Source organism: Microcoleus sp. CZ3-B2 (assembly GCF_036705055.1).
Classification (GTDB): domain Bacteria; phylum Cyanobacteriota; class Cyanobacteriia; order Cyanobacteriales; family Microcoleaceae; genus Microcoleus.
Genome location: NZ_JAUBTN010000045.1, coordinates 1 through 53,305 on the forward strand (window position 1 = coordinate 1; position 53,305 = coordinate 53,305).

Here is a 53,305-nt window from a genome sequence, read left to right on the forward strand (position 1 = left end):
TTCGGAATTGCCTTCTCCAACAAGCGTTGGTTGCACTTCTTCATGCTGTTCGTACCTGTCACAGGCTTGTGGATGAGTTCCATTGGCATCGTAGGTTTAGCATTAAACCTGCGCGCCTATGACTTCGTTTCTCAAGAATTGCGCGCGGCTGAAGATCCTGAGTTTGAAACGTTCTACACTAAGAATATTCTGATTAACGAAGGTATTCGTGCTTGGATGTCTCCGATCGACCAACCTCACGAAAACTTCATGTTCCCAGAAGAAGTTCTTCCTCGCGGTAACGCACTTTAAAAAAATCAGGATTTGGATTTCAGATTAATTTAAGTTTTTTAAATTCTAATTGGAAATCCAAATACCTGTGCCTCGGGCGATCGCGGTGAACCCGCGATCGCCCGAGGCACAAAAAAACCAAAATCCCAAAACTAACATCGTTGGAGGTTCTACCGCGTGGTAACGCTCTCTAATTCCTATGTAAGCGGTCGCGACCAAGAATCCTCTGGGTTCGCTTGGTGGTCTGGCAACGCTCGTTTAATCAATCTCTCCGGCAAACTGTTGGGCGCACACGTGGCTCACGCTGGTTTGATCGTGTTCTGGGCCGGAGCAATGACTTTGTTTGAAGTCGCTCACTTTATCCCAGAAAAGCCCATGTACGAACAGGGGTTAATTTTGATGCCCCACGTCGCTACTTTGGGTTGGGGCGTCGGCCCTGGCGGTGAAGTCATTGATATCTTCCCGTTCTTCGTAGTCGGCGTTCTTCACTTGATTTCATCTGCTGTTCTCGGTTTGGGCGGCATTTATCACGCCGTTCGCGGCCCGGAAGTTCTCGAAGAATATTCTTCATTCTTCGGCTACGACTGGAAAGACAAAAACCAGATGACCAACATCATCGGTTATCACCTGATTTTATTGGGTGGCGGCTGCTTGCTGCTGGTTGCTAAAGCCATGTTCTTCGGCGGTGTCTACGACACTTGGGCTCCGGGCGGCGGCGACGTGCGTATTATCACGAACCCCACTCTAAATCCTGCCGTGATTTTTGGCTATTTGACTCGTTCTCCTTGGGGTGGCGAAGGCTGGATTGTCAGCGTCAACAACATGGAAGACATCATCGGCGGTCACATCTGGCTCGGCTTGATTTGTATCGGTGGCGGTGTTTGGCACATTTTGACCAAGCCTTTCGGCTGGGCTCGCCGTGCCTTAATCTGGTCTGGTGAAGCTTACCTGTCCTACAGCTTGGGCGCTTTGTCCCTCATGGGTTTCATCGCCGCCTGCTTTGTCTGGTTCAACAACACTGCTTACCCTAGCGAATTTTACGGCCCGACGGGCCCGGAAGCTTCTCAAGCACAAGCTTTGACCTTCCTGATCCGCGACCAACGCTTGGGTGCTAACGTCGGCTCTGCACAAGGCCCTACCGGTCTGGGTAAGTATCTGATGCGCTCTCCTACTGGCGAAATCATTTTCGGCGGTGAAACGATGCGTTTCTGGGATTTCCAAGGCCCTTGGTTGGAACCCTTGCGCGGTACTAACGGTTTGGACTTGAACAAAATCAAAAACGATATTCAGCCTTGGCAAGCTCGCCGCGCTGCTGAATACATGACTCACGCTCCTTTGGGTTCTTTGAACTCTGTGGGCGGCGTGGCAACTGAAGTTAACTCGTTTAACTTCACGTCTCCTCGTTCTTGGTTGGCCTGTTTCCACTTCGTGGTGGGTTTCTTCTTCTTGGTCGGCCACTTGTGGCACGCGGGTCGCGCTCGCGCTGCTGTTGCTGGTTTTGAGAGAGGTATCGATCGCGAAAATGAAGCGGTACTTTCTATGCCTGACTTGGACTAATCGATCGAGCTTAGGCTGATTTGATGGTCTAGTCAAAAAAAAGCTCCTGCGGTTAAGCAGGAGCTTTTTTTGAGTAAATATAGCAGAAGGAAATTCGGCAACGAGCCATGTACGGGATGTAACGGATGGATGGATGGAACAAGAAAGAAGCAATAGACTGCATGGCTTTGGGCAATCAAGAACGTCCTAACTCTCAGGACGCTACATCGCATAAAAATTGGTGTTACGGTCGATCGACCGTTTTATAAATAATTCTGCAAGTCTTGACACTTGACATTTTTCATGCTTTAGGGTAAAGAGCTTGCAAGGCCGGGTCTACAAAGTTTATATTTAATTAAGGTACAAAAGTTTTAATCGCACAAAATTGAAAAAAGTCATCAGAAGTTGCTGTTTGAAGGCAGCTCGGTAGCGGTACAAAACAAATCGACGATTGTTCTCAGGATATTCATATTTTTGATTAAATAACTGTGCTTGACAATTTTTTAAACACGCACAAAACTTTTGAGCCGCTTACTCTTATTGCTGGGAAAGCAAAAAATTAATAATGAACTCATTAAAAATCGAAAATGTCCAGGTAAGTTACGATCGAGCAAATTTACTCGATCGCATTGCCAACCGCATTCGCCACTCTCTAGAACTGCCAGAAATTCTCGATGCCACAACAGGAGAAGTTCAATCCTTCTTGGGAACAGACAGAGTTAAAATCTACAAATTTCATAGCGACGGCAGCGGTGAAGTGATTGCCGAATCAATTAACGGCAACCGCTTGCCATCTTTATTGGGACTGCATTTTCCAGCAGACGATATTCCCCCTGAAGCCCGCCAACTGTTCGCGCAACTAAAAGTGCGATCGATCGCCGATATCGATTCCGGGCTGCTCGGCCAAAGTCCCCGCCGCGACGCGGTTTCGGGCCAACTGCTGCCCGACGAAGTGCGGTACAGACCGATCGACCCCTGCCACGCCGAATACTTGAGCGCACTCGGCGTCAAGGCTTCCTTGGCAGTACCAATTTTTCACGGCGCAGAATTCTGGGGGTTGTTGGTATCTCACCACTCCGAATCCCGGAGTGTCGCAGAAGACGAACTGCAAGGCGTTCAGATGGTGGCAGATCAGCTCGGCGTAGCCATAGCCCAATCAACCCTCCTCGCCCTCGCCCAAGCCAAAGCTCAGCGGGAAGCTGCCGTCAACCGCGTCACCGCAGCCCTGCACTCCCACCCCGCGATGGAACTGCAAGCAGCTTTGGCAGAATGTGTAGCTGCACTAGCCGGAGCCGGCGGCAGGCTGTGCATTTTCGACAGCAAAATCACCAGTTTAGATCCCGACTCGAACAATTCCACTCCCACACTCAAAGTCTACACTTGTGGCTCCGGGCCGAGGATGCAAATTTCGGCAAAATACCAGCAGGTAGAGCAATACAGCGTCTGGCACGAATATTTTAAATCCGGCGAGCAACAGGTTTGGGAAATTCCCGACTTGTACAAAATTAGCACTTTGAGAAGCCTGCAACCTGCATTTCGATCGACCAAAATTCGTAGCATTTTAATCGTACCGCTCAGAAATAGTCAGCAAATATTCGGTTACTTGAGCATTTTTCGAGAAGAATTTGACACCGAAACTCTCTGGGCCGGACAGTTGGATGCCGACGGGCGGCTCGCCCAATCTCGGATATCTTTTGAAATGTGGAAAGAGTCAAAAACCGCCCAAGTTCGCAAATGGAATCCTGAAGAACTTGAATTAGTAAAAACTTTTGGCAGAAGTTTTTCTCAGGCGATTAACCACTCACAGCTTCACCAACAAATAGATGAACTTAATGTTAATTTAGAAAATCAAGTTCAAGAGCGCACGGATCAACTGCACCAGTTGACCCAACAGCAGCGAGTGCTGTTTGAAGTAGTGGCAAAAATGCGGGAATCCCTAGACTTGAACAGGATTTTTAACACGATGTCCCAGGAAGTGCGACGGGCTTTAAATGCCGATCGCGTTGGGGTGTACCGCTTCGATCCTGCATCAGAATTTAAGGATGGTGAATTTGTTGCCGAAGATGTTTTGCCAGATTTTCTGTCAGCAATGGCAGTCAGAGTACACGATCATTGCTTTGGAGAAAAATACGCCCTGCTCTACTCTCGGGGGCGAGTTCACGCACTACCCGACATCACACAGGTCGGACTCCCAGATTGTTTTCGGCAAATATTAGATCAATTTCAGGTGAAAGCTACTTTAGTTGCACCGGTAATGAAAGGCAACGACCTTTGGGGGTTGCTGTGCGTACACCAGTGTTCGGCTCCCCGCAACTGGGAATCTTCGGAAATTCAGTTTGTTACCCAAATTTCCGCTCAGCTCAGCATCGCCCTAGAACAAGCAGATTTGCTCGCTCAAACTCAGCAGCAAGCAGTTGATTTGCAGCGGGCAGCCGAGCAGGAGCGGATACTATTTGAGGTGGTTACTAAGATTCGACAATCCCTCGATTTAGATAAAATTTTTTGCACGACAACGACAGAACTGCGGCGGATTTTAACTGCAGATAGAGTTGGAATTTATCGCTTCGACCCTGATTTAAATTTCAATGAAGGCGAATTTATTGCCGAAGCTGTTTTGCCAGCTTTTGATTCAGCAATCAATGTGAAAGTTTACGATCGTTTCTTTAGCGAAAAGTATGCAGAAAAATACAGTCAGGGACAAATTCAAGTGCTGCCACACATCGAAACTGCGGGACTCTCAGACTGCCACACTGCTCTTTTAGCTCAATTTCAAATTAAGGCGCAAATAATTATGCCAATGATGAATGGCAGCGCACTTTGGGGTTTGCTGTGCGTGCACCAATGCGACAGCCCGCGCAATTGGAATACTTCGGAAATCCAATTTGTGACGCAAGTTGGAGCTCAGTTGAGCGTTGCATTAGAACAAGCAGATTTGCTCGCTCAAACGCGGCAGCAAACGATCGACCTCCAGAGGACATCTGAGCAACAGCGGATACTGTTTGAAGTTGTGACAAAGATTCGAGAATCTCTCGATATGAACCTGATTTTTCAGACGGCAACCCAAGAACTTTGTCAGTTTATGCAAGTCGATAGAATGGCTGTCTATCACTTTAATCCTGATTGGGGCGGCGAATATGTTGCTGAGTTTGTCAAGGATGGCTGGAAAAAATTGGTAGGGGAAGATATCAATACAGTTTGGGAAGATACTTATTTGCAGCAACACCGAGGCGGCAGGTATCGCAATAATCAAACTCTAGCCGTTGACGATATCTATCAAGCTTGTCACTCGGAATGTGTCGTCGGTATTTTAGAGCAATTTCAGGTGAAGGCTTATGCGATCGCCCCAATTTTTTTGGGACAGGAACTTTGGGGCTTGCTGGCAGCTTATCAACATTCTGGGCCGCGCTACTGGGAAAGTTCAGAAGTTAAATTTTTAGCTCAAGTTGCCAATCAGTTAGGTGTAGCTATCCAACAAGCCGATTTGCTGGATCAAACGAGACTACAATCCGCACAAATTGCTCAAAATTTAAAGGATTTACAGCAAACTCAAGCTCAATTGATTCAGACTGAAAAAATGTCGGGTTTGGGGCAACTGGTGGCAGGCATTGCTCACGAAATTAACAATCCCGTTAATTTTATTTACGGAAATCTCAATCACGCCAGTGATTATACTGAAAATTTGCTGACTTTGCTGGAACTTTACCAGCAGCAATATCCAGATTCTAGTTCTGAAATTGCTGAATTGACCGAAGAAATTGACTTGGAATTTCTGCTGGAAGATTTGCCTAAATTGCTATTGTCGATGAAGGTGGGAGCAGATCGCATCCGTCAAATTGTTCTGTCTTTGAGAAATTTCTCTCGGCTGGACGAAAGTCAAATGAAGGCGGTTGATATTCACGAAGGCATTGACAGCACGCTGTTAATTTTGCAGCACAGGTTGAAGTCTAATCCCGACAGTGCACATATTGTGCTAGTTAAAGAGTACGGCATTTTGCCTCTGGTTGAGTGTTATGCGGGACAGTTAAATCAGGTGTTTATGAATGTCATCGGAAATGCGATCGATGCTTTGGAGTCGGAAAAGTTGCTTTCTGGTAAATCTGTGACTCCTCAAATTAAAATCTCTAGTGCTGTGGGTCAACTTAATGGCAATGTTCCTAGTGCGGTGATTCTGATTTCTGACAACGGCCCGGGAATTTCGGAATCTATGATACAACGCATATTTGACCCTTTTTTCACCACTAAGTCGGTGGGAAAAGGTACTGGATTGGGACTGTCAATTAGTTACCAAATTGTGGTAGAGAAACACGGCGGTGTTTTTAAGTGTAGTTCTCAATTGGGCAAAGGTACTGAGTTTGTAATCGAGATTCCGATTAGTCAATAGTCAATAGTCAATAGTTGTTAGTTGTTATTGGTTAGTTGTTATTGGTTAGTTGTTATTGGTTAGTTGTTATTGGTTAGTTGTTATTGGTTAGTTGTTATTGGTAATTAGAACGAACAACTAATAATTAACAAATAACCACTGACCACTAAAAACAGTCAACAGTCAACAGTCAACAGTCAACAGTCAACAGTCAACAGTCAACAGTCAACAGTCAGCAGTCAACAGTCAACAGTCAACAGTCATTAGTCATCAGTCATCAGTCATTAGTCATTAGTCATCAGTCATTAGTGTTGTCCTCCCCGAGTTATTGTAGGGTGCGTCAGGGGGCTGAATGTTTTCGTCGCCTACTCAAGGATTCGGGCCCCCTGACGCACCCTACGGTTAGCTAACAGTCCCCTGGCCGCATTATGCAATACGAGGTTGAAGATGTGGGGGATGCGGAAGCATTTGAGGAAGAGTGTGCGGCGTTACCAGATTTTTCAGCAATGTTTGAATCACTTTGAAGAGTTGGTGATATAATAAAAAACCTTCAGCTTAAAGCCGAAGGTTGTCATCAGGGTGCATCTACTTGTTCTATATTCATTGGGGATTGAGTTGGATCAGGAAGAAGTGAGGGTATTGTGGCAAAGATTGCTTAACGAGTAATATCAATAGGTTTAGCGATCGCTGTTTTCTACAGCATTACTTCACCGATAGACTTGCGACGCTTGGTGTAGATGGGCTTGTGCGACTGCCCGTGTCTCTCCCTATGATTTGATGCTATCGCAAAGAAGCACGTAGACTTTCAAGTTCATCATCTTGTAAACACCTAAGAAAAGAGCGATACCTGCGCGCATTTGGATGTGGAAGAAAAGCAAAAAATCTTTCATAGTCCCCGATTTTAATGGACTCGGATATCGAAGCTGTTGAGGAAATATTGAATTGACTTTGGATCGCTTGGCGCGCAGGAGCTCCTAGAACCACAATGACTTTTGCTCTTGATAGTTCTAAAGTCCTCAATAAATAGGCTTTTACGCATTGATCCTGAGCTTGTTCTACGCCAATTTCAGAATGAGATTTGCAATGTACTATTTCGGTGAGAGCATAATCAATTCCTGGATTAACATCCCGTTGCAATAATTCAATCGCACGTTTACGGACTGCTGCCCAAAACTTAACAGCACGACTATATGTCCCATCCTTCATCAAGGATTGTTTACCATTGATAATCCAATCCTTTTGCCCTCCTCCAAAACGATAATTAAAGTAATTGTTTATATCGTTATCTGACCAACACCAAGTGGGGTAGACTTCATCAGAACCAATTGATGGATTTGAACTCAAAAAAAGAATAGGCGCTTCCTCGATCTGCCCACTCCAAGGTTCAGGTATTTGAAACTTGTCTAAATCGAGGGATTTTTGAGAATTAACTATGTCACGGCAGGGATTTTCTGTAGAAGGATCTTCTAGACATTTCCGTGCATGAGGGCAGTGAGTAATTTCATATAACAAACTTTTCTCAGACATTATTAAGGAGGTCTCAACTGAGACAGTCTTTCTTATAGTTTAACAGGGAATCTGGCTGTCTAACGGTTGAGACGAGCCGCAGCAGAAACTTCTGATTCTCAAAGATAACCTCTCGGTGGCTCCATCGATTTGTTGTCTTGCTTAACAAGCACATACCGCTCACTCCCCAATCATCGTCTTTGTGGCGGCTATTTCTTTTGGGCAGTTATTGTAGGGTGCGTCAGGGGGCTGAATATTTTCGTCGCCTACTCAAGGATTCGGGCCCCCTGACTACGATTAGCTTTGTTGATGTAGAGTCTCGGTTTTAACCGCCGAGTCAAGCCCAGTTCGATCGCCCGCGCCTGAACATGGTAAATTCAGTCATACAGGCTGTTTTCAAAATAGCAAACTGAGCGCTTGCAATCGATCGACCCATACGCCATGCCAGATTCCGAATTCTCAGACGATTTAAAATGGACGCCCCAAGCCAAGGCTAAGCTGAAAAATATTCCCTATTTTGTCCGGGGACAAGCCCGCGTCCGCATCGAGCAATTGGCCCGCACCGCCGAAACCGATGTAGTCACAGTTGACTTAGTTGAGCAAGCTCGCATCGAGTTTGGGCAATAAGGGATCGAAATGTACCCTAAAGCTTTAGACTATATATTGCGTTGTAAGGACAAGGATTTAAAAAAGTAGTGCGTAAAATTGTTATAGCTGGCAACTGGAAAATGTACAAAACTAGGGCAGAATCCCTAGAGTTTCTTCAAGGATTCATGTCCTGCTTGACGGAAACCCCAGAGGAACGGGAAGTCGTGCTTTGCGTTCCTTTTACAGATTTGAGCGCCCTCTCGAAAAACCTTCACGGTAGCCGCATCAGACTCGGTGCTCAGAATGTTCACTGGGAAGAGTCGGGAGCTTTTACTGGCGAAATTTCCGGGCTAATGTTGGCAGAAATTGGGGTTCGCTACGTCATCGTCGGCCACAGCGAGCGCCGTCAATATTTTGGGGAAACTGACAAAACGGTGAATTTGCGGCTGAAAGCTGCTCAGAAATACGGCTTAATTCCAATTCTCTGCGTGGGAGAGACGAAGCAGCAGCGGGATTTAGGGGAAACAGAAGCTCATATTTTCTCTCAGTTGGCTGAGGATTTGGTTGGTGTTGACCAAAATAACTTAGTAATAGCTTACGAACCGATTTGGGCGATCGGCACTGGCGATACTTGCGAAACCAAGGAAGCTAACCGAGTTATTGGTTTGATTCGCTCTAAATTGACTAATCCTGACGTGCCGATTCAGTACGGCGGCTCTGTTAAAGGTGAGAATATTGATGAAGTTATGGCGATGCCTGAGATTGACGGAGTTTTGGTAGGCGGTGCGAGTTTGGAAGCTGCGAGCTTTGCTCGAATTGTCAATTATAAATAATTAGTATGTGCTAATTGGTAATTGCTAATTGGTGGTTGTACGAGGCGTTTTGATGTTGAGAAATGACAATCTTTGCGAGTTACCCCAAAATCTTCCAGTACCCAGTTGATGATGGGGCAACTAACCACCTTTTGGGCTACCAGCTTCTTTCAATTCCCTTGATGTCAACGGCTGGACTTATTTGAGGACGATCAATAATACGACGTTCGAGCGATCGCCTATAATTGTCATGTGCCTTTGAGTATTTCTCCGATCGAGAGAATTGTTCCATGAATGCGATCGTGCAAGCCAAACCCGCTTTAGAGGAGTTCCTCAAACTTCCTGAAACTGAACCAGCCTCAGAATTTATTGACGGAGAAATCCTTCAAAAACCCATGCCTCAAGGCGAACATAGCATACTTCGAGGCGCACTCTGCGAGACTATCGATCGAGTAGCGCAAACTCGCAAAATTGCTAAGGCTTTTCCCGAATTGCGCTGCACTTTTGGCGGTATGGCGATCGTACCAGATATAGCAGTATTCCGATGGGAAAGAATTCCTTTTTTGCCTTCGGGTAGAATTGCCAACATCTTTGAAATTAATCCAGATTGGTCGATCGAAATTTTATCCCCAAACCAAAGCCAAACAAAAGTTCTTGGTAAATTGCTGCACTCTTCGCGACAGGGTACTGAGTTGGGTTGGTTGCTAGCTCCAGAGGAAGAAAGTATTTTAGCTGTATTTCCCGGACAAAAAGTAGAATTGTACCGAGGTACAGATCGGTTGCCAATTATTAATGGAATTGAGTTAGAATTGACCGTTGATAATGTTTTTAGCTGGTTGAGTTTTGGTTGAAGAATCTTGGACATATCAGACTTTATAAAAACCTCATTTTAAAAAATGGTTCGTAGTGCGGAATGCGAGTCCGCTTTCAGGCTGCGGAATGCGAGTCCGCACTACCAAACGTTTTTGTTATGCTAATCTACCGGACAGGATATCCAACCTAAAATCTCGAATCTAACATCTCACTCGCCATGACACCTAACTCAGCCCAAATTATTATTAGAAATAAAGCTTTCGAGTGGGGAAAACGCACTTATTTAATGGGTGTTTTGAATATTACCCCTGACAGTTTTAGCGATGGTGGCGATTTCTATACCATAGAATCTGCTTTAGCGCAAGCTGAAAATATGGTAAAATCTGGCGTAGATATTATTGATATTGGCGGTCAATCTACGCGGCCCGGTGCAGCAGAAATATCCTCTTCAGAGGAACTCGATCGCGTGATACCTCTCGTACAAATACTGCGACAAAAAACCGATGTTTTTGGGTCAGTTCCGATTTCGGTAGATACTACCAGAGCGCTGGTTGCTCGGGCTGCTGTTGAGGCCGGAGCTGATATTGTCAACGATATTTCGGGAGCAACTTTTGACTCCCAAATGCTGTCAACCGTTGCTCAGTTGAAAGTGCCGATAATTTTGATGCACATTCGGGGAACTCCCCAGACGATGCAAAAACTAACTGACTATCGGGATTTAATTGGGGAAATTGGGGGATTTTTAGAGAGCCGAATTGCGGCAGCAGTTGCTGCGGGAATTGACAAATCTCAGATAATTATCGATCCCGGTATTGGGTTTGCTAAGACTTACAGTCAAAGCTTGGAAATTCTGCAACAGTTGCCAAAATTTAGTTTTTTGGACTGTCCCATTTTAGTGGGAGTATCTCGCAAAAGCTTCATCGGTCAGATTTTGCAGCAGCCGGAAGCTAAACAAAGAATTTGGGGGACAGCGGCGGCTTGTACAGGTGCGATCGCAAATTTGGCAGATATCTTGCGAGTTCACGATGTCAGAGAAATGCACGATGTTTGTCTGGTGGCCGACGCTATCTTCAGAAATCAATCTTGAGCGGTTGATTGGTCGATTAGTTTGAGTTCTCCCCCGTTAGCGTGCGGCTCGATATCCGGCATAGAACCCATCAATTCGTTGAGAGCTTCTGTCATGTTTCTCGGATCCATAAACAAAATTTTGGCGTTGTCGCTTTCGCCTAATTTTTGTTGAGCGTCTAAGTATTTTTCGGTTACTAAGTAATTCAAAACTTGCTTGCTATTGGGATGGGAGTCTAAAGCTTCAACTAAAAGTCTCATATACTCTTTAGTGCCGATCGCCTTATTGACCATTGCTTGCCATTCGCTCTTGGTAGCCCGCTCCAATTCCATAGCTTCTTGCACCCTTTTTGGAGGTGTAATGCTTTGAATTTCTACGCGAATTACTTTAACGCCCCAAGTTTCGGTAGCTTCGTCCAACTTCTTGAGTAACTTTTTATTCATGTCATCTCGGGAACCCAAGATGTCTTGCATGGGTAATCGACCAATTTCGGCGCGAAACGTCGTTAAAACTAAGTTGGCGATCGCATTTTCAATTTGATCGATTCCATAATAAGCTTTCTGCAAATTTACAACCCGCCAATACACAACGGCATCGACTTCAAGGGCCACATTATCTCCCGTGATTGCTGACTGAGGTTTAATATCTAAAACTCGTTCGCGGGTTGTGTCCACGCAGACTACTTTTTCGACCAAAGGACTGATAAAGTGGAATCCGGGCTGGAGGGTTCGCTTGTATTGACCCAAACGTTCGACTAAAGCTTGATCTCCGCCGCTGATTATTTTGACGCTTGAGTTAAGAGTGTAGCCGAGGATGAGCGTAACGAGCATGGTGAGAATAGACGGCCCCATTTCTACTTTCCTGCTAAGGTTGACTGAGAATCGATCGGAAATATAATCTAATTTAACTCAAAATCAGCCGCACAGTGCTAAAATATCACGACTGTTAATAAGTTCTAACAGTTACTCGTATTGCCTCCGACTTAATGTGCCGGACTTAACGTACCCGATTTGACCGCAGGATATCAAAAACACATTTCCACCAAAATGAAAAACGATCGAGAGTTTCGCTTGTTCAAACCTTTAAAGTGGATCGCCCCAAGCATTTTGGCGGGTGCAGGAATCTGCCACATTGCAGTAGCCCAACCGGTACAAGCTGAACCAATCGCCCTGCAACTCTCGCAAAACTTGCAGTCGCAGAACTCGCAGCCACCGCGCCGGGGGCCTGCCGTGCGCGAAGTTATATCCTACGAAATGAAGGGAGACGAACTCAGGATTTGCAAGCAGGAAGGCAATTCCGAGAAAAAGTGCCAAGTTGTAGGTAAAGGCTACACGGTGGGTTTGAGAACAGCCAACGACCTCTACGGTCAAGGAAATCTGGTCAATGCCGAAGTTTTGTACCGACAAATAATCGCTCGCTATCCGAAACAAGCTGATACTTATTATAAGCTGGGAAATCTGCTTTCCGGGCAAGGTAAAATGAGCGATGCGATCGTCCAATTCCAAAAAGCAGTTGAAGTCAACCCGCAGCACGCCAAAGCTTACAACGATTTAGGCGTGGCGATGGCAAGTCAAGGGCAGTTGCCAGAGGCAATTTTGCAGTGGAGACAAGCAGTTAAAATTAACGATCGATATCCCGATGCTTTAAACAATTTAGGAGTCGGTTTGTACCAGCAAGGAGACAAGGAAAAGCAAGCCGAAGCAGTAGCCAGTCTCAAAAAAGCTAAGGAGTTATTTATCAAGCAGGGCAGAACTCAAGCCGCTACTAAAGTCGATCGAATTTTGGAAGAAATGAATTCGCAGTCGAGCGGTTCCTAAAACCGTACCTTGTCCGATCTACCTGGAATTAACCCGGTTCGACAGTTTTGAATGTAAGTTTTGTGACTCTGAAAACTTGGATTCAAAACTGTCGCACCAATCTTAATTATGCTCGTCGGCGGATTGAATGTGCGATCGATCTTGAGGTTTCTCCGACTTAAGTAACTACACAAAATTAATTACATAAAAACTCCTTGCTAGGTAAGGCTTTCACGTGAAATATTGTGTAATTAATTTTGCAGGACTACTTATTCAGCCCGCCCTAACTACTAACGACTAACTACTAACTACTAACTACTAACTAATGACTAATGACTAATGACTAATGACTACTGACTAATGACTTCTTAAAGCATTTCCCTCAAAACTTGTAAAATTACATCTCCGTCCACCCGATCGCTCACAGCAGCCTCGCCCAAACGCACCGGCAGCACAAACCGCACCTTACCATCCTGCACCTTCTTATCCAGTTGCAAAGTATTCAAAATCTCCTCAACATCCACACCAGCAGGCAACTTGGCAGGTAAACCAGCTTTTTCAATCAAAGCAGACTGGCGGCGATCGCACTCAGCGTCCCACATACCCAACTCCACAGCCAACCGGCTAGACGCAGCCATACCAATTGCCACACCTTCCCCGTGATTGATGACCTTGTAATTCGTCAAACTTTCCACAGCATGACCGATCGTGTGACCGTAATTCAAAATCGCCCGCAAACCAGATTCCTTCTCGTCCTTGCTTACCACATCAGCCTTAGCTTGACAAGACCTGCTCAAAATTTCCGCCAACAAATCCGCCTTCACATAGCGCATTTGATCCAAACGCTTGCAATTCTCCAACTTCGCGAAAAGTTCCGCATCCCAAATCACCCCGTACTTAATCACTTCCGCCATCGCCGAACGAAACTCCCGCGCCGGCAGAGTTTTGAGCACATCCGGGTCAATCAAAACCAAACGCGGCTGGTGAAAAGCCCCGATTAAATTCTTCCCCAAAGGATGATTTACCCCCGTTTTCCCGCCAATAGAAGCATCAACCATCGCCAGCAGCGAAGTCGGAACCTGCACCACATTAATTCCCCGCAGCCAAGTAGCCGCCGCAAAACCCGTCATATCCCCAACTACCCCGCCGCCCAAAGCCACCATTGTCGAAGAACGTTCCAAGCGATTGGCCAAAGCCGCACCGTAAATCTTCTGGATCGAATTTAAAGTTTTGTACTGTTCTCCCGGTGGTAAGATGCAGCTACTAACTTCCAGACCTGCAGATTCGAGGGCCGCTGTTGCTCTTTCGCCGTAATGCCGAAAAATCGACTGATTCGAGACCAGCAGCACTTTTTTACCCAAATTTATCTCGCCCATCCGACTGCCGAGTTCGTCTAAACCGCCCGATCGCACGCAAACATTGTAAGATTGCGGCCCCAAGTCAACTTTTATCACTGAGTGCATATTTATTGATTTTAGATATTAGATTATAGATTATAGTTCTTAGTGTATGTCTTCTTATTGATTGTTTGGGAGAAATTGCAATGAGTCTTACCGGAGCAATAGCTTATTTTGGGATTTTCGGCGGCATGGTCGGCTTGGCCACAGTGCTCATGTTTGGTCTGCGGGCTGTCAAACTCATCTAATTTACTAACTTCGATGTAAAAACCAGAACATTAAATTTCTGGTAAAATGTGCGCTCGGCCGAAGTATTCGTGCAAAAAATCTTGAACTTTTCCTCTAGATTTAGCCCGCCAATACTTCGGCCGATCGCGCAATTCGACAAGAGGCTTAATATATAACCTTTCTCAAAAAGATTATAGATGCTTCGGCTTCGCTGTACAACTTTTAAATTTTTCTGCTTCGCGAACAAAGTCAAAGAATCTATAACTCGTACTCAGCGAAACCTAAACATCTATAATTTCAACTCCTCACCTTTTTGAAAAAGGCTATATTACGGCATACCAACCCTCACATTTTGATTGGAATCAAAATTGTAAACTCCGTTAATTTTCCGGGACTTGAGGAACAATTTAGCTGACCGTGATGTTTTTCGCAAATAATGTGATAGCTAATAGATAGTCCCATCCCTGTACCTTTACCGATTTCCTTTGTAGTGAAAAATGGATTGAATATTTGCCCTTGAATCGATTTTGGTATGCCACATCCATTATCGGCGATCGCAATTTGAATAAATCCATCCACTACAGATGTCCGAATAGTAATCTTACCTACCTTTGTTTCAACTTGATTAGTATTTTCTCCATCGCTTTTTTCATCAATTGCATCAATAGCGTTAGCGATAATATTCATAAATGCTTGGTTCAATTGTCCCGCACAACACTCAACTTTTGGCAGCGCTTCATACTTTTTGACGATTGAGATTTGCGGGCGAGTAGAAGTAGCATTCAAGCGATGACTTAAAATTAACAGACTGCTATCAATTCCTTCGTGAATATCGACTTTTTTAAACTCAGCTTGATCTAAACGAGAAAAGTTACGTAACGATAATACAATATTTTTGATTCGGGTAGTGCCGACATTCATAGACTGTAATATTTTGGTAATATCTTTTTTCACAAAATCAAAATCCACCGCCTCTAGTTCAGTTTTAATTTCAGTAGGAGGGTGTGGTAAGTATTTATGATAAAGCTGTATCAGATGCAGTATTACTTGAGTATATTCCTCGATATGTCTAAGGTTGCCGTGAATAAAACCAATGGGATTGTTAATTTCGTGGGCTATACCTGCCACTATTTGTCCTAGACTGGACATTTTCTCGCTGTGAATCAGCTTTGCTTGGGTTTTTTTTAGCTCAATTAAGGTAGTCTCTGTTGCGATTTGAGCGCGACGGTAAACCTCTTGAGTAACTCGTGTTGCTAATAATTGCTGGAACGTGTAATGATAGATATTAACATTAAGCAGAACAAATAGTGAACCCAGGCAAAATACTAAGCCAATCAAAATAGGAAGGAATTGCCACTGTTGATTAATAAGTAAGAATAAAGCTAGACAATATCCCAGTAGAAAAAACACCATCAAAAACCGCAGTATCTTCCAAGCTAGGTAGCCACTGTGTTCTTGTAGTAAATCTAAGATTTTTTGAGTTTTGATGATTGACAAGAGCATAAATCCTGCTCCCAACGCAATCAATAACAATGAAATTAAAAAGAAAAGATCGACGCTCATAAATTAAAATATTCCTGACAAAAAGCCTATACTCATTTTTAACACCAAAAATACTGGTTTGTTTGGTAATGAATAATCGATATATATCGCGATTACACTTTACTTTTTTTGATAATTGCTATAGATACAATTGATATTTATCTGCCACATAGTTGTTAAGGAGACCGGAGCTACGTTAATGAGAAAACATCTGCGAAGCTTGGTTAAACTAGCAAAATTAGCGAACCGATTAGTTCTATGTGTGACATGGGCGATCGAAGCATCGCAAGCAGACTGGAAAAAAAATTGAGTAGATCTCGATATTGTATATGACTTACGCATCAATACCTAAAAAACCGGATTTTTGTCGTTGAAGTAGCCTTGAATGAAAGTAGGGAGCATCTCATTTCTATCGCAAAGCATTTTTTTTCGAGTGCTATCTCGCACAAGACAGCTATCGAAGACTCGATCGCAACACAGCACTACAAATGCAAAACTACAGATGATCCCCAAGAGTATTTGGGAAAAACACAAAGGTGATGACACCCGTGAGTAAGTTGTATTATATTTTAGACTCGATTTGTCCTCAATCGCTTTCAAATAATTATTAAATCCATCTGCGTCCATCTGTGTTGGTCGGCTTGAAATTTGCGGTTAACGCATCAATCAAATATTTATCCAACTCAAGTTTTGTGTTTAATTGATTTACTGATTGAGAATATCCAACAAAACAGAAAATCCCTAAACCCGAATTTTTCAATAAGTGGGAGATCCAAATCGTCGATCGAACGCTGTCGCTTTAATCTAAAATAACTTCTACTCCCCCCAATCCAAAATCTCAAATCCCAAATCTAAAATAGATATGTCTCATTCCACCGATATAGTCACCCTCGCCCGCTGGATGGCGGCCGACTTCAGCAATCAAGCCCAAGCCTTTGAAAATCCGCCTTTTTTCGCGCACATCCGCGTCTGTATGAGACCATTACCCGTGGAGATATTGGACGGAGTAAGTCTTTATCTAGAACAAGCCTACGACATCGAGATCAACTCTCCGTACCGAGTGCGAGTGTTAAAATTAGTCCCGGCGGGCGATCGCATCGACATCGAAAATTATGCGATCGAAAATGAAGCACAATTCTACGGCGCATCCCGCGAACCCCAACGGCTGCAAGAAATCAAAACAGCACAACTCAAACTGCTCCCTGGCTGCACCTTTATCACGCACTGGACGGGCAGCAGCTTCAAGGGCGTTGTCGAACCCGGAAAAGGGTGCGCTGTGGTCAGAAACGGCAAAAACACCTATCTAGACAGCGAATTCGAGATCGATGGAGACAAATTTATCAGCCACGATCGCGGGCGCGACCCAGAAACCGACGCCCACGTCTGGGGAGCCCTGGCTGGCCCCTTTGAATTCACCAGGCGCGCCAGTTTCGCCGACGAAATTCAGGTTTAATGCCGAAAAACAAAGTATGTTTTGGGCGATCGCGCTCGATTAAAGGTTCACAATGCACCATTACCTGGTACATTAACCCAGTATTGGCAAGCAAGATTCACCGTTGATTTGTCAGGAACCTCAGCCCTGACGGCGTGAGGCTTGGAAGAGAAATCTCAAAAGCCGTCTTGACGGGCCTAAGTCTTAACTGACTGCGTTTTTTGAGTCACGACACCGGAGAATGCGTAGCTAGTTTTCCGCTCTGTCATTTGCAGTTAAACAGTTTCCAGGTAACAGAAACAGTGCTGCAAGTCTAAAAAGCTCTTAAAACCTTGACCGACAAGCTAACTTTACCCCAGAAATGGGAGTTTGAGGCAACCATACCTCATCGGAGGGGCAACCATACCCCTCCACCCCGCGAGGGGATTTAAATTGATGTAAAGCCGTCCTAGAAGGACGGGGTTTCTACCCATTATTTTAATGAAAGTCCTGGTTATTGGTGGCGATGGCTATTGCGGTTGGGCAACCGCACTCTACCTTTCTCAAAAAGGTCACGAAGTTGGCATCCTCGACAGCTTCGTGCGGCGGCACTGGGATCTGGAACTGTGCAGCGACACCCTCACTCCTATCGCGCCGATTCAGCAACGACTGCAGCGATGGCAAGATTTAACGGGTAAGTCGATCGACTTGTTCGTCGGTGACATCACCAACTACGATTTTCTCAGCAAAAGCATGAGAAAATTTGCACCAGAGGCGATCGTCCATTTTGGCGAACAGCGTTCGGCACCTTTCTCGATGATCGATCGCGAACACGCAGTCCTCACCCAAGTCAATAACGTCGTCGGGACACTCAACCTGCTGTACGCCATGCGCGAAGACTTCCCCGACTGTCACCTAGTGAAACTGGGGACAATGGGCGAATACGGCACCCCGAATATTGACATTGAAGAAGGCTACATTACGATCGAACACAACGGCCGCAAAGATACACTACCCTATCCCAAACAACCGGGCAGTTTCTACCACCTGTCAAAAGTCCACGACTCCCACAACATCCATTTTGCTTGCAAAATCTGGGGTTTAAGAGCCACCGACTTAAATCAGGGCGTAGTCTACGGCGTGCTCACAGAAGAAACCGGCATGGACGAACTGTTAATCAACCGTTTGGACTACGACGGAGTATTCGGTACGGCATTGAACAGATTTTGCATCCAAGCTGCGATCGGTCATCCCCTGACAGTTTACGGCACCGGCGGACAAACCCGCACCTTCCTAGACATTCGGGATACAGTGCGCTGCGTGGAATTAGCAATCGCCAACCCCGCCTCCGCCGGAGAATTCCGCGTTTTCAACCAATTCACCGAACAATTCAGCGTCGGCGACTTAGCCTTGTTGGTGCAAAAAGCAGGCACGGCAATGGGATTAAAAGTAGAAATCAACAACCTCGCAAATCCCAGAGTCGAGAAAGAAGAACATTATTTCAATGCCAAAAACACCAGCTTGCTAGAACTAGGTTTGCAGCCGCACTATCTCTCAGATTCGTTGCTCGATTCTCTGCTGAATTTTGCTACAAAATATCAGCACCGCGTCGATAAAAACCAGATTTTGCCGAAGGTTTCTTGGCACAGGTAATTTTGGGTTTCTAGTTGCGGGAGAGAGTTTTTTTAACGAACCGCGAAGGCGCAAAGGGCGCAAAGGAAGAGAAAAGAAGGGAAGAGAAGGGTTTACAAGTTCTGAATGGATTTCCCTCTATCTTTGGCTCTGTTGCTCTGTGTCCTCTGTGTCCTCTGCGGTTAATTTAAAAATTATATCTCGTAATTACTGGTGATGAAGCTGCTAACAGAATCCTATTTAAATCAAGGGAGTAAATGGCCGAAAACAGGTCGTCACATTCTGGCGCAATTTGATGATAATACTGTTGTAGTTTACCAAGCTTACCGTCCGGCGATCGGTCTTTTTGCTGCAAAACACGGTTATTTTGGCGGTGAATTCAGTCTGAACCGCATGAGTTGGATTAAGCCGAACTTTTTATGGATGATGTATCGATCGGGATGGGGAACAAAACCCGGACAAGAAGTAATTCTGGCTGTTTGGCTGAAGCGTTCCGCCTTTGATGAAATTTTAGCATCTGCCGTTGGTTCTAAGTTCGTTTCAGAAGTGTACGGAAGCGAAAAAGAATGGCAACAAGCTGTTAAAAGTTCTGCTGTACGGCTGCAATGGGATCCGGATCATCATCCAAGTGGAGCAAAACTAGAACGGCGGGCAATTCAACTGGGTTTGCGCGGCAGTGTTTTAGCTAATTACTCGCGAGATTGGATTGTGAATATTGAGGATATTTCCGAATTCGTGCAGCAACAGCATCACTACAATACAAAAGCCGATCGCTCGGAATTACTTACTCCCCGCGAGACAGTGTATCCTGTTACCGACCCCGATGTTTGCCACAGGCTAGGATTATCGGTTCTCTAATTGACTTATTTTTATGAAAATTGCTCTGTTCACTGAAACATTTTGGCCGAAAATAGACGGCATTGTCACGCGCCTGATTCACACTGTAGATCATTTGCAGCGATCGGGCGAACAAGTTCTGATTTTTTCTCCAGATTACGGGATAAAAGAGTACAAAGGCGCTCGGGTTTACGGTGTGGAGGGTTTGCCTTTGCCGATGTACCCGGAGTTGAAAATGGCACTTCCTTCTCCGGCTGTCGGTCGCGAATTAGAGCAGTTTAAACCGGATATTATTCATGTTGTCAATCCCGCTATTTTGGGGTTGGGCGGCATATATTACGGCAAAAAGTTTAATATTCCGATTTTGGCTTCTTACCACACGCATTTACCTAAATATTTGCACCACTACGGTTTTGGAATGCTCGAACCTTTGCTGTGGGAATTGCTTAAAGGTGCTCACAATCAAGCCCAATTAAATCTGTGCACTTCTACAGCAATGGTGGAGGAACTCAGAAATCACGGGATCGATCGGGTAGACTTGTGGCAGCGGGGCGTTGATACTGAAATGTTTGTCCCGGAATTGGCAAGTCCAGAAATGCGATCGCGCTTGTCAGAAAATCACCCAGACAGCCCCTTACTACTCTACGTCGGCCGCCTCGGTGCCGAAAAAGAAATCGAGTCGATCAAACCAGTCCTCGCCGCGATTCCCGATGCCCGCCTCGCCCTCGTGGGAGACGGGCCGCACCGACAAACCCTCGAACAATATTTTGCTGACACCCCCACTAATTTTGTCGGCTACCTCAAGGGGCAAGAACTAGCTTCTGCTTACGCATCTGCCGATGCCTTCATTTTTCCCTCCCGCACCGAAACCCTAGGCTTGGTGCTCCTAGAAGCTATGGCTGCAGGAACGCCCGTAGTGGCGGCGCGCAGCGGCGGAATTCCCGATATCGTCACCGATGGGGTTAACGGCTATTTATTTGACCCGGATGATGAAGCAGGAGCTCTGGCTGCTACAAAGCGCCTGTTTGCCAATCCCGAAGAACGGGAAACCCTGCGCCAAAACGCTCGCTGTGAAGCTGAACGCTGGGGTTGGGGCGCTGCTACCGCACAACTGCGGCGCTACTATCAATCGGTGGTATTTGCCCAGTCGATGCCCTCTGCTGCGTGAATTTTGCAGTCAAAGCTGGCGATGCTAAAAACCTGGTTTCTCGATCGAGCCGATTCGCGCGTGGGTATGCAAGTCCGCACTGCGAACCTGATTTATTGCGATTAATCCACCGGACGCGATCGAAGTCCTCTGTTAGAAGCTGTTGTGCTTTTTGCTACCGACAGCCCGACCGATCGCCCGATCGTCCGTTGGCGCGCGAAAACCCGCTTTCTCCAAGACCGATCGAATCGAAATTTTTGGCGGCTTTAATTGCTGTAGCTATCGTGTTGTTGCGTTTACCATTAAACTATGAGTAGCATTTGGAATGCTTCGCCCGTGACAAAATACCGCCATTCAGCAGACCGGATACGGTAGCCGAAGGCGCTAAAGCAGTCAGATTGCGTAGCAGCCCCCTTACATAGCGTCAAATCTACATTGCCCGCGCTCGATCGCACCAGCCTCCAAGTTAATTTTGAAGCTGGCAGTGTTCCTCACTCAAGTTCAGCTTTAATTCACGAACCCAAATTGGTATCGATATTGTAAAAAAAACGATCCAGCATATCTAAAAAGCCAACTGAAGTTGCGGCCAAAAAATAAACTCGCGATTCCTCAAAGCTACAAGCAAGTACAGGCTTTTGGAGCAAACAACTTAAATAGTTTGCACCGCCGCAGAATTTAGCACCGATCGACCAGCAGGTCTGTCTACCCCTCTGAGCAAGCAGTTAATCATGACATTCTCCAATGCTGGTAGCGTTCTGGCTACACTGACTCAAGTCAATTTTATGGGGGCATTAACCTCCCGTGTTAAGAGCCTGCCAGTTCCTGAATTAGTGTGCTTGCTGGACTTTATCACGGCAGAATTTCAGCAATTTATCCGGGCGATGGACCTGATTAACAATGACGCACTCGAAACTCTCTTAGAGCAACTGTTAGATGCCTTCACTGTCAAAATTGGTCAAATTCTGCAAGCAGACCGGACAACAATTTTTTTGGTTGACTCCAGCAAAAATCAACTTTGGCACAAAAGAGCCCACGCGCTCACGGGCGAAGATGTAGAAGTTCGCTTGCCTATGGATGCAGGCATTTTAGGCTACGTAGCAACTACCGGAAAATCGATCAATGTCACGGAAGCTCGATCGCACGAGCATTTTAATTCCGAAGTAGACGAACCGCCGGGGTATCAAATCGAGACCATCCTCTGTATGCCGATTTTTAGCAGCAAGAGCCAAAACGAACCCGTAGCGGTGGTCAGACTGTTAAATAAAGCTGGCAATGTCCCCTTTACCGAGGAAGACGAACAGCAGTTTCAGACTTTTGCAGATTCGATCGGGATTATTCTCGAAAGCTGTCAATCTTTCTACGTTGTCGCCCGCAATCAGCGAGGAGTGGCCGCGCTTTTGAGAGCCACCACAACTTTAGGTCAAAGTCTTGACTTGGAAACAACTTTGCGCGCAGTCATGGATCAAGCTCGCGACTTGATGCAGGCCGATCGCAGCACGCTATTTTTATTAAATCGGGAAACCAACGAACTCTGGACAAAAGTCGCCAAAGCCGACGGTAAAACCATCGTCGAAATTCGCATTCCTGCCAATAAAGGAATTGCCGGTTACGTGGCTTCGACCGGTCAACCCCTAAACATTACAGATGCTTACGACGATCCCCGCTTTGACCCATCTACAGACCAGCAAACCGGATACCGCACTCGGACTGTCTTGTGTATGCCTGTGCATAACGCTAAAGGTGAGCTGATCGGGGTAACTCAGCTAATTAATAAAAATCAAGGCACTTTCACCGCTTCCGACGAAGAGTTTTTGCGAGCGTTTAATTCCCAAGCCGGAATGGCGCTGCAAAATTCTCAACTGTTTCAGAACGTGATGGTGGAAAAGCAGTATCAAAAAGATATGCTGCAAAGTCTGTCAGATGCAGTGATTTCTACCGATTTGCAGGGGCGGATCGTCACAATTAACGAAGCAGCGCTAGAATTGTTGGGCTGTCCCCCAAATCAAGCCAAAGGCAAACACCATCCCCAGATTTGGGAAGAAAAACTGATCGATCGTTATGTTTGGGAAGTTTTGCCGATCGATAATTTGCAATTTAGACTCGAAGATAGTCTCAACCATGCAGCCCGACATTACGTTCCCGAACAAAGTTTAACCGTGGGACTGTTGGTGGAAAAAACATTTTGTTCTGCAGCATCCGCAGAAGAAACAGCAGAAGACAGCTATATTTTGGCCGTGCCCGATCGCACAGATCCGAATTTATATTACGCTTGGGGCGAAAACACGGCCTGGACCGAAGAAGTAGCTCTAGCAGAATTAGCTAACTCCCAATCTCTATTTTCGCTGCCGAATTCTGCCCGGAATCACCCTTATTGTCCCTTACCCATCAAGAAATCTCAAATTAAACTAATTGAACGCAGTTTGAATTTGACAGTTAACCCGCTGATCAATCCAGAAGGCGGCGTGCGCGGCGGTTTAGTGGTACTCGAAGACATCAGCCGCGAAAAGCGGATGAAAAATACGATGTACCGCTATCTGACTCCCGGAGTTGTAGATAAAGTGATGGCCCTGGGCGAAGGAGCCCTGATGGTGGGCGAACGCAAAGACGTTACTATTTTATTTTCCGACATTCGCGGCTACACAACGCTGACTGAAAATTTGGGAGCGTCGGATGTGGTATCCCTGCTAAACGAATATTTTGAGACGATGGTGGAGGCAGTTTTCCACTACGAAGGTACTTTAGACAAGTTTATCGGCGATGCTTTAATGGCCGTGTTCGGCGCGCCGCTGCCGCTGAATCCTCCCGAAAGTCACGGTTGGATGGCGGTTCAGTCGGCTTTAGATATGCGGAGGCGTTTGAAAGAGTTTAATGATTCTCGCCCCACGGAAGTTCCGTTTCGTTTCGGAATAGGGATTAGTTCGGGAGAAGTCGTTTCCGGCAATATTGGTTCGGAAAAACGGATGGATTACACGGTAATCGGCGATGCAGTAAACTTGAGTTCGCGCTTGGAACAGCTTACAAAAGAGTACGGCTGCGATATTATTTTGAGTGAATTTACCTACAATTTGTGCCGCGAAGGAATTTGGGTGCGAGAGTTGGATAAGGTGCGAGTTAAGGGCAAAAATCAGCCTGTGGGAATTTACGAGCTGCTGCAAAATAGTACCGATCCCCTTGACTGCGAAACCGAAAGGTTTTTGGAACTTTACAGTAACGGTCGGTATGCTTATATTGCTAGAAATTTTCAGAAAGCTATTAGTTATTTTGAAGCGGCTTTAGCGATGCGACCGGGCGATCGACCTGTGGAAGTTCATCTACAGCGATCCCTCAGTTATTTGGAAGTAGCCCCGCCCGACGATTGGGACGGCGTTCATACTATGACAACAAAATAGTCTACTGTATCATATCCGAGTGTTAAAATCTAAAAAGATTAGAATAATTTTTGATATCTTCCTTATGACAGAGTTGATAAGTATAAAGATATGAAAAAATGGATATCATGCCACATTAAAAAAGTTAGTATTTATTTCAAGGCCAACCATTAAATGAACTATTTATCTGTTCCTAATGCCACAAAAGCCGATCGCATTCTGGTGGTAGATGACGCACCAGATAATGTTTTATTGGTGCAGACAATCCTTGAAGAAGAAGGTTACGAAATTAGCACGGCTGATAACGGCTTTTCTGCCTTGAGCCAAATTGACAAGTCCGCCCCGGATTTGGTATTGCTAGATGTAATGATGCCGGGAATGGACGGTTACGAAGTCACCAAGCGCATTCGACAAAACAAGGAATTGCCCTTTATCCCAATTTTACTGATTACGGCTCACGACAGCGCCAGCGTAGTCCAAGGATTGGATATGGGAGCAGACGATTTTATCCGCAAACCGGTGGAAATGGACGAACTGCTAGCTCGGGTGCGATCGCTCCTGCGGCTAAAACACAGCGTAGACGAACGAAATTCGATCGCCCTCCAGCGCGAAGATTTTGTCTCCAGACTCGCCCACGACTTGCGGACGCCCCTGGTAGCTGCCGATCGAATGCTAACTTTAATGCAGCAGGGAGCTTTGGGAGAAATCTCCCCTCAGATGAGCGACGCTTTCGGGACAATGGTTCGCAGCAACAAAAACCTGATCGCGCTGGTAAATATGCTTCTGGAAGTCTACCGTTACGAAGCAGGCCGCAAATCCCTCAGTTTCGCTCCCGTGGACTTGCGCCAGTTGATTACCGAAGTAGCTGAAGAACTCGCTCCCCTAGCCGATGTCAAAAATTTGTCGGTTAATTTAGACTTGAGCGAAAGCGCAGAAAGTGCTCCGATTGCGAAGTATCCGGGCGATCGTTTGGAGCTGCACCGCTTGCTGACAAACTTAATCGGAAATGCAATCAAATTCACCGACAGCGGCTCCATAGATGTCAGCTTAACAGCGGCAAATTCCCCCGCTTATACGAGCTTCAAAAATCAACCGCTGGCCTGGGTCATTATTCAAATCCAAGATACCGGCCCTGGCATTTCTGCCGCAGAACAAACCAAGTTATTTGAAAGGTTTAGTTCGGGAACTCACAAGACATCGGGCACGGGTTTGGGACTGCATCTCTGCCGCCAAATAGTCGAAGCTCACCGTGGCACGATTCATGTAGAATCAGAGTTGGGTAAAGGCTGCTTGTTTACTATTCGTTTGCCTTGTTAAAGTGGTCTAGTTGAGTATTGTACTGCGGGCGATCGGATTAAAGAAGGCCGCTCGACAACAATAAAATTGGTTTGTAGTGAGGACTTGCATTCCTCACTACAAACCTTGATTGTAGGTGATTGACCGGACACAACAAATAACAAATAACAAATAACAAATAACAAATAACAAATGCTATGTGTAACTGTCCAGTGTGCGGTGCCCAATACACAGAAGCAAAAGCCGAGTTTTGCTCGATTTGCGGCTGGGATTTGACTCCCTACCCGCAACGCCCTAAGCCTTCCAAAACTTATTTAAAACAAGAACAAGTTAGATTGCAGTGGGCAAAAAAAATGTGGGAATCGGCCCGCAATCAACAAAATTGGTCAGCCAAATTTGACGAGTTGCAACAAGAATTGCAGCAAGGTGCGATCGCCCGCACCTACATTCAATCTCAGTTAGAATGGGTTCTGTACCGCCTCGAACAACTAAACCCCGAATTCATAGCCGACACTTTACTCCGACTCGAAGAAAAAATTGGCGCGATACCTGACCAAACTCCGGCTATCTCTGAAGTGGGGATGGATTACCGACAACTCAAAAAGCTGTTAGAAACCGGAAAATGGCGCAAAGCTGACGAACACACTTGGGAAATCTTGCTGCAAATTGCTGTCAGGGAAGATGAAGGCTGGCTGAGTGCAGCCGATATTGACGGGTTTCCTCTTACAGACCTTCGCACGATCGACCAACTTTGGCAACAATACAGCAGCGGGCGGTTCGGATTGACCGTACAGCATCAGATTTGGGAAAGTGTTGGGGGGAAATATACAGAATTGTGCGATCGAGTCGGCTGGCGAGTCAAGGAAAATTGGAAATATTACAGCGAACTCTCGTGGGGCGAAAACGCCCCTGCCGGACATCTCCCCGTCACCGCATGGAGACAGCGCGCTTGTTACGGCGCGGGCACACTCACCGCAGCCGAAAACTTTGCCCGCATTGTCGGGAGAATGGCTGCGGGCGATCGATAATTATCAAAAATTAAAAAACTCAAAATTGACAGGAAGCTGCTATAATCAAAACGGTTCAGCAACTGGGGCTGTGGCTCAGATGGATAGAGCAAGCGCCTCCTGAAGAATCGGGCACCCTGCGAGGAAACTCTGGGAGTGAATGTGGTCAAACTCAAGGAAGCCTAAGTCTGACGGCAGATAAGGTAATCTTGAGCCAAGCTTTATCTAAATTTAGGTAAAGAAGGTGCAGAGACTGGCTTTAGGAAGTAAAACACAATAAAACCTCCTAAACATACGGCCACCACCTAAAGGCTGCAAGCCTATGGTGAAGGAATAGTCCGGAGAGTGGGGAAACTCACACAAATCTGAAGCGCTAGGTCGCCGGTTCGAACCCGGCCAGTCCCGTTCAAAAATCCATAACCGCTAACAACACAAGGGTAAAGCCTCGTTTTGCCCTTTTGTTGTGCGTATCCGCTAACCAATTCACCTGACGGGGCGACCCGTACAAGCTATAGATTCAATTATTCAATCTAAAATCGCCACTTCCAGACCCAACACAAGCCATAGATTCAATTATTCAATCTAAAATCTAAAATCTAAAATCTAAAATCCCCTGACCCTTTTTTAAATTCTTAATTTTTAATTCCTGTTAGTGGGCTGTACGTGCGGTATTTTTTGTTATGGTTCCTTTGTCAGCTATGCAAAATTTTTATAGGTTTAGATGTGGTTAAGAATCAATTCAAACACGCGGCGTTACAAGCGTTTGAGGACTTCATGCAGTTTTTGGTTCCTCGTCGGGCTGGTGATAGCGTGTTGGTTTGGCTATCTCCAGCTTAAAAGCGAATTTCTGAAACCCCAAGCTTTGCTAGTTCTAGGTGGGGCTACGGAGCGAGAGGTGTTTGCGGCAAAATTTGCTCAGAAGCATCCTCAATTGCCAATTTGGGTGTCTTCTGGCAGCAATCCAGAGTTCGCCGAATGGGTATTTTCAGAAGCGGGCATTAAGTCCGATCGCCTGCACCTAGACTACAGAGCGGTGGATACGGTAACAAATTTTACCACGCTGGTAGATGAATTGAAAGCTAGAGGGATTGAGAGCGTCTATCTGATTACTTCTGACGATCATATGCGGCGAGCCGAGATTATCGGCGAAATCGTGCTCGGCAGTAGAGGCATTAGTTTTAAGCCTGTAGCAGTTCCATCTGGGCGAACCCCCGAACCGGTAGAAAAAGCTGTTCGCGACGGCGCTAGAGCCATTCTTTGGCTGACAACGGGTTATACCGGTGCTAACTTCAGCCAAGCCAGAATTGAATAAATTACTCTGGGATGCACGGGTAGCCAGAAACCGAGTTTTCTCACCACAATATTTGTTTAAAACCTTCAATAATAGTCAAACAACCCCGGTTTCTTGACTCCGATGCGTAAGTTTTTCAAACAAACGTCAGGATTGAGCAAGCTTTAAATCTTTTTACACTTGTCTCCTCTAGCGTAATTTAACAAACCACGAAAACGCTAATGAAAAATGTGCAATCAGAGCTGAAAAAAACAGAAAAAATCAGAAGAAAAAAAACAGAAAACAGAAATATAGCGGTTCTCAAGCGTTGTGAGGTATGCCCTATGCCCTATACGGAGGCCTATGTCCTATCCCGGATAGTACCTGATATTTCTGAGAAATACTATAGTAGTTTAAAATTAGTAGATGAACTTCAATCGCCAAAGTTAATGACTGACATAATTATGCCGCAATTTTTGGAGCAAATTTTGAGTAACAGCAAGACTGCGGATGCTGTTTTTTCAGCTTTGCTGCCGGCCTTAGGTGAAGTGTTAAATTGCGATCGCGTTTTTCTTTATCTCCGCAATCCTGAAACTCAAACAGGTAAAGCAGCTTACTGTTGGTGTCGCAACTCGAACTATCCCGATGTTACCACTGTCGAATGGAAAAAAGAACCGGAATCTTTAGGGGAAAAAGACCCTTTGTTTGCAGCAGCCTTGCGAGCTGAACAGTCGATTTTTGTTGAGGATGTCGAAACAGCAAATCCTGAAGTTGTCAACAAAGATTTTGAAGCAAAAGAGTTCGGACATCGTGCTTTGATTCACGCTCATCTTTGTGTTGATGGCTGGTTGTGGGGGGTTTTACAGCCTTGTATTTTCGATCGCCCCAGAGTTTGGACTGACTTTGACCGCCAAGTTATTGCAGCAGTTACAGAAAAAATTTCGCCCTTGGCTGTTGCTTTTGTTAAGGGCGCGCAACCGACATAAAATAGGTTTGTAGTGTGGAATGCGAGTCCGCTAAAAAGAAAAAACTGAAGTCCGAACGATCGAACCTGCAAGCACATCAGCGGCCCAAATCGTGCATCGCATTAATCTCCCTTGCACATCTTTGAGTCAGCGCTTCCAACTCCTCGCGATCCGACGAACCGGGCGCCTCAATTACTTTACCAATTCGTATAGTTAACGGCACCGGTTGCGGTACTAGCAAACCTTTGATGGAAATCGCATGAGTTCCCCACAAACTAACAGGTAACAGCGGGGCTTTAGCCTTAGCAGCTATCAGCGCCGCACCTAATTTCGGTTCAGTAATTCGGCCGTCTGGCGTGCGACTTCCCTGCAAAAATACACCAGTCGCCCAGCCATTGTCCAAAGAGTTGATAGCCGATCGAATTGCACTGCGATCGGCACTTTTCCGGTTGACTGGATAAGCACCGTAAAGCGTAATTGCCTGCTTCAAAATAGGAACTTTAAATAATTCTTCCTTCGCCATAAATGCGACAGGCCGCCTCATGCAATTAGACAAAATTGGCGGGTCAAAATCGCTGGCGTGATTGCTGACTACTACCAGCGGCCCTTCTGCGGGAACGTTTTCGGCACCGTAGATGCGGCCCCGAAAGTAAAGGTGCAGCATGGGGCTGACTATTGACCACTTGAATAAATAGTAGAGAAGTAAACTTTCGACTGGTTCGCGACTTTTGCTCACGGAAAACCTGAGATTTTAAATTACATCGAATATTAGCCTATCAGTTCAGCAATCAAAATTGAACAGTATTTTGAGGTTTTTAGGGTGCTGGTGGCGCACCAGTGGTATCAACTCAAGCCAAAATATCCCGGTTCTCTGCGGTTGGAAGCCGCGTCTACACAAACAAAACCCACTCCAAGGGGTTAGCAACGTAGATTTTCAATTGATATTTTCGAGCCTTGTCGATCGCCCGTACCGGCTTTGCACAACAAGCCGCAGTAAAATTTGCCTGTTGTGCTATTTATTTTTCGTCACTTTTCGGGCCAACGAACTCAATTTTAGAGCCTGCGACTTAATTAAACGTTAACAATCGATTAAGCGGGTACATCTGCAAAACTGCTCACATTTACCAAGTCTAGATCCGGACAAGTCCGTTTGATCAAACCTGTGAGAACTTTGCCGGGGCCAATTTCCAATACGCGATCGATTCCTTGTTGCGGCAATTGCAGCGAAATTTCTCGCCAGCGCACGCCTTTAGTCATCTGCTGGTTCAACCGCTGCTTTAAAGTCGCCGCGCTGGTAGTCGCTGTCGGTTCTGAGTTCGAGAGCACCAGCATTTTAGCATCCGAAAATCTTGCCGCTTTTAAGGCTTGTTGAAACTCTGACGCCACTGATGCCATCAGCGGAGAGTGAAACGCACCAGAAACATTCAATTTAACGGCGCGTTTGACTTTGATTTTGGCAAGCAAATCTTCTACTGCTTCTGGAGTTCCAGAAATCACAACTTGTGCTTCGCTGTTGTCGTTGGCGAGTACCACGTCTTGGCTGTATTGAATTTGCAGTTCTAGTTGCTGCCTGTCAAACCCGATCAAAGCCACCATTTTGCCACCGGAGGCTGTGTCCATGAGTTCGGCGCGACGTTTGACCAAGCGCAATCCCGTTTCAAAGTCAAACACGCCTGCTGCGTAGAGGGCAACGTATTCTCCTAAACTGTGACCTGCCACCACTGCAGGCCGATCGCTCTTTTCTCGCACTAAGTCTGCCAAAATGCTTTCTATTACGTACAAGCAAGGCTGAGTGTAGAGAGTGCGAGATAGTTTTGCTTCTTCTTTTTGGCAAACTTCTGGGACAGACCAGCCTAAAATTTCTTTGGCTAGCTCAAATTTGGCTTTGGCTGTTGGCAAGTTTAATAAATCTGCACCCATCCCGATCGCCTGGGAACCTTGTCCGGGAAATACCCATGCTGTTTTAGTCATTTTTCCGGTAATCTGCTAATTGGTGGTTGCTAAGAAAGTGATTCCAAAAATTCTTTGTTTCCCGCTTTTAATTTCGCTTGCTGGTATCCGCTATCTTTCGGTTCACGAACTATCTACTAGCGACTCACAATTATAACATATAACTGCGCTTTTTACTCGGTTTATATTTTTTTGCTACTTTAGTTCAGATCGATCGCCCTAGCGTAATTTTCCACCTGCGACGAGGGGAAAGTCGAACCCAAAATAGAGGATTTTCAATGGCAGCATACACTTTTCCAGAATTCCTGTCGGAGAATGTACGGCTTTGTGCGCGCATTACCCTATTTATCACCTGTTAAAAAGGTAAATAATTTTTATTTTTCAATCGTCGCACTCCCGAAAATCACGCTTGGCAAGTTGAAATCTGCCAAAATTATACCAGATCCCTAAAAAAATGAAACCGCCGGCCCGCGATCCCAACCCATAGTTCATCAGTAATTCCCCAATCTCAAATCAAAAATCTAAAACTCGTACCCTCCCTAAGCCGAAGTATCTAAAATCGTACTACCTTCCCCATTGAAAAATCCCCGCCCCCCACGTCAAACCAGCACCAAAACCAGCAGCAGCAATAGTCTCGCCTGCTTTAACTTTACCCTGACGCACGGCTTCGTCTAAGGCAATCGGAATTGAAGCGGCTGAGGTATTGCCGTAATTTGCCAAATTGCTGATGACTTTTTCCGGGGGAATTTTCAGCCTTTGAGCAACTGCATCGAGAATCCGCTGATTGGCTTGGTGCAACAGCAGCCAGTCTATTTCTGCCGCGCTGACATTGGCCCGAAACATAGCTTTTTCTATGACTTCTGGCACTTTTTTCACCGCAAAACGATAGATTTCTTGACCGTTCATTGTGATGGGCCCAAACCCGCCTACTCCGATATTCACGCCTTCAATTAATTCTTTTGATTCGGCTTTGAAAGCCAAATTGAGAGACGCATTTTGCGTGCCGTCGCTGCGAATTTCAAATCCCAAAAAGCGATCGACTTCGGAAGCTTGCAATACCACCGCACCTGCACCGTCTCCAAATAGAATGCAAGTACCCCGATCCGACCAATTCACCCAGCGAGATAAAATATCTGCTCCAATTAGCAAAACGTTTTGATAAACCCCTGTCCGAATGAACTGCGAGGCTGTCACTAAACCAAAAACAAAGCCTGAACAAGCTGCTGTCAGATCGAAGGCCACAGCTTTTGTTGCGCCTAACTGATATTGAATTTTGCCTGCACTGCCAAACAAATCGTCCGGACTTGAGGTGGCCAAAATAATCAAATCGATATCTGCGGGCGAAATTTCTGCCATTTCTATCGCCCTTCGGGATGCTTCGGTTGCCAAATCGCACAAAGAAGTGCGATCGTCCGCCAGCCTGCGCGATCGAATACCCGTTCGCGCCGCAATCCACTCGTCAGAAGTTTCTACTATCTGACTCAAGCCGTTATTATCAAGGGAAACCTGCGGTGTACAAGAACCGCTCCCCGTGACGGCAATACCGAACCCTGATTGCTGCAACATTCCTCTCCATTTACTCGCTATTCAGTTCAAAGATTAAAAATTAAAAATTAAAAATTACAAATTAAACTTCTTTTTTAAACTACTGAAATTACTTTTTTAGCGAGCAAAACAGATTGTTTAATTTGACATTTTTAATTTTTAATTTCTACTTACTGCCTCTAATTGACAGCTTCTTGTTCCAGAGCGGTTTCGCGATTTTCAGAGCGAATTCGTTCCAGCACTTGGTTGTCAATAGCCTCTTTCGCCAAACGAATGGCATTAAAAATCGAGGCAGCTTGAGACGAACCGTGGCTGATAATGCAAACTCCAGCAACGCCCAACAGCAAACCGCCGCCGTGTTCAACGTGGTCTACCCGCTGCTTGAACCCCTTGAGGCTTTCTTGCAGGAGGGGAGCACTAATTTGATTTTTGAGTCCGGCTGCCAATTCTTCCTTAAGCACTTGCACCACGACTTCGCCCACCGCTTCGGCAAACTTCAACAACACGTTGCCTACAAACCCGTCGCAGACAATCACGTCGAACTTCCCCGACAGCACGTCGCGGCCTTCGGCATTGCCTACAAAAGGAATGTGAGGATTGTCCACCAATAATTGATGGGTGCGTACCGCCGCGTCGTTACCTTTAGAGGGTTCTTCGCCAATATTGAGCAGACCGATTTTTGGTTCGGCTACGCCCAGGACGCACTGGCTGTAAATAGTTCCCATCAGAGCAAACTGCTCCAAAAATTTGGGGCGGCAGTCCACGTTAGCGCCAACATCGAGAATGAGCACGGAGCTGCCCGATACCATTGTCGGCAAAACCGCACCGATCGCAGGGCGATCGATTCCGGGGAGCCGCCCCAACCTCAGCAGGGCCGCAGCCATCGCCGCGCCGGAGTGACCTGCGGACACCACAGCATCAGCTTGCTGCTGCTTTACCAAGTTCATGGCTACGTTAATCGAAGCCTTGGGTTTGCGTTTGAGGGCACTTAAAGGTTCTTCGTGCATTTCTACCGTTCCTTCAGAAGGAACGATTTCTAGCTGACCTTTGCAGACGCGGCCGATTGCGTCTTGAAGACGTAGCGACTCTTCTATTTGCTGCGGGTCGCCCACCAGCAAAATCTCGACGCCTAATTCTTCCTGTGCCTTAAGCGCTCCAGCTACAACTTCGGCGGGGGCATGATCCCCACCCATAGCGTCTATTGCAATTCTTGCGCGTGTCGATCCCATTGACCAATGTTTGAGAAACATTAAAAATTTTACCAGGAAGTCAGTCGATTTTAGATTTTAGATTTTAGATTTTAGATTTTAGATTGACTTGCAGTATTGAATCTGGGTGGAGGAACTAGGCTTTAAAATTTTGGGAGCATTCACTTCAGCAGTCGGGCGCAGGGTATCGGTTTTTTGCGGATCTGGAGTCTGAATCCAGAAAAGCGAATAAATCACTAAAATCTGCTCGCGCCCGATCGGACAATTGTCATTACCTACTACTCTGAGAGAGCTTGTTTTGTCCCTACTTTACTTTTTTGACTGCAAATTGAAAAACTCAACCGAATAGTTGACTGTGCGCCCCGCCGAAAAACGGATACTTGCTTCCACTCGTGGTGAGCCGCCCACAATTTTATACTCTTGTTCAATCTCCCAGATTGAATGCTGGAGCGTAAATCTAAAATCTAAAATCGACTGACTGACTTAGGAGTAAAAAATGCTGGATTTATTTAGCTCGGGAATCATGTCTCTGTGGCTGGACATGGCTGGGGTACGCAGTGCCGCGCCCAACGCCGTGTCGGTGCTGGCTTGGCGGGGAGGGATTCCCGGGTTAGTGGTAGCCGAAGAGCTGGCTTTTGGGAAAATAGATGCGGCCAATCCAGACTTGCCCGCAGAAGCTGCCGTGCAGGAATATTTAAAAGATTTGAAGGCGAAGCATCTCATCGACGGAAATCAGGGAATTTGGGTGCAAGCGGGAATGCTGCCGCTGGTAAGTCAGCAGGGGACGGTGCTGATGCCTGGGGCTTCCCTGACAAAGATTGCGACTTCTCTGGCTTCCCTAGAAACTTGGGGCGCGGATCATCAGTTTGAAACGCGGTTTTGGGGAACGGGGCCCATTAGGAATGGGGTGTTGCAGGGGGATTTGGTGATCGCTGGCGGGGGCGATCCGCTGTTTGTGTGGGAGGAGGCGATCGCCGTGGGTAATGCTCTCAATCAAATGGGTATCGATCGCGTGGCGGGAAATTTGGTCGTAACTGGCAATTTTCCCATGAACTACCAGTCCGATCCTCTGGTTGCGGGGGAGGGTATGCGACAGGCTCTAGATAGTCGCAGTTGGTCGCCAGACCTGCTGGCAATGTATTCTAAGATGGCTCCGGGCACCCGAAAGCCGCAAGTAACGATCGCCGGCAGCCCGATCGCTCAAAAAATTCCCGCTTCCGGGCGTTTGCTGTTGAAGCGCCGATCGCTTCCTTTAGCCGAAATTCTCAAGCAGATGAACGTCCACAGCGACAATGAAATTGCCCAAATGCTGGCCGACAATTTGGGCGGGGCAAAAGTTGTTCAGCAACAAGCGACTTGGGCTGCTGGGGTGCCACAGGCGGAACTTCAATTAATTAACGGTTCGGGCTTGGGAGTCGAAAATCAAATGTCTCCAAGGGCGGCTTGCGCGATGATGCAGGCGATCGGGCGCAACCTTCAGACTACAGGGCTGACGATTGCTGACTTGTTTCCGGTGTCTGGGCGCGATAAAGGAACTCTAGAACACCGACACATTCCGCGATCGGCTGTGGTGAAAACTGGTACTTTGAACACGGTGATTGCTTTGGCTGGAGCCATACCCACGCGCGATCGGGGCTTAGTTTGGTTTGCAATTATCAATCGCGGCACCGATTGGGACTCTTTGAGAGAGCAGCAAGATATATTTTTGCAAAAGCTGGTGCAGCAGTGGGGAACAGCATCGGCCCTCCCGCTAGCAATTACACCGCACATTGACGGCGCTAGACCGGCCTTGGGGGCAGCAAATCGCAGCGATATTTTGCTCGGAGGTTGAAGAAGTCCTTAGTCCTTAGTCCGTAGTCCTTAGTCCGTAGTCCTTAGTCCGTAGTCAGTAGTCCTTAGTCCTTAGTCCGTAGTCAGTAGTCAGTAGGTAGGGGCGGTGCCAAGAGTGCCAACCCTCTTAACAGTTAACAGTCAACAGTCAACAGTCAACAGTCAGCAGTCAACAGTCAGCAGTCAGCAGTCAACAGTCAACAGTCAACAGTCAACAGTCAACAGTCAACAGTCAACAGTCAACAGTCAACAGTCAACAGTCAGCAGTCAACAGTCAACAGTTGCTGTGAATGCCCCAGAGCATAATGTGAGATTTCTGGCCTGGAGTATGTCACAATTGAGCCAGGACTATTGTGCAAGAAGATGATCAAACTGCGATTGAAAAGATACGGGAAAAAACGCGAGACCAGCTACCGGATTGTAGCGATGAACAGTTCTACCCGCCGCGACGGCCGTCCCCTAGAAGAACTCGGCTTCTACAACCCCAGAAATAACGAAACCAGGCTGGATGTTCCAGCGATTGTCAAGCGCCTCCAACAAGGCGCTCAGCCAACTGACACCGTGCGTGACATCCTGAGAAAAGCTAATGTATTTGAACAAGTCGGAGCCGGAGCCAACGTTGAGTCCAGCAGCACAACAGCAGTCAGCTAGCCCTAACTATGCTGGACTGATACAGTTTTTAATTGCACCTTTTCTGGAGTCGCCGGACTCTTTGCGGGTTGATTGCGAACTGCACCCCCGCCAATCTCGCGTCTGGGTAAGGCTCGCTTTTGAAGATCCTGACAAGGGGCGGGTTTATGGTAGGGGCGGACGCAATATTCAGGCAATTAGAACTACCCTCGAAGCGGTGGCGCAAACTGTGGGTCAGTCGCTCTACTTAGACGTATACGATAGCGAAGGAGGCGATCGAGGCTCCGGGCCGCCCAGGGGCGATCGCGGTATGCGCGATCGAGGAGATTTCCGACCCCGAACTTCGCCTCCCTCGCCGACTCCCTTACCTAGCAGAGCTCCGAGAGAACAACCTCGCCGTACTAACACACCTACGTTTAGAACGAGCAGAAATACTCCCGGTTATTAACTGCAAAATCCAAAAACAATTTTAGGTTTTAGATTGCCTGTTGTAGGCTTGGTATTACAAGCCCCCTGTGATTTTAGATTGCCGATTTTGCGATCGGACACAAATCTAAAATTTTCAATCTCAAATCTCAGCAGCATCAGGTAAATCTAAAATCTAAAACTTGTTCGCGAGCGAAGTCGAAGAATCTACAATCTAAAATCTCAAGTTGTGTGACTTCAAAGAAGGGAGATTTGATTTGTGCCGCAAGCACCAAACTCATTCATTTAAACAGAAAAGACGCCTTAGATACTAGGTAAAACTTAGTACCTGGCGTCTTTTTGTTCGCAAAAGCCAGCTAATTTAACCATCGATAGTTAAATTTTCTAGCAACCGTTAAATCTGGCGCGAACGTAAATAATATCAAATCTGTTAGCATCAGAATAGTAAATTCAGGCGTTGACTGTTAACAGTTAACAGTTAACATCATGAGGTGTGCAACCTGAATTGATATAACCTCACGAATCACAACTATAATCGTTACAGATAAATGGTTTGATTCCCATAGATAACTGTTTGCTGTTTGCTGTTTGCTGTGTGCTGTTTGTTATCCACTGCTACAATTGCTTATTTGGAGGAGCTCATGCTGGCATGACTGAAAAACTAACCATTGAGTTGCCGAACACTCAAAGCGCTATCTCGCTGGCCGGCAATCAAGAAGAAAACTTGAAAATTATCTCTAAGCAAACCGGCGCTAACCTGGTAATGCGAGGGCAAGAACTGCTGATTTCTGGCACAAAAACTCAAGTAGAATTGTGTCATCAATTAGTGCGATCGCTCTCTGACTTCTGGAAAGCGGGCAAAACCATTACCGGAGTAGAAATCCAAACAGCGCGCCAAGCTTTGGATAGCAACCGCCAAGAAGATTTACAAAACTTGCAGCGAGACGTGCTCGCCAAAACCCGCCGCGGCGAAGAAATCAGAGCCAAAACCTTCAAGCAGCGCCAGTACGTCCAAGCAGTACGCACCCACGACCTGACATTTTGCATCGGCCCGGCGGGTACTGGCAAAACATTTCTAGCAGCTATTTTCGCCGTACAAGCGCTATTAAGCAAGCAGTACGAACGGCTGATTTTAACCAGGCCAGCCGTAGAAGCTGGCGAAAAATTAGGATTTTTGCCCGGAGATTTGCAGCAAAAAGTCGATCCCTACTTGCGTCCGCTTTACGATGCCTTGCAAGAAATGATCGAACCCGACAAAATGGCCGATTTAATGGAAAGAGGCCTGATCGAAGTAGCTCCTTTAGCTTATATGCGGGGGCGCACTCTCAGCAATGCTTTCGTCATTTTGGACGAAGCTCAAAATACGACTCCGGCTCAAATGAAAATGGTGTTGACTCGTCTCGGCTTTCGATCGAGAATGGTAGTCACCGGCGATCTAACTCAAACAGATTTGCCCGCACACCAACAGTCGGGATTGTCAGTTGCTCAAAATATTCTGGGAAACGTTGAAGGCATAGCTTTCTGCGAATTCACTCAAGCAGACGTGGTGAGACACCCGTTAGTACAGCGGATTGTCGCTGCTTACGAAATGTACGAAAAATGAATGAAGGAAGAAGGAAGAAGGAATAAGAAAGAAGGAAGAAGAAAGAATTATCCTTTTTTATCTAATTAATTTTCCTGCTTTCCAACTAACCTTTGCTTCTTTTCGATTTAATCCAAAATCCAAAATCCAAAATCCCAAAGTGATATGACTGCGACTCTTAAAGAATTCTTAGAAGCTTGCGAAAAATTGGGGACACTGCGTTTAATCGTGACTAGCAGCGCGGCAGTGCTGGAAGTGCGCGGTTCAATACACAAGCTGTTTTACGCAGAGTTGCCCAAGGGTAAGTATGCAAATATGCACGCCGAAATTTTTGAATTTCACTTGAATATGGACAAAATCAAACAAGTAAAATTTGAGACTGGCGAGGCAAAAAGAGGCAATTTCACCACCTATGCAATTCGTTTTTTAGACGAACAAAATGAGGCTGCTTTGAGCGCATTTTTGCAGTGGGGAAAGCCGGGAGAATATGAACCGGGACAAGTAGAAAATTGGCACGAATTGAAAGAACAATACGGTGAAGTTTGGGAGCCAGCACCGGTTGAAACACTTTAAAGCTAAACAACAATAAAAAAGGTTCGATCGTTCGGACTTTAGTCTGCAAAACAGCCCAAAACTCCTGACTAAAAAAGGTTCATAGTGAGGAATTTAGTTCGCAAAAATTAGGACTAAACTCCTCACTAAGAACCTTTTTGATTAATAGATACAATTAGCTGTTTGAATATCATTTAGTATGAAATTAATTTGGGGTTTTTGTTTGGTTTGCGCGTTAATTTTGTGGGGTGGCGGGGCGCAGGCGGGAGTTTTGGGCGATCGCATTTCCACTTTTCCCAATTGGGAAAGCAAACCTACTATTGCTGCAGCCAAGGGAGATTTAGTGTATCCAGACTGGATGGCTGGCGAGTGGAATATTGCTAGCACTTTAGTAGATTTAGCCGCTCCTTTAGCGCCAAATATTGTGACGCCCGGATTTGAAAGCAACCGCCAGTATTTGCAGCAGCCGGTATTATTTAAAGTGCGATTTCAACCAGAAATAAATACTGGTTTTTTTTCTAATTATAAATCTAAGCTAGCTAAGAAGATTGTGGCCGATCGCGCTTTTAACGGTTTGAACATCGCCAAAGCCTATTTAGGCGACGGCGGCGTACTTTCGGTGAAAGTCGATCCGAACAATCCCAACCGCCAGATTACCATACTCAAAGGCGATCGCCAACTAATCTCGATTGTTACCAGTCGCGGCACCCAAACATCGAATCCCGATGAGTTTGTGTCTGCAGAAATTTCTCAGCAAGTATTTCGGGGAGAGACGGATATTTATTTAAACGAGGTAGAAACAACAACGGCTTATCGAGTAGTTGGAAGCGCGGAAAATCGCGATTCTACGAGTAAAAGAATCGAGGCGGATCAGGTGACAGCGATTTATTTGTCGCCGCAAGACCCGGATTATTTTGCTGCTGGGGGGCATCCTGTGGCTTTGTACCGATATCGGTTGGAGTTATTGCCGGCAGAATAAGCTAAATGGTTGTCAAAAATAGTTTCTATGTTGTTGATAATAGCGATTCCTTCATGACAACCATTCACTGAAATAGCCTCTCCCGGCAAGCTACGATCGTAAATGTTGCCGTTCCAAGCTATTGCCTCTCCTGTGTACAGTTTTATGCGCTTTCCATGAATTCCTTGACTTGTCAAGTAATCTTTGATATTGCTGCCGCACTCAACACATTCTAAATTTTCATAGTGAAATAGCTTTGATTTGCAGTATTTACTCAGCAGTAATTTCACTGATATCCCGCCAATGCCAACAAATTTATGACTTACGCGCGGGTGGCCAGAAACCGGGTTTTTGACGAAAATAATTCGCTGTAGCCAGCAGATTTGGTGAAAAACCCGGTTTCTTCGTCGCAGTGCGCCCAATCTAAAATTGATCTCAAAAAAATAAAAGGTGAAAAATTAATTTTTCACCTTCTAACTTGCGACTTTCTGACTTCCGGTTACGGAACAAACTTCTTGAAGGCCAGCGTCACGTTGTGGCCGCCAAATCCAAAGGAATTCGACAGCGCTACATCAACTTTTAGATCGCGACTTGTATGCGGAACATAGTCTAAATCGCACTCTGGATCGGGATTCTCCAGATTGATTGTCGGCGGAATTTTGTCATTGGCGATCGCCATTACCGCAGCCACCGCCTCAATTCCCCCAGAACCGCCCAAAAGATGGCCGGTCATTGACTTGGTAGAACTAATTGCTACTTTGTAAGCGCTTTCCCCCAAAACCTTCTTAATCGCCTTCGTTTCAGTAGAGTCGTTGGGAAGCGTACTCGTGCCGTGGGCGTTGATATAACTCACCATATCCGGTGTCAAACCAGCATCCTTGAGCGCTAAAGCGATCGCCCGCGAGGCACCCTCGCCCCCCGGTACTGGGGATGTCATGTGATACGCATCGCAGGTTAAACCGTAGCCGACGATTTCTGCGTAAATTCTCGCGCCACGCGCCAGAGCGTGTTCCATTTCTTCTAGAATCAGAATGCCAGCACCTTCGCCGACGACAAAACCATCACGATCGCGATCGAACGGACGGCAAGCATGAGTCGGGTCATCGTTGCGAGTCGAAAGCGCCCTCGCCGCCGCAAAACCCGCCACGCACAAAGGTGTCACCGCAGCTTCCGTACCACCGCAAATCATCGCTTGCGCGTAACCGCCCTGAACCATGCGAAACGCATCGCCCACGGCATTCGACCCAGCAGCGCAGGCTGTCACAGTGCAAGAGTTTGGACCTTTAGCACCCGTTTGAATCGCCGTCAGGCCCGCGGCCATATTCGCAATCATCATGGGAATCATAAACGGGCTGCACCGATCGGGGCCGCGAGTCAAATAGATCTCTTGCTGGTCTTCCAGAACCTTCAGCCCGCCAATGCCAGTGCCAAGAATGACACCCACCTGTTCTGCGTTCAGGTCGTTAATCTCAAACTTCGCATCAGCTAGAGCTTGTTTGCTCGCTGATACCCCAAATTGAGCAAAGCGATCCATCCGCTTTGCTTCCTTGCGCTCTAAATAGTCGTGTGGGTTAAAACCCTTCACCTCTCCAGCAATCCGGCAGTCGTGCCGCGACGCATCGAACAAAGTAATCGGGCCGATGCCATTTTTCCCGGCCAGCAACCCGTCCCAATATTCGGACAAGGTATTGCCGATCGGTGTAATCGCGCCGAGACCCGTGATAACAACGCGCTTACGCTCTAAATTTGTCATGATTTCAGTTTCAAAAAATTAAACACCCAGAACGCAGAACAAAAGAGGAGTTTTTAGTTTTTAAATTTCTCTCCTCTTAGGGGAAAAGACAGGTATTTTATGCTTTTGGAGCTGCAAGTTTGCTGCTGATGAAATCTACAGAAGCTTGAACCGTGGTAATTGCTTCGGCTGCTTCGTCGGGAATTTCAATATCAAACTCTTCTTCCAAAGCCATGACCAGCTCTACTGTATCTAGGGAATCTGCTCCTAAATCGTTAGCAAAGTTGGCTTCCGGCTTGACTTCGCTCGGATCGACTTCGAGTTGATCGGCCACAATTTTCTTGACTCTGGCAAAAATGTCGTCTTGACTCATAACATCCTGTCCTCATTGGTTGCTGCGTATCTAATCTTATCCGAAAGGGGGATCTGCAGGAAAAAGGGTTGCCGCTTTTCTAAGTGACCCTTTGTGTAGGGAGTGGGCCGCGGGCATTGGTAGCAACTTCAGGACTGTTGCGACTCCTCGAAACCGGGTTTTTCACCGAATCTGCGGTCTACAACGAAGTATTTTTCTCCGTCAAACCCGGTTTATGGGCCCAAAATCGTTTTTTTGGTCTTAGGTTCATCCGTCGCAAACAGCCCCTGGAACTCATCCAACCAGTTCTATATGATCGGTATGCATGGGCCTTATGCCAGCCATGTCAAGGTGCTACCGACATATTTACGCGATCCTAGCTGTTGGCGATCGATAATAAACAAGATTTATTGTTGATCGGGATTAAAAACAATCAGATTAAACGATCGTCTGAAACGAAATTTCAACCGTTTGAAGGCTTTCTTCACCACCTTGACAGGGCTAGCCTTGTTATGAATTCGCTAGATTAATGAGTTGCCATTGCAGCATCCAAGCGAAGTGCGATCGTCTCATCTTTTTCTAATCTCATCTTCCAACGCTTGCTTCTTTTTTTCTTTGCTAGCATGGGCTGAAGGTCTTGCCTTTTGGGAACCGACTGATTCTAATTCCTCTTTCTTTACACCAGGCTCGGTTTTCCGTTGTATGCACCAATATCTTTTGTCCATCTGCTCCCGGGCGTTGTTAGATATCGCCGCTATTCACGTGATGTTGATCTGCACGCTGGGGTTCTAATTTCCCAACCAGTTTCTATGGAATCTGGATTATTGGTCAGAGAAGGATACTTATCACTGTTTACTGACGCAATTTCTTGTGCTGAAGTATTGAAACGAGCAGCAATTTTACTTAGAGTATCACCTCGCTGAATTTTATACAAAGTATCTAGCTTACTAAGTGATTGTCTTACCTTCCACGCATTGACTAGATCGCCTTGTGAACGATAAATTTCCTCTGCTATATTATAATCTTTGACAGCCTCTACCTGATTGCCAAATAAGTAGCATTGAACGTCTCCTCGACTATAGTAAGTAGGAGCATACTGCTGATTTAATTGATATGCTTTTTGATATTCTGCCAGCGCAGCTTGTTTATCATTTTTTCTTCGATAAACATCACCACGTCCTACATAAGCAGGTGCATATTTAGGATCTTTTTGACGTGCATTGTTGAATTCCGTGAAAGCTTTATCAATCTCTCTAATTACAAGATATACCCTACCTTTACCAACATATGCAGGTGCATAAGAACTGTTAAAATCTAAAGCTCTATTAAAATCTTCAAGTGCTAAATTATATTCTTCAATATTAAAATAAGCATTAGCTCGATTTATCATAAACTCTACATCTCCTGGTTTTTGCTTGATTTTTTCTGTGAGATCAGAGATTATTTGCTTGTTTTGATATTCAATGAACTTAAAACTGTTATCCCAGCGCGATGATCGAGTTGGGTAAGTGCAAGTTAAAGCAGAAGGTTGCCACTGACCAGTCATACTCCAATGTTCAAAGGAACACCAAGTCTCAATACTTTTATCAACTAGAGAGGTTACTCCCGGTGAAAAATCCAGCCAAGGGCGGATAAACCAAAATGGTAAAGTAATCAATGGTGTCAAATATAGGCTTTTTTTACCTACGATCCACTTCCGTTTAAAGGCACTTCTTTCAAGACTTTGACAAGCTTCTTTTGTTTGCTCAATAACTCTTAGTAGTCCTCGAAGAAAATTCTCTATTTCCTGTAAAAAATCAGTAATACCATCACCAGACTTGTGTAAAAAAGGTTCAATCTTGTAGGAAAACCAAAATAGTCCATAAACAATTCTATACGCTAGCAAGAATATAAGCTGTAAAGCTCTGGCAATTAGCCAAGGAATCAAGCGTAATAATAAAAGTGGCAAGAAAAACATGAGAAGGGTTATAGTGACAAGTGCTTGCCACGGCATAGGCAAGTAGATTAGCCCCCCCCAAATGCTCCGCAAGATTAGGTGCAATAAGCTCATTACTCTAAAACCTAACTTTCTCTACATTTACAATTCATAGAAACTTATAACGAGTGTTCTAACTCGTCGGCACATCGTCAAAATTATCATCGTCATCGTCATCAGCTCGTGGTTGTAAGTCTTCGTTTGCTGCATTACCTTCCAAAGCAGCTTTTGGCGATTCGGTTAAACCCATTAATCGCCGTAAAACTCTTCTACCAGCTTCATCTAGTTGAGAGCCTTCGATTGCATCTTCTTCAATCATGATTTTTAGCAGATCCATATTGCTGCTTGATGCAAGTCGCTTTTGTTGATCGAGCCTATCAATAATACTGGCGATGTTTTCAGGATTTTGCGCTAGATAGGCAGCAAGTAGACTGGCTTCACCACCTCGTAGAAGTTTCTCATAATGCTCTTGATCCGCAGAAGAACGGATACGTTTTAATTTATCAAGCTCAATTTGGGCAATTTGGTCAGCTTGGGCAAGTCTAAATTGAGCCGCTTTGTCAGTTAATGATGCGGCTTCATTCAGTTCGGTTAGTGTTATTTGTTTGATAGTTCCGATCGCTGATGAGTCAATTTGCAATGAAGCTACCAGTTGAGGAACTCGCAATCCTAAGTCATCAAAGCAGCGTTCATCAACAACTCTTCGCCTCACACTTCTATTAATATCTTTTTCTGCCATCGCATTTTCTCGCAAATCATAATCACGAGAAATTTGTTTCATCTCATTAATGAGGCGTGCTTTTAAAACTGAAGCGACATCCTGTATCCCTGCCTTTACGATGATTTGTGCATCAGAAACAGAGCAGGTAATTTCTACTGTGGTTGGAAAGTCGAACCCAGAAGTTTTTGAAGGTAAGGAACAATCAATTTTTAGTACATATTCACTAACATCTATTTTGTATAAGAAATTATACCCCCCAAATTTAAATTTACTAAAAGAGATCGGTTTATCTGTGTGACTAATGACTAACAATTCACCGCCACTACGAGACAAGACGAGAACTGTATTGGGCGCAGGTACAGGAATCTCTTTAGTCAAAGACCAGCCTCGAACATCTTCTTGGCTTAAAATTGGATTGAATGTTTCTTGCATAGTTTCTCTCCTTTACTGTGTTAATCCTTTTTGTTGTAAAAATGCCAGCATTGTTACTGCATATGAATTTCCTCGATCTGCCCACCTCTTGAGATAACCCTTAAGGCGGAGCCGTTCTTTTGAATCTCCATGTTTCATAATCCTGGTGATAATTTTTCCAAGAGGTTGCCTTAGTTCAGGATTTTTTTCTACAAAAATAAACCAGAACTCTAGCTCTTTTATCACCAAAGAACGAGTCTGTTTAAGATTTAGAGAAGATCTGATAAGTGACGAAACAGTTTGTGAAATTTTTTCATCTGTCTTGGCTAGCCAAAATAGCGTTGGCAATTTTTGGTAAGTGAAATTATCTACTGAAGTCTCTGATGTTTTCATAATGCCCCAAGTAACAAAAGCAGCCATTTCATGAGACGATTCTTTTCTGTCATACCTTAGCCATGTCTCAAGATGTTTTAAGATAATCAATCGATTATCAGGAATAGATTCACTCATTTCAAAAAGCATAACTATGCCTTCTAAAATATCTGAAAAAAGACTAACATCATTTGATTTTATAATCTTCTGAAACTTCTCAAAAGCATCATCTGGAAATTTCAAACCAACGTAAAGACTATAAGCTTCTATGGATGTTCGTCTTAAGTTGGGCGAGTTCTTTAATGTACTCCAATGGGATAGTAGATTTCGTGCTTGTTGAGGAGAATTTTCATCATCGCCTAATGCAGTCATACTCAAAGATAATGCTGCTAACGAACGCTGTGAAGGGTTGTCAGCTTTTGCCCAGGGAATCAAAACCATTTCACGCACTCGGTCAAATCGATATTTGCAAGACTCACGGAGTGCATCAGCAAGATGAACTTTCGTTAGAGAACTTTGTGTTGTACCAAGTTCTACCAAACAACCAAGAATTATCTGCCAGTAATAGTCTTCTTCCTGCCAAATATATCTTAATAAAGCACCTTGAAAATTTGGGTCATTGAACAGGTAAATCTCAAATGAGTTGCGCCCAAACTCTGTATTTTCATGGCTATCTTCAGTATAAGCAAAGACTATCCTCAGTCGTTTTTTAAACCCTAGCATTTTAAATTTGAGGGTTTCATCATCTAGTTCTTGAGTATCTTTGCCTGATTCTGAACGCATTTTAGACTCTAGTTTCTCGCTCAGAGCGATAATAGATTTGCAATCACTTCCGTTCAAAAACGCCATCGCTATCATTAGAGAACGATGATGAATCCCTGGGTAATTCTCAAACCAACGCTCTACCCTTTCGGGCAAAGGTATTGCAGCATAATCAGAATCATCTAAAGTTGCAGGATCGCGATCGGAAGATCCCTCTGAATTACTCTTACTATAATTATATTGGCTACCACCAACAAACTGCCCACTACTGTTGTAAAAACTTCCATCGATATGTGTACCACCACTTTGGAAGTTAATAGTGCCTACTGAACCACCTTGTTTTATGAACTCGCTGACAAATCTTTTTGCAAAGTTTTGAAACTGCTGTTGAGATTCATCAACTTTATTCTCACCAGATGACTCTTTCTTTACAAATGATTGAAAGATTTTTTCACGCTCATCATCAGAAGGTTTTTCTTTTTTCTCAACATTTACAGGTTCCTGTTTGGGTTGCTCAGGGGATAGATTTTCCTTATTGGGATCGCCTGGAGGTGTGGCAATAGACATGGCACTTTAAAGAAATCCGGCAGGTATGAACATAGCAGTTAACTCAGCAGGGTTAGAAATTCTACTTATTACCTGCATTGTGTTGATCACCACCAAAAAAAGTTCCGCCACGATTGTCCAAGTCACCTCGAAGAGAAACCCCACCACTCTGGTGATTAACTGATTGATCTACTGCGCGATCATGTTCTGAACCTTTCTCTTGCATTAGCTTCAGCAACTCTTGACTCAGTTCTGGATTTCCTTCGAGAATATCTCTGATTTGACTAATTAACGCAAACTGCGAAATCTCATCTGGACGCTGTATTACATTAGTGACTGCCTCCTGGGCGGCTCCTTTCTTCTGAACTTGAGGGCTAAGTTTTGTCCAAACATTCTTAGCTTTGTCCCAACTGGATTTTCCTAGAGCTTTTACAGCGTCGGCACTAACCCCCTCAGCAACTTTCTCACCAATTTTTATGAGGAAGGGTAATGCAGGACATAGTAAGCTAACAAGGAGCTTTGCAAGTTCTGTAGCATCTGGCATATTAAGTTATCCTGGGTAGTTTAATGGTTAGCCTTCTGATTAGGCTGGTGTATCTACGTAATTTCCGGAAAATTTGACATAAACTCGTGAGGAGATCGTCAAGATAGGATATCTTACCTAACGATCTAAATAAAATGCAGATGATATAAGACAGCACAGAAGGTCATGAAAACTTAACTTTGGATGCAAACAAAGAGTTTCCAACTACTGCCCCATTGATAACCCTGAAGTCTAACTATGTAGGATCTCGTAGGTAGGGTGTAATTTATGCCTATGAAGATATTATGCACCTGTTTTTCTTTTTATGTCAAGCACTACTTAGTCTTATCGTCCTTCTGAATTTCCATGCAATACTCCGGACAGTTTTTTGAACTATTCTATAACAATAGTCCGGACAGTTTTTATATGGCCCAATGGCTTATTCTGTAGGACTTTGAGTCAGTGTGGATAATTAAATCAATGTCAGCTCCACCCCGCTCGTTGCATTTAATTCGACTTTATTTATGATCCTTGCGCTGTAAAGCTTGTAGTCTCGTTCCAAAAACTGTCCGGAGTATTGCTATAAGGCTTTCAGAGCTTGCAGTTTAAGGCTTGAGCCTTTTATTCAAAGTTACCTTGAGCCCTAACTTTGAATAAAAAGATCCCACCCACGGCGGGATATGGGTTTGAGCCTCAAAACCTGCCTAAATTCTGTCCGGAGTATTGTCAACACGCTCTGGGGTAGATAATGTTGGTCAATAGCTAGCCGCCTCAACGATTGACTCATAATTGTCTAAAACTAGGTAAGGATATGGAGAGGGAAAACGAAGCAGGAAGCATCCCGACTTCGATCGCTCTTATCCATTGTCCTGAACATTGTCTCCCAGCAAAAACGACTATGCCATCCCCAACTCTCAAATATGCTTACTTTCCCGGTTGCGTAGCCCAAGGGGCCGCCCGCGAACTTTACCAGTCTACCCAAGCGCTGACTCAAGCCTTGGGCATTGAACTGGTGGAACTCAAGAAAGCTTCCTGCTGCGGTTCTGGCACTTTTAAGGAAGATTCGCAGTTGCTGGAAGATACCGTCAACGCCCGGAATATTGCCTTGGCTGAGCAACTCAATCTGCCTTTGCTGACGCATTGCAGCACTTGTCAAGGGGTAATCGGTCATGTGGACGATCGCCTCAAAGAATCCCAAAAGACCGATCGACCTTACCTCGAAAAAGTCAACGGTTTGCTGGAAAAACAAGGCTGTTCGCCTTATCAAGGCAGTACCGAGGTGAAACATCTGCTGTGGGCGATCGTTGCCGATTACGGTTTGGAGGAAGTTCAAAAGCGAGTCACCCGCAAGCTTTCGGGCTTGAAGTGCGCGTCTTTTTACGGATGCTACCTGCTGCGAGCTCAGGATAAGCTGCTTTACGATGACCCGCACCAACCGGAATCGATGGAAAATGTATTTCGGGTGATCGGCGCAACTCCGGTTTACTATCGAGGGCGGACGCAGTGCTGCGGCTGGCCGTTGGCGAGTTATGCCACTGACCAATCTTTTGGGATGGCCGGCAAACACATTCAAGATGCTCTTGACAATGGGGCTGATTGTATGGTAACTCCTTGTCCGCTGTGTCATTTAAATTTGGATTCGCGACAGCCGGAAGTGGAAAAAGTAATCGGGCGCAAATTGGGTTTGCCGGTGCTGCATTTGCCGCAATTGGTGGCTTTGGCTTTGGGCGTGGAACCAAAAAAACTAGGACTCGATCGGCATATTGTTTCAACTAAGCCCGTGTTAGAAAAATTAGGCTTTTAGTCGATCGATTTGCACCAGTTTGCAGCAATAGTAATTATCAAAAAATTTGCAACAGTTGCTATAGGAGCTGGCTCACCCAAAATTTTTCTACAAGCCAGAATCTCAAATAACAAGCCTTTGCAACTGTTGCAGCAGTTTGGGAGATTAGCATAAAGACTTGAGTTTTTACTCAAATCAAATCCGGTTAGATCGGAATTATACAGAGCCCGCGAGCCGAAAGCTCGATCGGGCTCATACATTTTTGAGTCAATACAAGATACAGACAAAAAAACAGTATACTATTATACAAAATAGTTTTAAGACTTCCTAACTTCCTAGTTAGAGACAAGGAACAAGCAATGAAACGAAACCCAATAAATCTCACACGTTCGGTATTAATATGGGCAATGCTAGGAATAATTTGTGGTTTATTTGCTGCAAGTTATTGGATATGTTTGTCTTACATGATGCGGGGATTTGAAAATTTTAGTGGAGGTTATCTACTAATCGTCATGCCCCTTACTGGTTTGCTCATCGGTTTGCTCATTCATTGGCTGGGAAATCCTGGAGAAATTGGGTTGATCATTGACAATATTCATCTCAAGGGTGGCCGATTACCAATGAATGAAAATCCTTCGATGATTCTGTCGTCGCTACTCAGTATTGCCAGTGGAGGAAGTGCTGGTCCAGAATCGCCAATGGTGCAAGTCACAGGTTCAATTGGTACCTGGTTAGCCGATCGCTTTAAATTAAGCGGAGAAGCACTACGAACTTTGAGTCTTGCTGGTATGGCGTCTGGGTTTACAGTTTTGTTCGGCGCTCCTTTAGGCGGTACTTTTTTTGCTTTAGAAATCCTGCATCATCAGAATGTTGTAGAGTATTTTGAAGCAATATTGCCTGCGGTAGTGGCAAGTTGTGCAAGTTACACCATCTTTGTCGCAATTACTCAGCTTGGACTTGGGCCTACCTGGAATTTTCCTCAGTACAATGTGGAAAGCCTTTATGACTTTGGCGCAGCGATTGCTTATGGAATCGTAGGGGCGATTATGGGGTGGTTTTTTATCGCCGTATTTCGCAGTGTTGGTCGCTTGTTTGATTCGATACGCAGTCCCATTTATGTGCGAACTACTTTAGCCGGACTAGCACTTGGTGGTTTCTCAGCTTACTTTCCGCTCACACGTTTCTTTGGGGAACATCAAATAGAAAAAATTGTTGAGGGAAACTTTTCTTTGACATTTCTCTTGACTTTAGTTGTTGTTAAAGTATTGGCCATTAGTGTGACCATCAATGGGGGCTGGCGAGGTGGAATAATCATTCCGCTATTTTTTATAGGAGCCTGTTTGGGAAAGGCAATCACCATCATGAATCCCATCGGCTCGAATGAGACTTTGGCAATGATTTGTGTAATGGCTGCTCTGAATTCAACGGTTACTCGCACTCCAATTAGTACAACTCTGCTCCTCGCGAAGTTGACAGGCTTAAGCACTTTTACACCGATTCTATTTGCTAGTCTCGTGGGCTTCTTCTTAGCTCCCCGATCTCCCTTCATTGCCTCACAGCGTAAAGTAGATTGACAAACGGGTAAAATTCCTCTAATAGCTCGTGTAGCGGTAAGCAATGCTTGCAAATTGCGAGTGTAGAGTCTCAAGGCTTCAAGGTTTATGCCATTACAAATGGACTGTTTGCATCAAACAACATCTCGCCGTTGATATTCGTCAATTTGCGGTTTTTTATCTTCACAAAAGCCACGGTTGCCACCGAGTCCGCCTAAAAACGGATACAAGTTTCGACGAATTCGGCTTTGAGTCGATCGATTGGCACGGTTTGGCAGTCAGAATTGGAGTTTTTGCTCAGATCCAATCCGGCGGATCGAAATCATACCGTAGTGCTGTCTCCGGTAGCGTTAAGACCGAATCCGGCGATCGCAATCATACCCTAGTGCTGGAACTCGGGCACGCGAACTCCCTAGGGCGCTCTTCAAGCTACTTCTATGGGACTGGAAGCGTGAATAACTGTGAAGTTTTGTCGCTTTTTGGGGAAGTGCTTCCAGCCACTGCGGTAAACTAACGCTTAACTCTCTGTGCAGGCTATAGCGGTGGCACGTCGCCGTCAAATCTGTTAATCCGCAGAGCTAGCAAATTTTTAGTGACTCGTTGGGAGCCTTTATTCAATGTCTCATTCAGTCAAAATTTACGATACCTGCATCGGCTGCACTCAATGCGTCCGCGCTTGTCCGACTGATGTTTTGGAGATGGTGCCCTGGGATGGCTGCAAAGCGGCTCAGATTGCCTCATCTCCCCGCACAGAAGACTGTGTAGGTTGCAAGCGTTGCGAAACTGCTTGCCCTACAGATTTTCTAAGCATCCGGGTTTACCTGGGAGCAGAAACTACTCGCAGTATGGGTCTAGCCTACTAAATATCGATCGGCACGCCGATCGAATTACGGGCACGTATAGAGGGGGCGATTAAATTGCCCCCTCTCTTTTAGTCGCAAAATCTGAATTTTGTGGCACGAAGAAGCTAAAAATGATAAAACTTGGGTTTTATGGCGATCGCTAAGCAGGAGTTTTACCTTAAATGTGCGGAATCGTTGGCTATATCGGCACGCAAACAGCAAGCGAGATTTTGCTAGCAGGATTGGAGAAACTAGAATACCGGGGCTATGATTCAGCGGGCCTGGCTACCATCTCCGAAGGAGAAATTACCTGCATCCGAGCAAAGGGCAAGTTGCACAACCTCCGGGAAAAGCTAGCAGAGATAGACTCTCCGGCTACCATCGGCATCGGACACACCCGCTGGGCAACTCACGGCAAACCAGAGGAATATAACGCTCACCCTCACATGGACAATAGCGGGCGAATTGCCGTTGTTCAAAATGGCATTGTCGAAAATTATCGCGAGTTGCGGCAAGAATTGACAGCGAAGGGACATAAATTTGTCTCGGATACCGATACAGAAGTTATTCCTCATTTAATAGCTGATTTTTTTGAGGAAGAAAGAAGGCAGAAGGCAGAAGGAAGAAGGAAGAAGGAAGAAGAAAAAGATCCCACAGCAGAGGAAATTGCTGATTTGTCGTTTTTGGAAGTGGTTTCCAAGGTTGTCAATCGGTTAGAAGGAGCTTTTGCGATCGCTGCGATTTGCGCCGACTTTCCAGACGAAATAATTGTTGCCAGACAGCAAGCTCCTTTGGTTATCGGCTTTGGTGCTGGCGAATTTTTCTGCGCTTCCGACACGCCGGCCTTAATATCTCACACCCGCACCGTTTTGTCCTTGGAAAATGGCGAATTGGCTAGGCTAACTCCGATGGGAGTCGAAGTTTACAACTTTACAGGGGAAAGGCTCAAAAAAAGCCCGCGCATCCTTGGTTGGAGTCCGGTTTTAGTCGAAAAACAAGGCTTCAAACACTTCATGCACAAGGAGATTTATGAACAGCCAGCCGTAGTTCGAGCTTGTTTGGATGCTTATTTAGACAGCGATTGGCAGCCGGGAAATCTGCGCTCTCCCATCAATCTCAACTTGCCCGAAGAACTTTGTGCCGATGTTGAACAAATTTCAATTCTCGCCTGCGGAACGAGCTGGCACGCCTCGCTAATTGGCAAATATTTGTTGGAACAGCTAGCGAATATTCCTACTGCGGTGCAGTACGCTTCTGAGTACCGTTACGCACCGGCACCGCTAACAGCAAATACTTTAATTATTGGGGTAACGCAGTCGGGAGAAACGGCAGACACCCTGGCTGCTTTGGGGATGGAACAGCAGCGCCGTGCGGGTTTTACCGATAAATTTCGCGCGAGAATGTTGGGCATTACTAACGGAACAGAAAGCTCGATCGCCCACATGATGCCGCACGTAATCAGCACCCACGCCGGTATAGAAATCGGCGTGGCTGCTACTAAAACTTTTGTCACTCAGTTGATGGCATTCTATTTATTAGCTTTGGATTTAGCGCACCGGCGACAAACAATCAGCACGGAGAGATTGATAGAAATTATTGCTGGTTTGCGCCATTTACCAGGGCAAATTGAGAAGTTTTTGGAGATTCAAGAACAGTATGTGGAGGAATTGTCCCACCAGTTTACCGAAACCCAAGATTTTATATTTTTGGGGCGGGGAATTAACTTTCCGATTGCTTTGGAAGGGGCGCTGAAATTGAAGGAAATTAGCTACATTCACGCTGAAGGATATCCGGCGGGAGAAATGAAACACGGCCCGATCGCCCTTTTGGATGCTAAAGTGCCTGTAGTGGCGATCGCCATGCCCGGAAGCGTCTACGAAAAAGTCCTTTCCAACGCTCAGGAAGCCAAGGCGCGCGACGCACGTTTAATTGGCGTTACCCCGAAGCAGGGCGCAGCGGAAGCCGATATTTTTGACCACGTTTTGCCGGTACCTTTGGTGGATGAATTGTTGTCGCCGATTGTGACAGTAATTCCGCTGCAATTGTTGGCCTATCACATTGCGGCACGTCGGGGTTTGGATGTGGATCAGCCGCGCAATTTGGCGAAGTCGGTGACGGTGGAATAAGGGAAGTCATTAGTCATTAGTCATTAGTCATTAGTCATTAGTCATTAGTCATTAGTCATTAGTCATTAGTCATTAGTCA

The 53,305-nt window shown here is 45.6% G+C and carries 46 protein-coding genes and 1 pseudogene; 32 read left to right on the forward strand and 15 right to left on the reverse strand.

Going from position 1 to position 53,305, the window contains the following annotated elements:
* The 4 genes and pseudogenes from QUA97_RS19085 to QUA97_RS19100 form a co-directional block, all read left to right on the forward strand.
* Positions 1-291: pseudogene (locus QUA97_RS19085) on the forward strand (photosystem II D2 protein (photosystem q(a) protein)); the annotation flags it as partial.
* Between the two features lie 156 nt (positions 292-447).
* Positions 448-1,827 (forward strand): photosystem II reaction center protein CP43, encoded by a 1,380-nt coding sequence (gene psbC / locus QUA97_RS19090; RefSeq protein WP_194068142.1) that lies wholly within the window; start codon positions 448-450, stop codon positions 1,825-1,827.
* 125 nt (positions 1,828-1,952) lie between these two features.
* Positions 1,953-2,075: a hypothetical protein gene (locus tag QUA97_RS19095; protein WP_255515887.1), complete on the forward strand. Its 123-nt coding sequence runs from the start codon at positions 1,953-1,955 to the stop codon at positions 2,073-2,075.
* Between the two features lie 296 nt (positions 2,076-2,371).
* Complete coding sequence (locus QUA97_RS19100; protein WP_333195578.1) at positions 2,372-6,187, forward strand: GAF domain-containing protein; 3,816 nt, start codon at positions 2,372-2,374, stop codon at positions 6,185-6,187.
* Between the two features lie 759 nt (positions 6,188-6,946).
* Here the strand turns inward: QUA97_RS19100 and QUA97_RS19105 are convergent.
* The gene (locus tag QUA97_RS19105; protein ID WP_333195579.1) at positions 6,947-7,693 is read right to left on the reverse strand and encodes a uracil-DNA glycosylase family protein; all 747 of its coding nucleotides are present in this window, start codon (positions 7,691-7,693) and stop codon (positions 6,947-6,949) included.
* A gap of 420 nt (positions 7,694-8,113) precedes the next feature.
* Here QUA97_RS19105 and QUA97_RS19110 point away from each other — a divergent pair, with 420 nt between their 5' ends.
* The 4 genes from QUA97_RS19110 (at position 8,114) to folP (ending at position 10,972) form a co-directional block, all read left to right on the forward strand.
* Positions 8,114-8,299 carry a PCP reductase family protein gene (locus QUA97_RS19110; protein ID WP_194010183.1) on the forward strand — a complete coding sequence of 62 codons (186 nt, stop codon included), beginning with the start codon at positions 8,114-8,116 and terminating at the stop codon, positions 8,297-8,299.
* A 68-nt stretch (positions 8,300-8,367) separates the two neighbouring features.
* Positions 8,368-9,093, forward strand: a complete 726-nt coding sequence (tpiA, locus tag QUA97_RS19115; protein ID WP_194010184.1) for a triose-phosphate isomerase — start codon at positions 8,368-8,370, stop codon at positions 9,091-9,093.
* A 269-nt stretch (positions 9,094-9,362) separates the two neighbouring features.
* Positions 9,363-9,923 (forward strand): Uma2 family endonuclease, encoded by a 561-nt coding sequence (locus tag QUA97_RS19120; RefSeq protein WP_194068169.1) that lies wholly within the window; start codon positions 9,363-9,365, stop codon positions 9,921-9,923.
* A gap of 179 nt (positions 9,924-10,102) precedes the next feature.
* Positions 10,103-10,972 (forward strand): dihydropteroate synthase, encoded by an 870-nt coding sequence (gene folP / locus QUA97_RS19125; protein WP_194068147.1) that lies wholly within the window; start codon positions 10,103-10,105, stop codon positions 10,970-10,972.
* Here the strand turns inward: folP and QUA97_RS19130 are convergent.
* Entirely contained in the window at positions 10,963-11,802 is an 840-nt protein-coding gene (locus QUA97_RS19130) for an SPFH domain-containing protein (RefSeq protein ID WP_194068148.1), read from the reverse strand. The two genes, folP and QUA97_RS19130, sit on opposite strands and share 10 nt — an antisense overlap.
* Before the next feature lie 195 nt (positions 11,803-11,997).
* Between QUA97_RS19130 and QUA97_RS19135 the strand changes: the two genes are divergently transcribed.
* Positions 11,998-12,768: a tetratricopeptide repeat protein gene (locus QUA97_RS19135; RefSeq protein WP_194068149.1), complete on the forward strand. Its 771-nt coding sequence runs from the start codon at positions 11,998-12,000 to the stop codon at positions 12,766-12,768.
* Positions 12,769-13,115: 347 nt separating this feature from the next.
* Here the strand turns inward: QUA97_RS19135 and aroB are convergent, their stop codons facing one another.
* Positions 13,116-14,210, reverse strand: a complete 1,095-nt coding sequence (gene aroB / locus QUA97_RS19140; RefSeq protein ID WP_194010187.1) for a 3-dehydroquinate synthase — start codon at positions 14,208-14,210, stop codon at positions 13,116-13,118.
* Positions 14,211-14,290: 80 nt separating this feature from the next.
* Here aroB and petL point away from each other — a divergent pair, with 80 nt between their 5' ends.
* Positions 14,291-14,392, forward strand: a complete 102-nt coding sequence (petL, locus tag QUA97_RS19145) for a cytochrome b6-f complex subunit PetL (RefSeq protein ID WP_194010188.1) — start codon at positions 14,291-14,293, stop codon at positions 14,390-14,392.
* Between the two features lie 325 nt (positions 14,393-14,717).
* Here the strand turns inward: petL and QUA97_RS19150 are convergent, their stop codons facing one another.
* Positions 14,718-15,935, reverse strand: a complete 1,218-nt coding sequence (locus QUA97_RS19150) for a sensor histidine kinase (protein WP_194068150.1) — start codon at positions 15,933-15,935, stop codon at positions 14,718-14,720.
* An 841-nt stretch (positions 15,936-16,776) separates the two neighbouring features.
* Here QUA97_RS19150 and QUA97_RS19155 point away from each other — a divergent pair.
* The 10 genes from QUA97_RS19155 (at position 16,777) to QUA97_RS19200 (ending at position 28,868) form a co-directional block, all read left to right on the forward strand.
* Complete coding sequence (locus QUA97_RS19155) at positions 16,777-17,367, forward strand: chromophore lyase CpcT/CpeT (RefSeq protein WP_333195580.1); 591 nt, start codon at positions 16,777-16,779, stop codon at positions 17,365-17,367.
* Between the two features lie 459 nt (positions 17,368-17,826).
* Complete coding sequence (locus tag QUA97_RS19160) at positions 17,827-18,978, forward strand: NAD-dependent epimerase/dehydratase family protein (protein ID WP_194068152.1); 1,152 nt, start codon at positions 17,827-17,829, stop codon at positions 18,976-18,978.
* Between the two features lie 195 nt (positions 18,979-19,173).
* On the forward strand, positions 19,174-19,815 hold the full coding sequence (locus tag QUA97_RS19165; RefSeq protein ID WP_194068153.1) for a DUF4291 domain-containing protein: 642 nt from the start codon (positions 19,174-19,176) through the stop codon (positions 19,813-19,815).
* A 13-nt stretch (positions 19,816-19,828) separates the two neighbouring features.
* Complete coding sequence (locus QUA97_RS19170; RefSeq protein WP_333195581.1) at positions 19,829-20,962, forward strand: glycosyltransferase; 1,134 nt, start codon at positions 19,829-19,831, stop codon at positions 20,960-20,962.
* Positions 20,959-21,258, forward strand: coding sequence for a hypothetical protein (locus QUA97_RS19175; protein ID WP_194068155.1), 300 nt, complete (start codon positions 20,959-20,961; stop codon positions 21,256-21,258). Before QUA97_RS19170 ends, QUA97_RS19175 begins: the two co-directional genes overlap by 4 nt.
* Before the next feature lie 411 nt (positions 21,259-21,669).
* The gene (locus tag QUA97_RS19180) at positions 21,670-24,330 is read left to right on the forward strand and encodes a GAF domain-containing protein (RefSeq protein ID WP_333195582.1); all 2,661 of its coding nucleotides are present in this window, start codon (positions 21,670-21,672) and stop codon (positions 24,328-24,330) included.
* A gap of 153 nt (positions 24,331-24,483) precedes the next feature.
* A complete protein-coding gene (locus QUA97_RS19185; RefSeq protein WP_194068157.1) occupies positions 24,484-25,626 on the forward strand; it encodes a hybrid sensor histidine kinase/response regulator in 1,143 nt (380 codons plus the stop codon).
* 176 nt (positions 25,627-25,802) lie between these two features.
* Positions 25,803-26,633 carry a GUN4 domain-containing protein gene (locus QUA97_RS19190; RefSeq protein WP_333195583.1) on the forward strand — a complete coding sequence of 277 codons (831 nt, stop codon included), beginning with the start codon at positions 25,803-25,805 and terminating at the stop codon, positions 26,631-26,633.
* A 700-nt stretch (positions 26,634-27,333) separates the two neighbouring features.
* Entirely contained in the window at positions 27,334-27,924 is a 591-nt protein-coding gene (locus tag QUA97_RS19195; RefSeq protein ID WP_194068159.1) for a YdcF family protein, read from the forward strand.
* 407 nt (positions 27,925-28,331) lie between these two features.
* Complete coding sequence (locus tag QUA97_RS19200; protein WP_333195584.1) at positions 28,332-28,868, forward strand: GAF domain-containing protein; 537 nt, start codon at positions 28,332-28,334, stop codon at positions 28,866-28,868.
* A 76-nt stretch (positions 28,869-28,944) separates the two neighbouring features.
* Here QUA97_RS19200 and QUA97_RS19205 read toward each other — a convergent pair whose 3' ends face one another.
* The 4 genes from QUA97_RS19205 to plsX form a co-directional block, all read right to left on the reverse strand.
* On the reverse strand, positions 28,945-29,583 hold the full coding sequence (locus QUA97_RS19205) for a lysophospholipid acyltransferase family protein (protein ID WP_194068161.1): 639 nt from the start codon (positions 29,581-29,583) through the stop codon (positions 28,945-28,947).
* 353 nt (positions 29,584-29,936) lie between these two features.
* Positions 29,937-30,818, reverse strand: a complete 882-nt coding sequence (fabD, locus tag QUA97_RS19210) for an ACP S-malonyltransferase (RefSeq protein ID WP_194010200.1) — start codon at positions 30,816-30,818, stop codon at positions 29,937-29,939.
* A gap of 543 nt (positions 30,819-31,361) precedes the next feature.
* Entirely contained in the window at positions 31,362-32,363 is a 1,002-nt protein-coding gene (locus QUA97_RS19215; protein WP_194068162.1) for a beta-ketoacyl-ACP synthase 3, read from the reverse strand.
* 158 nt (positions 32,364-32,521) lie between these two features.
* Entirely contained in the window at positions 32,522-33,571 is a 1,050-nt protein-coding gene (plsX, locus tag QUA97_RS19220) for a phosphate acyltransferase PlsX (RefSeq protein WP_194010202.1), read from the reverse strand.
* A 475-nt stretch (positions 33,572-34,046) separates the two neighbouring features.
* Here plsX and QUA97_RS19225 point away from each other — a divergent pair, with 475 nt between their 5' ends.
* The 7 genes from QUA97_RS19225 (at position 34,047) to QUA97_RS19255 (ending at position 39,549) form a co-directional block, all read left to right on the forward strand.
* Complete coding sequence (locus tag QUA97_RS19225) at positions 34,047-35,381, forward strand: D-alanyl-D-alanine carboxypeptidase (RefSeq protein WP_333195585.1); 1,335 nt, start codon at positions 34,047-34,049, stop codon at positions 35,379-35,381.
* A 114-nt stretch (positions 35,382-35,495) separates the two neighbouring features.
* Entirely contained in the window at positions 35,496-35,747 is a 252-nt protein-coding gene (locus QUA97_RS19230) for a hypothetical protein (protein ID WP_333195586.1), read from the forward strand.
* Positions 35,744-36,031, forward strand: coding sequence for a 30S ribosomal protein S16 (rpsP, locus tag QUA97_RS19235; RefSeq protein WP_194010205.1), 288 nt, complete (start codon positions 35,744-35,746; stop codon positions 36,029-36,031). The genes QUA97_RS19230 and rpsP overlap by 4 nt, the downstream gene beginning before the upstream one ends.
* Positions 35,967-36,458 (forward strand): KH domain-containing protein, encoded by a 492-nt coding sequence (locus tag QUA97_RS19240; RefSeq protein ID WP_194010206.1) that lies wholly within the window; start codon positions 35,967-35,969, stop codon positions 36,456-36,458. The genes rpsP and QUA97_RS19240 overlap by 65 nt, the downstream gene beginning before the upstream one ends.
* 627 nt (positions 36,459-37,085) lie before the next feature.
* Complete coding sequence (locus QUA97_RS19245) at positions 37,086-38,039, forward strand: PhoH family protein (protein ID WP_194010207.1); 954 nt, start codon at positions 37,086-37,088, stop codon at positions 38,037-38,039.
* Positions 38,040-38,183: 144 nt separating this feature from the next.
* The gene (locus QUA97_RS19250) at positions 38,184-38,591 is read left to right on the forward strand and encodes a ChuX/HutX family heme-like substrate-binding protein (protein ID WP_333195587.1); all 408 of its coding nucleotides are present in this window, start codon (positions 38,184-38,186) and stop codon (positions 38,589-38,591) included.
* 178 nt (positions 38,592-38,769) lie between these two features.
* Positions 38,770-39,549 (forward strand): DUF6816 family protein, encoded by a 780-nt coding sequence (locus tag QUA97_RS19255; RefSeq protein ID WP_333195588.1) that lies wholly within the window; start codon positions 38,770-38,772, stop codon positions 39,547-39,549.
* On the opposite strand, the gene QUA97_RS28340 is transcribed toward QUA97_RS19255, so the two are convergent.
* From QUA97_RS28340 to QUA97_RS19285, 7 genes are all read right to left on the reverse strand, one after another.
* Positions 39,480-39,818 carry a papain fold toxin domain-containing protein gene (locus QUA97_RS28340; protein ID WP_339384862.1) on the reverse strand — a complete coding sequence of 113 codons (339 nt, stop codon included), beginning with the start codon at positions 39,816-39,818 and terminating at the stop codon, positions 39,480-39,482. The two genes, QUA97_RS19255 and QUA97_RS28340, sit on opposite strands and share 70 nt — an antisense overlap.
* 209 nt (positions 39,819-40,027) lie before the next feature.
* Positions 40,028-41,281, reverse strand: a complete 1,254-nt coding sequence (fabF, locus tag QUA97_RS19260; protein WP_194068167.1) for a beta-ketoacyl-ACP synthase II — start codon at positions 41,279-41,281, stop codon at positions 40,028-40,030.
* A gap of 97 nt (positions 41,282-41,378) precedes the next feature.
* Positions 41,379-41,633 (reverse strand): acyl carrier protein, encoded by a 255-nt coding sequence (gene acpP / locus QUA97_RS19265; RefSeq protein WP_194068168.1) that lies wholly within the window; start codon positions 41,631-41,633, stop codon positions 41,379-41,381.
* 733 nt (positions 41,634-42,366) lie between these two features.
* Complete coding sequence (locus QUA97_RS19270) at positions 42,367-43,605, reverse strand: LysM peptidoglycan-binding domain-containing protein (protein WP_333195589.1); 1,239 nt, start codon at positions 43,603-43,605, stop codon at positions 42,367-42,369.
* Positions 43,606-43,720: 115 nt separating this feature from the next.
* The gene (locus QUA97_RS19275; protein ID WP_333195590.1) at positions 43,721-44,740 is read right to left on the reverse strand and encodes a hypothetical protein; all 1,020 of its coding nucleotides are present in this window, start codon (positions 44,738-44,740) and stop codon (positions 43,721-43,723) included.
* A gap of 12 nt (positions 44,741-44,752) precedes the next feature.
* A complete protein-coding gene (locus tag QUA97_RS19280; RefSeq protein WP_333195591.1) occupies positions 44,753-46,420 on the reverse strand; it encodes a hypothetical protein in 1,668 nt (555 codons plus the stop codon).
* Positions 46,421-46,481: 61 nt separating this feature from the next.
* The gene (locus QUA97_RS19285) at positions 46,482-46,943 is read right to left on the reverse strand and encodes a hypothetical protein (RefSeq protein WP_333195592.1); all 462 of its coding nucleotides are present in this window, start codon (positions 46,941-46,943) and stop codon (positions 46,482-46,484) included.
* Between the two features lie 877 nt (positions 46,944-47,820).
* On the opposite strand from QUA97_RS19285, the gene QUA97_RS19290 reads away from it, so the two are divergent.
* From QUA97_RS19290 to glmS, 5 genes are all read left to right on the forward strand, one after another.
* Positions 47,821-48,726 carry a CoB--CoM heterodisulfide reductase iron-sulfur subunit B family protein gene (locus tag QUA97_RS19290; protein ID WP_333195593.1) on the forward strand — a complete coding sequence of 302 codons (906 nt, stop codon included), beginning with the start codon at positions 47,821-47,823 and terminating at the stop codon, positions 48,724-48,726.
* A gap of 338 nt (positions 48,727-49,064) precedes the next feature.
* Entirely contained in the window at positions 49,065-50,279 is a 1,215-nt protein-coding gene (locus QUA97_RS19295; RefSeq protein ID WP_333089173.1) for a chloride channel protein, read from the forward strand.
* A gap of 43 nt (positions 50,280-50,322) precedes the next feature.
* Positions 50,323-50,772 carry a hypothetical protein gene (locus tag QUA97_RS19300; RefSeq protein ID WP_194071199.1) on the forward strand — a complete coding sequence of 150 codons (450 nt, stop codon included), beginning with the start codon at positions 50,323-50,325 and terminating at the stop codon, positions 50,770-50,772.
* A 103-nt stretch (positions 50,773-50,875) separates the two neighbouring features.
* The gene (gene psaC / locus QUA97_RS19305) at positions 50,876-51,121 is read left to right on the forward strand and encodes a photosystem I iron-sulfur center protein PsaC (protein ID WP_015175986.1); all 246 of its coding nucleotides are present in this window, start codon (positions 50,876-50,878) and stop codon (positions 51,119-51,121) included.
* Between the two features lie 161 nt (positions 51,122-51,282).
* Positions 51,283-53,226: a glutamine--fructose-6-phosphate transaminase (isomerizing) gene (gene glmS, locus QUA97_RS19310; RefSeq protein WP_194071198.1), complete on the forward strand. Its 1,944-nt coding sequence runs from the start codon at positions 51,283-51,285 to the stop codon at positions 53,224-53,226.
* Positions 53,227-53,305: the final 79 nt, after the last annotated feature.

Coding starts and splice junctions, on each gene's coding strand:
- QUA97_RS19095 (WP_255515887.1), top strand. CDS start 1,953: ATGGATGGATGGAACAAGAAAGAAGCAATAGACTGCATGGCTTTGGGC.
- QUA97_RS19100 (WP_333195578.1), top strand. CDS start 2,372: ATGAACTCATTAAAAATCGAAAATGTCCAGGTAAGTTACGATCGAGCA.
- QUA97_RS19105 (WP_333195579.1), bottom strand. CDS start 7,693: ATGTCTGAGAAAAGTTTGTTATATGAAATTACTCACTGCCCTCATGCA.
- QUA97_RS19110 (WP_194010183.1), top strand. CDS start 8,114: ATGCCAGATTCCGAATTCTCAGACGATTTAAAATGGACGCCCCAAGCC.
- QUA97_RS19120 (WP_194068169.1), top strand. CDS start 9,363: ATGAATGCGATCGTGCAAGCCAAACCCGCTTTAGAGGAGTTCCTCAAA.
- folP (WP_194068147.1), top strand. CDS start 10,103: ATGACACCTAACTCAGCCCAAATTATTATTAGAAATAAAGCTTTCGAG.
- QUA97_RS19130 (WP_194068148.1), bottom strand. CDS start 11,802: ATGGGGCCGTCTATTCTCACCATGCTCGTTACGCTCATCCTCGGCTAC.
- QUA97_RS19135 (WP_194068149.1), top strand. CDS start 11,998: ATGAAAAACGATCGAGAGTTTCGCTTGTTCAAACCTTTAAAGTGGATC.
- aroB (WP_194010187.1), bottom strand. CDS start 14,210: ATGCACTCAGTGATAAAAGTTGACTTGGGGCCGCAATCTTACAATGTT.
- petL (WP_194010188.1), top strand. CDS start 14,291: ATGAGTCTTACCGGAGCAATAGCTTATTTTGGGATTTTCGGCGGCATG.
- QUA97_RS19150 (WP_194068150.1), bottom strand. CDS start 15,935: ATGAGCGTCGATCTTTTCTTTTTAATTTCATTGTTATTGATTGCGTTG.
- QUA97_RS19155 (WP_333195580.1), top strand. CDS start 16,777: ATGTCTCATTCCACCGATATAGTCACCCTCGCCCGCTGGATGGCGGCC.
- QUA97_RS19160 (WP_194068152.1), top strand. CDS start 17,827: ATGAAAGTCCTGGTTATTGGTGGCGATGGCTATTGCGGTTGGGCAACC.
- QUA97_RS19165 (WP_194068153.1), top strand. CDS start 19,174: ATGAAGCTGCTAACAGAATCCTATTTAAATCAAGGGAGTAAATGGCCG.
- QUA97_RS19170 (WP_333195581.1), top strand. CDS start 19,829: ATGAAAATTGCTCTGTTCACTGAAACATTTTGGCCGAAAATAGACGGC.
- QUA97_RS19180 (WP_333195582.1), top strand. CDS start 21,670: ATGACATTCTCCAATGCTGGTAGCGTTCTGGCTACACTGACTCAAGTC.
- QUA97_RS19185 (WP_194068157.1), top strand. CDS start 24,484: ATGAACTATTTATCTGTTCCTAATGCCACAAAAGCCGATCGCATTCTG.
- QUA97_RS19190 (WP_333195583.1), top strand. CDS start 25,803: ATGTGTAACTGTCCAGTGTGCGGTGCCCAATACACAGAAGCAAAAGCC.
- QUA97_RS19195 (WP_194068159.1), top strand. CDS start 27,334: ATGTGGTTAAGAATCAATTCAAACACGCGGCGTTACAAGCGTTTGAGG.
- QUA97_RS19200 (WP_333195584.1), top strand. CDS start 28,332: ATGACTGACATAATTATGCCGCAATTTTTGGAGCAAATTTTGAGTAAC.
- fabD (WP_194010200.1), bottom strand. CDS start 30,818: ATGACTAAAACAGCATGGGTATTTCCCGGACAAGGTTCCCAGGCGATC.
- QUA97_RS19215 (WP_194068162.1), bottom strand. CDS start 32,363: ATGTTGCAGCAATCAGGGTTCGGTATTGCCGTCACGGGGAGCGGTTCT.
- plsX (WP_194010202.1), bottom strand. CDS start 33,571: ATGGGATCGACACGCGCAAGAATTGCAATAGACGCTATGGGTGGGGAT.
- QUA97_RS19225 (WP_333195585.1), top strand. CDS start 34,047: ATGCTGGATTTATTTAGCTCGGGAATCATGTCTCTGTGGCTGGACATG.
- rpsP (WP_194010205.1), top strand. CDS start 35,744: ATGATCAAACTGCGATTGAAAAGATACGGGAAAAAACGCGAGACCAGC.
- QUA97_RS19240 (WP_194010206.1), top strand. CDS start 35,967: ATGTATTTGAACAAGTCGGAGCCGGAGCCAACGTTGAGTCCAGCAGCA.
- QUA97_RS19245 (WP_194010207.1), top strand. CDS start 37,086: ATGACTGAAAAACTAACCATTGAGTTGCCGAACACTCAAAGCGCTATC.
- QUA97_RS19250 (WP_333195587.1), top strand. CDS start 38,184: ATGACTGCGACTCTTAAAGAATTCTTAGAAGCTTGCGAAAAATTGGGG.
- QUA97_RS19255 (WP_333195588.1), top strand. CDS start 38,770: ATGAAATTAATTTGGGGTTTTTGTTTGGTTTGCGCGTTAATTTTGTGG.
- fabF (WP_194068167.1), bottom strand. CDS start 41,281: ATGACAAATTTAGAGCGTAAGCGCGTTGTTATCACGGGTCTCGGCGCG.
- acpP (WP_194068168.1), bottom strand. CDS start 41,633: ATGAGTCAAGACGACATTTTTGCCAGAGTCAAGAAAATTGTGGCCGAT.
- QUA97_RS19270 (WP_333195589.1), bottom strand. CDS start 43,605: ATGCCGTGGCAAGCACTTGTCACTATAACCCTTCTCATGTTTTTCTTG.
- QUA97_RS19275 (WP_333195590.1), bottom strand. CDS start 44,740: ATGCAAGAAACATTCAATCCAATTTTAAGCCAAGAAGATGTTCGAGGC.
- QUA97_RS19280 (WP_333195591.1), bottom strand. CDS start 46,420: ATGTCTATTGCCACACCTCCAGGCGATCCCAATAAGGAAAATCTATCC.
- QUA97_RS19285 (WP_333195592.1), bottom strand. CDS start 46,943: ATGCCAGATGCTACAGAACTTGCAAAGCTCCTTGTTAGCTTACTATGT.
- QUA97_RS19290 (WP_333195593.1), top strand. CDS start 47,821: ATGCCATCCCCAACTCTCAAATATGCTTACTTTCCCGGTTGCGTAGCC.
- QUA97_RS19295 (WP_333089173.1), top strand. CDS start 49,065: ATGAAACGAAACCCAATAAATCTCACACGTTCGGTATTAATATGGGCA.
- QUA97_RS19300 (WP_194071199.1), top strand. CDS start 50,323: ATGCTTGCAAATTGCGAGTGTAGAGTCTCAAGGCTTCAAGGTTTATGC.
- psaC (WP_015175986.1), top strand. CDS start 50,876: ATGTCTCATTCAGTCAAAATTTACGATACCTGCATCGGCTGCACTCAA.
- glmS (WP_194071198.1), top strand. CDS start 51,283: ATGTGCGGAATCGTTGGCTATATCGGCACGCAAACAGCAAGCGAGATT.